Genomic DNA, 57,671 nt, shown 5'->3' on the forward strand with positions numbered 1-57,671 from the left:
GGCCCTGGTGCGTGCCGCGCTGAGCACGGCGGGCGGGGAACACGTCCTGGCCGACGTGGTGCGGATCCTCGAAGGGGTGCCGGCAGCCGACGAGGTGGCACGCCGGATCACCGCCGCACCCGACCCCCCGGTCCCCCGGATGCTCTCGGCCCCGGAGGAGGACGAGGCACGGACCCGCCTGCGGGCCGCCACCGCCGAACTGCCCTCGGCCCGTCTGCGAGACGTACTCGTCCACGACCTGAGCGGTCTCCGCCTGCCCGTCGGCCTCTCCCCCGAGCAGCTCTTCGCCTACACGCTGGAGCTGACCGCGCAGCCGGACGGCCTGCCCCCCGCCGTGCTGCTCGTCGAACGCGCGGCCCGGCTCGCGCCATCGCCGGAACACCGCTCCGCCCTGGCCGCCTGGGCCGACACCTGGGCCGCGAACGCGGGGCTGTCCGAGGCCCTGCGGCGCCGTCGGGCGGCGGACCGTGCCTGACCGCTCCCGCCCGGAGGCGCCGTCGCGCGCCGGATGTCGGCAAGTCACCTGTCGGCCCGCGACCGGCGTGCTAGCTTCACTCGCCGGACAGGTGTACCGGCTCCGCGGGGAAGGTCGGTGAAGTCGTCGGCGGTATGGAGGAGTTCGAGAGCAGGACGGGTCTGGCCCTGCTGTCCGGTCTGACCGAGGCACTGGGCGCCCTTCCGTGTCTGGAGGACGCCCCGGGGCGGCGGATGTTCGCCGAGGTGCTCGCGCAGCAGCTGGGCGTCGGCATCGATCTCCGCGGCACGAAGCCGCGTGAGGACGTCGTCTCGCTGGTCCGGGCCGCGTTGAGCGTGCCCGGGGGCGAGCGGGTGCTCGTATCGGTGGTGAAGGTCTTCGAGGGAACGGCGGCCGCGGACGAAATGGATCGGCTGATCGATCCCGTGGCCGGCCCGGCCGACCCGGCGCCGCACTGGTACGGCCCCTTGTCCCCACGGGATGTGGCGACCGCCCGTGCCCTTCTGGACGAGGTGGTGGACGAATTGCCGTGGCGCGGCCTTCGCGACGGGCTCGCGGGCGAGACGGGCCTCGACCTCCCCGTCGGTCTGTCCCCCGCACAGCTTCTGTCCCACGTACTGGAATGGAACACGCAGCCGGACGGTCTGCCGCCCGCCGTCCTGCTCATGGAGCACGCGGCCGCGTCGGTGCGTTCCCCGGACCGCCGCGGAGCCCTGGCCGCCTGGGCGGAGGACTGGGCGAGCCGGGCCGGCCTGCTCCGCGAACTTGAGCACCGGCGGACCGCTCGCGCCGACGCCCGGGGCGACGACCCCTCCATCCCCCGGTGCCTTCTCCTGCTGGTCGAGCCCACCCGCGACGGCACGGGAGACGTCCTCGTCCGCCCCTGGATCAACACGGTCCCCGGTCGCTGGAACCCCCTGCCCGCCGAGCCGGTGATGACCACTCTCGACGGCCTCGGCCCGGCGGTCGAGCTGGCGCTGCGGCAGATGGCACGCCTTTCCCCCCTCTCGCAGGAGCCGTCCACCGGCTTCGCGTCACCGCCGCCGTACATCGAGTTCGTCCTTCCGTACGATCTGCTCAACCACGATGTGGCCGGACTGGCGTTGCGCACGGGAGACGGCGGACCGCTGCCCCTCGGGGTGAGGTACGGCGTGCACTTGCGCAGCCTGGAGCGCATGCGCACCGACGACGTCCGGGTGCGGCACCAGTGGCGCGAACGGTGGCGCGCCCTGCAGACGCACGGAGTCAGTGTGTACGAATGGCAGGAGACCGACGCCCGGCGGCAGGACGAGTGGCAAGCCGGTCTGGCGATCGAGCCCCGTCACACCGCGGCCGTACTCGACGCACCGGGCTCGCCCCCCTCGATGGGCGCTCTCAAGGCGGCCATCGCGGAGGGCATCGGGGTCGCGCTCTGGGACCGCCGGGGGCATTTCCCGCCCGAGCGCAGGGAGGTGGTCACGGCCGTCTTCGCCGCCGTTCCGGCGCCCGCCCAGATCCCCGTGGCCATTCACCGCCTCAGACGGCAGGCCGAACTCCGCCGGGACGGACCACTCCTGATGGGCCGGAGCATCGCCTTCTTCTGGGACGATCCCACCCGGCTCGTCGACATCCACGAGACCGATACGGACTTCGACATGGACACCATCGACAGCGAGGAGAGCGGGGCATGAGCGGGACATCGACGGACGGGCAGGCCTGGCGGGTGTTCCACGCCACCGGATCCGCCCCTGACGGGCCGGCCCGCGCCCTGCCGGATGCCCCGCCCTGGCGCAGGTTCCTCGGTGGGCCGCTGCTTCCCCCGCCTCCCGACGACGAGGAGGCCGTACGCCGGCGTCTCGGGCATGTGGACCCGGTACCGCAGCTCGACGAGGAGACCATCGAGGTCGTCAACGCGGCTCTCCTGCTGCGCCGGCCCCTGCTCGTCACCGGTCCGCCCGGGGTCGGCAAGTCCACGCTCGGCTATCTGATCGCCCGCGAACTGGACCTCGGACGGGTGCTCGCGTGGAGCATCGTCAGCCGCACCACTCTGCGCGACGGCTTGTACGAGCACGACGCCCTGGGCCGTGCCCAGGCCATCGCCGCCTGGCGGGCCGGCCACCAGCCGCCCCTGGGGCCCGTGGCGTCCGATCCCGGCGACGTCGGCCAGCCGCTGCCGGCGCTGGGCGACTTCATCACCCTGGGCCCGCTGGGAACCGCGCTGCTGCCCTACGGACGCCCGCGTGTCCTGCTCGTCGACGAACTCGACAAGAGCGACATCGACCTGCCCAACGACCTGTTGCACGTGCTTGAGAACGGCAGCTACGAGATTCCGGAACTGGTGCGCCATCCGGACGCCCTCGCGCGGGTGCACACCAGCGATCCGGGGCTGCACGCCGACGTGAGGAACGGGCGGGTGGAGTGCCGGGAGTTCCCCGTCGTGGTGATCACCAGCAACGGTGAGCGCGAGTTCCCGCCGGCCTTCCGCCGGCGTTGTCTCCCCCTGGAGATGAGGACTCCCTCCCGGGAGCAGCTGCTCGCCATGGTGGAGAGCCACTTCAGAGCACTGCCGGCGGACGCCGAGGACCTGATCGACCTCTTCGTCGAACGGGTCCGGTCGGGCGGGACGCACTCGCTGGACCAGTTGCTCAACGCGGTGCAGCTGACCACGGAGGGCGCCTTCCAGAACGATGGCGCGCGACGCCATCTCATCGAGATGCTGCTGCGGGACCTGGCGAAGGGCCGATGAATGAACGGCCTTCCACGCGAGCGCGCGCCGGGCCCGGAGGAAGAGGGACCGGCCGGGGCGCCGGCCACCGGGCAGCCGGCGCCGTCCGAGGAGGACCGGTCGGGTACCGCTCCGCACTGGCACGAGCTGGCCGACGCACTCTGGCTGGCCGCCCAGTGGAACCGTGCGGGGCGCACCGCCCGGTCGTCGTCCGCGCCGGTGGACGACGACTCGGCGGCCGACGCGCCGCCGGCGGCCGCCGTACCGCCGCCTGATGCCGGGCAGAAGCCGGTGAGCGACGGCTCCGGTCCCGGCGCCGCGCCCACCGGGCCGGTCCTCGCCCCGGGAGGCCGGGGCCCCCTTCTCGTCGAGTCACCCCTCCTGCCCGCAACGGGGTCCTCGGGGCCCGGCCTGCCCGCCCGGCGTTCCGCGCTGCTGTCCCGCTCCCTGCACCGGCTCGGGCGGCGGGTGGAGTCCCGCCTCGAACTGCTGCTGGACGAGGAACTCACCGCCGAGCGGATGGTCGCCGACGAGCTGTGGATACCGTTGCTCAGGCCCGGACGGGCCAGGGCCTTCGACCTGGTCGTCCTCGTCGACGACGGTCCCACGATGGCCATCTGGCAACAGGAGGCGGCTGTCCTGTCGACCGCCGCCGAGCACAGCGGCGCCTTCCGGTCCCTGCGCACCGTCCGGCTGAACGTGCCCGGTGCCGGCACACCGACGCTGCGCTGGAGCCCGGCGGGGAGAACCGCGGACCTGAGGGAGATCGTCGACGGCGGGCGGGACCGGGTGTTCCTGATCGTCACCGACGGCCTCGGACCCGGCTGGGCCGCTCCGGCCGCCGACGACCTGCTCCAGCTCCTGGGCCACGCGGGCCCCACCGCCCTGTTGCACCTGCTGCCTCCGCACCTGCGCCACCGCTCCTCCCTCCATCCTCATGACGCGGTCCTGGAGTCGGGGGGATTCGGCGCCCCGAACCCGGTGCTCCTCCTCGGACCGCCGCCCGGCGGACCGGATCCGCTGCGGCCCCTGCCGCAGGTCGGCGGCGCACACCTGGCCGTACCGGTGCTGTCCATGAAACCCGGTTCCCTCGCCGCGTGGGCCGACCTGGTGGTGGGGGAACGGGGCGTACGCCGTGCCCTTCCCGCTGTCGTGGCCGGATCGCTGCACAAGGGGAAACCCGCGCCCGGGTTGCGGCCCCCGCGGTTCCCCCGCGCCGCGCACGACGCCGTGCGCACCTTCCTCACGCTGGCCACGCCGTCCGCCCGTCGGCTCGCCGCCCACCTGGCGGCGGTCCCTTTCGAGTTCGACCTGATCCAGCAGCTGCGCGGCCGGATGATGCCGGACACCACGGCGGAGCACCTTGCGGAGATCCTCATGGGCGGGCTGATCGACTGGGACGACGCCGACGCGGGCCGGCCCGAGTTCGCCGACGGTGTGCGACAGGCGCTGCTCGCCACGACGACGCGCACGCAACTGGCCAGGGTCATCGGCACCCTCGCGGAACTTCCCGCGGCAGGAGAGCAGGGCACCGCCCTGCGCGCGGCCCTGTACGACCCGTGGGGAGCCGCGTTGCCCGACCCGGGTGCCCGGGGATGGCATCAGTCGGAACTCGTGGTGATGCGGGCGCTGGGAGGCGTGCACGCGCAGCGGGCCCGCCGGATCCAGGACGCCGGTGCCCCCGCCGCCGACGCGGTCGTGGGGGCGGTCGTGGGTCCACCGCCGCCCGCGGAGCGGCTCCGCGCGGACGCGCCCCCGGAGCCCGGGGAGCCGGCCGGCGAGGCCGTGGTGATGTCGTCGGGCACCGAGGGGACCGAGCGTTCGCCGGCCCCCGCCGTCACGGTGAACGTCCCCCCGCGCAACCCGGGGTTCGTGGGCCGGGCGGACCGGCTCCGGGCGCTGGCGGACCGGCTCGCGACGCGGGACACCGTGTGCCTGCTCCCGGACGCCGCCCACGGCTCCGGCGCCGTGGGCACCTCCGAGCTGGCCCTCGAATACGTCTATCGGCATCTGCCCGACTACGACCTCGTCTGCTGGATCCCCGCCGAGCGGGACGGCCTCGTCCTGACGGCCCTCGCCGACCTGGCGGCCGCGCTGGGCGTCGACGACGCGGACCGCGGCGCGCTCTCCGTCGGCTCGGCCGCACCCGCCGTGCTTCAGGCACTGCGCACCGGCACTCCGTTCCGCCGCTGGCTGCTGGTCTTCGACAACGCCGAGGACATCGAGGCGGTACGCCGTCACCTACCCGCCGGCGGACGCGGAAAAGTGCTCGTCACCTCCCGCGACCGCGCGTGGGAGCGGGTGGCCGCCCCGATGACGTTGAGCGTCCTCGAGCGGGAGGAGTCGGTCGTGCTGCTCCGCAATCATGTGCCCGCGCTCCCGGCCGAGGACGCCGACCGCCTCGCCGAGGCCCTGGGCGACCAGCCCTTGGCCCTGGAACAGGCGGGCGCCTGGCTGAAGGAGACCGGGCTGGGGACCGACGCCTGTCTCGGACTGCTCCGGCGGCACCTCGCGGCCGTCGGCGCACTCGATCCGGATCCCGGCCGGCCGGCCGTTCTGGCCGCGGCCTGGGGCATGTCACTGGAGTGGCTCGAGAAGACGCACCCGGACGCGCGCCGACTGCTCGACCGCTGCGCGGTCATGGCTCCCGAACCGATCCCGTCGGGCCTGCTGCACGCGGGCCGGCCCGGCGGCGCCACGCCGGAGGAGGACCTGCCCGGCGACCCGGTGGAGCAGGTCCGCGCCGTCCGCGCCCTGCGCAGGCTCGCCCTGGCCAGGGTCGACCACCGGACCCACACCCTGCGACTGCACCGGCTCCTGCGCACGCTGTTGCTGGCCCGGATGACCACCGAGCATCGCGAGCGGACGCGTGAGACCGCTCACCGGCTGCTGGCGGCGGCCAGGCCCGGCCACTACGCCGTGCCGCGGGAATGGCCCGCCTACTGGTCACTGCTGCCGCACGTACTCGCCTCGCAGGCGGTGACCAGCACCGACCCGCGGGTTCGGGCCTTCGTCCACGACACCGTGCGGTTCCTGCACCACCGCGGGGACCTCAAGGGCGCCACCGCCCTGGGAGAGCAGGCCCGGACCGCCTGGCTGACGGCCTCCGGCGAGGAGAACGGCGAGGTCGTAGGCGTGACGAAGACCTACGCGATGCTGTTGCGACGGACCGGCCGGATCGCCGAGTCCGCGCCGCTCGCCGAGAACGCGCTCGGGGTGTCGCGCCGGATCGCGGCGGACTCCGAGGAGCTGGTCGACTCCCTGTGCGAGCTGGCCGACACCCGGCGCCACCAGGGCCGGTTCCAGGAGGCACGGGACCTCGGTGAGGAAGCCACCGAACTGGCCCGGTCCCTGTTCGGCGACGAGGCTCCCCCCGCGCTGCGGGCCACCCACAGCTGGGGGGCCGGCCTGCGGCTGTGCGGACAGTACGCCCTGGCCCTGCCCTTGGACCAGGAGAACGCCCGGCGGTGCGGACTGCTCTTCCGTTCCGGCGACCCCCTCACCTTCGAAAGCCTCAACGCGGTCGGCGTCGACATGCGGGAGAGCGGCGACTACCCCGGCGCCCGCGTCTTCCAGGAAGATCTCTACCGCTGGGCACGGTCCGAACTCGGCGAGGGACACCCGCTCACCCTGCGCACTGCCGGCCACCTCGCGGTCTGCCGGCGCCGGGACGGCGCACTCGCCGAGGCCGCCCTGCTCTCCGAGGAGACACTGGGGCGCTGCACGGCCCGCTACGGGCCGGATGACCTCGAGTCCCTCTCGGCAGCGATCGGCGCGGCCGTCGACAGACGTCTCGCCGGAGACCTCGACCGGTCCCGCCGACTGGACGAGACGACCGCACAGCGCCTCGCCGCGCGCCTGGGTGAGGACCACCTGTGCACTCTGGTGGCGCGAGCCCATCTGGCGGCCGGCATGCGTGCGTCCGGTCTCGTCGACCAGGCCCAGGAAACGGAGGACGAGGTCTCACACCGGCTGGAGACGACGCTGGGTCCCTGCCACACGGCGACACTGACCCTCGCGATCGGCAGGGCCAACACGGCCTACATGAATCTTGAGTTCGAGCGGGCGTACGAGATCGACCAGGCCAACCTGTCACTGTTGGCCCAGGTCGTGGGCGAACGGCACCCGCTGAAACTGTCCTGCGCCGCCAACCTCGCCCTCGACCTGCGGGTACTGGGCCGGGGCGCCGAGGCCGACGCACTGGAACACGCGGCTGTGAAGGGTTTCAGCACCGTCGTCCGAGCCGGCCATCCCTGGCTCGCGGCGGCCCGGCAGCGCCGACGCATCGAGTGCGACCTGGCGTACATGTCGCTGTAGCTCTCCTATGTCTCGGCATCAGGTGACCGGTCGGCGTCCCGTGCCTGCCACAGCGCCGGCCGCTCCGCCCCTACCGTGCAGGACTCGGCGTGATCTCCGCGAAGGCCCCGGCACCACCTCCATGGTGAGCGCACGCATTCTCATGCTCAGCACTATGGTGTCCCACCACATACGCACTGATCTGCCCGTTCCTACGGTGTGACGACACGCAAACGTCCCCGTCACACCCGGGATGTGGTGCCGATGTCGTCGCCCGCAACCGCTCCACCAGCCCCGAACAACCTCAAGCGCATCGTCGCCGCGTCCCTCATCGGCACCAGCGTCGAGTGGTACGACAACTCATCCGATCGGGGCTAGGACCTGCGGTTTTCCATGAATCCGGCCCTTAAAGTCAGCACGGAATCAGCACGGGGTCGGTGGCGTGCCGACTCAGTTCCGCAGTCCCTCGGCACTGACCCCGATCTCCCGGGCCACCTCGGTGACGGTCCTCCCGGAGGACCGGACCAGCGCGACCGCGTCGCGCTTGAACTCCTCCGTATACCGCCTGCTGCGGTTGCTCTTGCTTCCCACCTGGCCACTACTTCCTCTGGAACCTCACGTCCCAGTCTCCAGGTGTCCAACATCAAGGGGAAGCTTCACCTGCGGCTTGTTCTGTGACCGTGCACGGGGAGTCCGCAGCGCCCGGCCGGTACGCAGACACGTGACCGGCTCCCGCTTGAGCGCGCCACGGCCCTCGATGAACAGCGCCTGGTAGATCGCTTCGTGGCTGATGCGCATGGACTCATCATCGGGGAAGTCGACACGCAGCCGGTGCGAGATCCGCTCCGGGCTCCATGCCGTCGCCCGTCTTCTGTCCTGCCGGTGCGGCTTGTTCAGCCCCCTCCACGCGGGCGCCGGGCCCGGCGTTCAGCGTGCCACTGCGCGGTCGAGGCCCGGTAGTCCAGCTTGTAAGTCCGGGTAGAGGCATTGCGCCGCAGCTCACGGGAGACCGTCGACGGCGACCGTCCGAGCCTGCGGGCGATCTCGCGGACGCCGGCGCCCAGGGCATGCCAGACGGCGATGTCCTCCCGCTCGCGAAACGACAGGTAGCGCCCGGTCACCTCATCAGCAAGACACGGATTCACGCCGCCAGCGTGCCGGAACCAGCGGAATCCCACCGGCCCGGACACCCCGGCAGCACTGCACGCATCCTCGGTCTTGGCACCCCGAGCGATCGCCGACCAGAACCTGACCCTGTCCTCACGCCAGGCCACCGACGGCCTGCCCGGCGACGGCATCAACCCCCGATACGCACAAACCTGCTTGTGCCGCTCCACAGAGCCCATCGCTCCACCTCCCGATCAAGGTGTTGCGTCGATCGGTTGAATCCGTCCAGTTCCGGTCACGGAAGTTCGTCCGGGCGCTCGGCCACCACCAGGTCGTCGGCTCGATAGGTCGGGTCGGGGCGGCGGGGGACAACGCGGCCATGGAGTCCTTCTTCAGCCTGCTGCAAGGGATGTCGTTGGCCTGTACGCCCAGGACTCCTGCATCTCGGCTGCTCCCTTCTTTGCCCGACCCGGCCGCTTTGACAATGCGGAGGAAGTCTCCGTATTGTCGGAGGCAAGTATTCGGAGACACCCTCCGTTTCGTTGTCCCGCTTGGAGGGGCCAGTCGTGTCAAGTCGTCAGATGCTCCTGTGCATGCAGTTCACCAGCGGCTACGGAGCCGAACCAGGGGCGTGGCGCCTGCCTGGGGCGAACCTGCGCAGCTATACGGACATGGACCAGTTCGTGCGGTACGCGCAGGCAGCCGAGCGGGGCAAGATCCAGCTGCTGTTCTTCGCGGACACTCCGGTTCTGGATGTGGACCTCGAACACCAGGTCCCGCATTTCGCGATCGACCCGTTGCTGGTGATGACGTCCATCGCCCGGGAGACGGAGCGGATCGGGCTGGTCTCCACCGCCTCCACCACCTTCAACGAGCCCTACAATCTCGCCCGCCAGTTCAAGGCACTGGACGTGATCAGCCACGGCCGGGCCGGATGGAACGCGGTCACCACCTCCGACCCGGCCGCCGCGGCGAACTTCGGCCGCGCTGTCCCGCCGCGGGCGGAGAAGTACGAGCGGGCCCACGAGGTCGTCCAGATCGTGCAGGCGCTGTGGGGCAGCTGGGAGAAGGACGCCTGGGTCCTGGACGTGGACGGCAAGCGGTTCGCCGACATGGACAAGATCCAGCCTGTCAACCTCCAGGACCGCCACGTCGCCTCCCGCGGCCCGCTGCCCATCCCGCCCTCCGAGCAGGGCCAGCCGGTCATCTTCCAGGCGGGCGGCGGCAGCTACGGCCTGGAGCTGGCCGGCCGCTACGCCGACGGGGTCTACGCCAACCCCTACACCATCGAGGACGGCCGGGCTCAGCGCCAGGCGCTGCGCGATGCCGCCGAGCGCGCCGGGCGAGACCCGGACGAGGTGAAGATGTTCGCCGGCTTCATGCCGGCCATCGCCGGCTCCCGCCGGGCCGCCCTGGACCGGCGGCGGTTCCTGGACGAGTCCGTGGATCTGCGCCAGCGCGTCCGCTACCTCGGCGCCATGATCGGCCTGCCGCTCGGTTACGAGCAGATCGACGAGCCCCTGACCGTGGACCAACTGGCCGACGCCGTGCCCAGCCCGCACGACCCGCGCTCCGCCCGCGCCCTTCAGGTGGCCCGGGAGGGCTGGACCCTGCGCGACGTGCTCGCCCACGGCGTCATCGACTACCACCCGGTCGTGGCCGGCACCGCCGAGGACGTGGCCGACCACATGCAGCAGTGGTTCGAGGCCGGTGCCTGCGACGGCTTCTCCCTGGCCATCGACGGCTACCACGACGGCGTCGACGCCTTCGTCGACCAGGTCGTCCCCCTCCTGCAGGAACGCGGCCTGTTCCACCTCGACTACGAAGGCCCCACCCTGCGCGACCACCTCCACGCCCGCGAGCAGTACGGCCACGACCCGCGCGTCACGGAAGCGGCGGCCCGGTGATGTCCACCAGCGCTTCTCCACGATCCGGAGCCGCGGCGCAGCAGGCGTTCCGTGACGTCATGGCCTCGGTGGCGTCTCCGGTCGCTGTGGTCACGGCCCTGGACGGCAGCCGGCCGCACGGCACCACGGTCAGCGCCTTCGCGTCCCTGTCCCTGACGCCACCCATGGTGCTGGTGTCGCTGGACGAACGCTCACGTCTGCTGGCGGTCGTCCGCCGCAGCGGGCGCTTCGGCCTCAACGTCCTCGGTACACACCAGGCCGATCTGGCCTCCGCCTTCGCCCGCTCCGGACCCGACAAGTTCGACGGAGTCGACTGGTCGCCGAGCGGGGGACTGCCGCGGCTGCCGGACACTGCCGCATGGATCGCCGCCGAGGTGGCCGACTGCGTCGACGCCGGCGACCACACCGTCCTGCTCGCCCACGTGACGGCAGTGGAGCCGGGCGAGGGATCCCTGAGACCGCTCACGTATCACCGCCGCTCTTTCGGCACCCACACACCACTGACCCAGTGACCGTACGGCGCGACGAGGAAGGCATGAGATCCAGAGCACACTCACAAGCCCGGAGCATGAGACAACTCGCCTACCCCACCTTGCCCTGCCCGGCGCGCAGCGCAGTAGACAACCCCTCACCGAAACCTGACCCCCCGGTTCCGGACTCACACCAAGGAAGCAAGGAGCAACGATGCCGACGCTGGGAATCATCGGAAGCGGCAACATCGGGTCCGCGGTCGCACGGCTGGCGGTGGCTGCGGACATCGACGTGGTGGTCGCCAACTCGCGCGGTCCCCAGAGCCTGACGGGCCTCATCGAGGAACTGGGGCCGCGCGTCACGGCAGGCACCGTCGAGGAGGCCGCGCGCGCCGGGGAGGCGACCGTGCTCAGCATCCCCCTGACCGCCTACCGCGACCTGCCCGCCGGCTTGCTGGAGGGCAGGACCGTGCTGGACACCGGCAACTACTACCCGTACCGCGACGGCCGGATCGCCGAACTCGACTCCGAGGAAGTGACCACGGCGGAGCTGGAGCAGCAGCTCCTGCCCGGCGCGCTGCTGGTCAAGGCGTTCAACAACATCCTGGCCCACCACATCCCCCAGCTGACCCGGCCCGCCGGGCATCCGGACCGCAGCGCCTTGCCCATCGCCGGCAACGACCCCGACGCGAAAGCCCGGGCGGCAGACCTGATCGGCCGGCTCGGCTTCGACACGGTGGACGCCGGAACCCTGGACGAAAGCTGGCGTTTCGAGCCCGAGGCCGGCGCCTACACCCGTCTCTACCTGGCCGATCCCGATGTCCCGGCCGAGCACATGCTCCAGGCCCCCGCGGCGCCGCTACCCGCCGAGAAGCTGCACGAGGCACTGCGGACGGCCCAGCGGGTGAAGGTGGCCGCGCGCACCTTCTGACAGCACGTGCCCGGACGCTCCCCCGGGCGCTGCCCGCGAAGCCCTTGGCCCCGGCGTCGGTCGACGCCGGGGCCAAGGGCGTTCAGGGTGGGCGGGGCATCCGCTCGACGGCCGCCGGGATGTCCGAGGGGGCGCACACCCCGTGGGCTCACATGAACAGGGCCCGGTTCAGGCGGACGCCGTACTCCGCGTCGGGGTTGGTCGTGGCGTCCCCGACCCTTTCCTGGATCGCGGCGACGGCCAGGTCGCGCCGCTTGGGCAGGCGCTCGGCCTCCGCGGCCGCCAGCGCATCCGGCATCTCCTCGCGGGTGAGGTCGGTGCAGTAGCACGGCGCACCCGGCTGCTGACGCCAGGAGTCCGCGAGCGTTCCGGCGTCGACGGCGTCGAACCCGGTGTCCTCGACCAGTGCCATGGCCACCTGGCGGTCCCGGTCGCGGTCGGCGGCGACGGGGATGGCGATACGGCCGGGGCTCCCCGCGGGCCTGTCCTTGGTCGCGAACGAGTGGGAACCGATCGCGTTCCACGCCTTGGCGATCGGCCGGCCCAGCTGTTCGGTGACCCACAGGCTCTCGACCTGCCCGGCGTCGACGGCCTCGATCCGGCTGTCCCGCGCCGGGTAGTAGTTCGACGTGTCGATGACGACCGTGTCGGCCGGCACGTCGGCGATCAGTGACGCGACCCGCGGAAGACGGTTCAGGGGAATCGAGAGGATCACGACGTCGACGTCCTCGACGGCTTCCGCCGCCGTCACCGCGCGCCCGCCCGTGGAGAGGATGTCAGCCTCGATCGTGTGCGGGCCGCGCGAGTTGGCCACCTTCACCTGATGCCCTGTCGCGGCCAGCCGCTGGGTCAGCGTCTTCCCGATATGTCCTACGCCCAGAATGCCGATCTTCACGGTATTTCTCCTTGCCTCGAGTTCGGTCGCGAGAGGCCGCCGACGCTGCGTCCGCGGTGTCCCAGTGGCAGCCCAGCCCGCAGGCCGCGCGCCCGACGGGTGGGGCGTCCAGCGGTGAGCTCTCGGGAGAGCGCCCCGCGCAAGGGCGCCACGCTTCTGCCTGCGGTTACGCGGGGTCTTCGCCGCTCCCGGGGGGAGTTTCCGCCGTGGGCGTCTCCCACCCGGTGCGCATGAGGGAGACGAGCGCGTCGGGCGACGACTCGTCGGCCATGGCGGCACCACGTGCCCAGGCCGTGGCCAGCGTGCTGAGGAACAGGTCACGTCCCCGCACCCAGGGCTTGGCACCGCCGTCGCGCTGTGCCGCGCGAAGGAAGTCCTCGGTGGTCGTGACGAAGCCCTGACAGGTGATCGCCAGCGGGGACGTGCCTTCCGTCAGCGCGGCCCGCAGGGGATCGGGCAGACCGTCGAACGCGGTCACCCATTCGCCCAGTGCCTCAAGCCACTGTGCGAGCGCGGCGCGGGAGTCGGTCACCTCGCGCCGGATGGCGACCCGTCGGGCCTCCAGCTCTTCGTCGCGGGCCTGCAGCAAGGCCGCCAGCAGTGCCTCCCGGTTGGGGAAGTGCCGGTAGAGGGTGCCCGGACCGACACCGGCCCGCTTGGCGATGGCGTCCATGGAGCCGGTGATGCCCTGCTCGGCGAAGAACTCCTCCGCGACCTCGAGGATATGCGTGCGGTTGCGCTGCTTGTCCGTCCGCTGCCGACGCTCGCCGGTGGCCGCCTCACCCATGTCGCTGCACCTCCCGTTGACAATGCGGAGACCGTCTCCGTATCGTCTTCCATGAAACGGAGACTATCTCCTTATCGGTTCCGGTGCCACCGCCGGCCTCGGCAGGCATCCGCTGCTCCCAGGGCAGCCCGGCACGGCACACAGACGTTCCGTGCCGACGGCCGCCGGGGAACCGACCGCCGCCCACGAGGCACCGGACGCGACAGCTCCCGGCCGAGGCCGCACCGGCCCGGGCGCGTACAGCCGGACCCCACCGGCGTGCACCGACGGCATAGGTCCGCGCGGCGCTTCGCACACCCTCCCCCAGCAACACGGAAGAGAGCACATGTCCCCCGCCGAGACTCCGGCGCAGGCCGCCGCAGACGCACCGCCACCGACCCGCGACGACGACAGACTGGCCTCCCAAGACGTCCTCGTCATCGGGATCCTGATGGTCTCCGCGTTCACCGTCCTGCTGAACGAGATGCTGCTGGGAGTCGCACTCCCCACCCTGATCAGCGATCTCGACATCACTCCCACCACGGGACAGTGGCTCACGACGGGCTATCTGCTGACCCTGGCGATCCTCATCCCGGCCACCGGCTTCCTCCTGCGGAGGTTCACCCTCCGTACGATCTTCCTCGGCTCACTGTCCCTGTTCACCCTGGGCACGGCGATCGCCGCCGTCGCCCCCGGGTTCGGCGTGCTGTTCGCCGGCCGCGTCATCCAGGCGGCGGGCACTGCCGCCCTGATGCCCCTGCTGATGGCCACGACGATGCGCCTGGTGCCCCCGCACCGGCGAGGCCGGACGATGGCGCTGGTCACCGGCCTGACCGCGGTGGCACCCGCGGTCGGCCCGGCGGTGTCCGGCCTGGTGATCTCCCAGCTCAGCTGGCGGTGGCTGTTCATCCTGGTCCTGCCCGTCGTCCTGGCCGCTCTGGCCCTGGGCGCCGCCAAGCTGCGCAACATCACCACTCCGGAACCGGTCAGGCTGGACGTGCCGTCCCTCCTCCTGTCCGCCATCGGGTTCGGCGCCCTCGTCTACGGCCTGTCCACGATCGGCGAGTCGGCCTCCGGCCACGCACCGGTCGCCCCCTGGATCCCGATCGTCATCGGGCTCCTCGCCCTGGCGGTCTTCGTCCGCCGGCAGACCGTGCTGCAGCGCAGCGACAACGCCTTCCTCGACATGAGGATCTTCCGAACCCCGTCGTTCACCGTGCCGCTGCTGGTCATGCTCGTCGTCGCGCTGGTCGGGTTCGGCACCACGATGGTCCTGCCGCTGGTCCTCACCAACGTCGCGGGCCTGACGACGCTCCAGATCGGCCTCTTCCTGGTCCCCGGCGGAGCCCTGATCGCCCTCGTCTCGGCCCTCGGCGGACGCATCTACGACCGCTACGGACCGCGTCCCCTGGCCATCCCCGGATCGGTCATCTGGACGGGTGCCCTGTGGTTCCTGAGCCGAGCGGACGAGAACACCGGTGTCACCGCGCTCCTGGCCGCCTACCTCGTCCTGTCGGCCTCGCAGGCCCTCATGTGGGCCCCGATGACGACGGCCGCACTGTCCTCCCTGCGCACCGAGCTCTACCCGCACGGCACCGCGGCGTTCAACACCGCCCAGCAGCTGGCCGGCGGCGCCGGCGGCGCCGTCCTGATCTCGGCCTACACCATCGGCTCCCACGCCAAGGACGCGGGAGCACTGAACCTGGCCCAGTCCGTCTCGGCGGCACAAGCCGCCTTCACGACGGCGGCGGTCATCGGCTGCCTCGCGATCATCGGCACCCTCTTCGTCCGCAGAACCGCAGCCACCCCCCAGCCGCCGGCGTCTCCACCGAGCAGCGCTCCCGTCAACGCCATCGCAGTGCCGACAGCGTCGTCGGCAACGGACTGACAACCCCGGCGCAGACGCGGGCACACCGGCGAGGAGCCGCCACTTGAAGCGGGTGGCTCCTGGTGCCGGCAGCCGATGAAACCCGCGTACTGCACCGAGCCGGCCCTCGAGGACCTGGGATCCGCTTGCCCCGCGGCCGACCGCAACGAGTGAACCGCCCCGGGTTCGGTAAAGACTCCCGGAGTGTCCCGAGTTTGGTGGAGTCGTGTCGCTTGGTTTTACGCTACAGGTGCTGCACGTAGTTCGTACTCGACCGGGGTGAGCATCTCCAGGGCCGAGTGCCCGCGCTGGTCCGCCACACGACAAGGAGCGAGTAGCCGTGACCACGTACCGCGTCCCGCGAACGGTGACCGCGGGCGGGCGCGGTCAGTGGCCGAGGCCGGAGATCGTGAAGAAGTGGTCGGAGCGGTGATCACCGGACTCATCCTGGTGATCGTGCTCGCCAACAAGTTCGCCCAGGGCGCCTCGCTGGCCGTGCTCGCCGGGGCCGTGCTGGGGCTGCTGATGCGTGGCATCAGGCGCCATTACGACATGGTCGCCGCCGAGCTGGCGGTCATCGACGCGCGCGCCGAGCTCACCCCGCCGTCGCGCGTCCTGGCGCTCCTGCTGGTCTCCACCGTCCACAAGCCGACTCTGCGGGCCCTTTCCCATGCCCGCGCCTTCAAGCCGGACCGGCTGGAAGCCCTCACCGTCGCGGTCGACCGGGACGAAGCGCGAGCCCTTGAGCAGTGGTGGGAGGACCTCGGCATCGATGTCCCGCTGAAGGTGCTCGATTCCCCCCTACCGCGAGATCACCCGGCCCGGTCGTGGAGTACGTCCGCTCCGTCCATCGCGAGAGTCCGCTCGACGTGGTCGGCGTGTTCATCCCCGAGTACGTCGTCGGCCACTGGTGGGAGAACCCGCTGCCCAACCAGTCCGCGCTGTGGATCAAGGCCCGCCCGCTCTTCACCCCGGGCGTGATGGTGACCAGCGTTCCCTGGCAGCTCGCCTCGTCGGTCCGCGCCGGCCGCGTGCCCGGCTCGGTGCGCCGCGGGGAGCCCGTGCGCTGACGCGAGCCCGTGCGCTGACGGCGGCCCACGGCCGGGAACCGCCCACAAGGCGTTAGGACGTCGTCAAAGGGGGGCTTGCGGCCGTAAGGGAGGCGTCAACAAACGGCAGTACCTGGCCAGAAACGCGCTTTCCTCTAGAGGTCCGATTTTCATCCGAACCTCTCTCAGGAGCTCTCGATGGCCGACGTGGCCTTCGTCGTCACCACGGTCGCGCTGTTCGCGCTGGTGGCGTTCATCGCCAAGGGGGTGGCGAAGCTGTGACCGCCGAGAACATCATCGGTCTCGTCGTGGTCGTCGCCCTGCTCGGTTACCTCGTCCTCGCCCTCGTCAAGCCGGAGAGGTTCTGAGCACGGATATGAGCCCTTTCCTCGCGGCTGTACTCCAGCTGCTCGCCCTGATCGCCGCGCTCGCGCTGGCGTACCGCCCACTGGGCGACTACATGGCCAAGGTCTACTCCTCCGACCGCCATCTGCGGGTCGAGAAGTGGATCTACAAGGCCATCGGCGCCGACCCCGATGCCGAGATGCGCTGGCCGGCCTATCTGCGCGGCGTACTGGTCTTCTCGGCGGTGAGCGTCCTCTTCCTGTACGCCCTCCAGCGCCTCCAGGGCTCGCTGCCCGGCTCGCTCGGCTTCGCCTCCATCGACCCGGACCAGGCGTTCAACACCGCCGCGTCCTTCGTGTCCAACACCAACTGGCAGTCGTACTACGGCGAACAGGCCATGGGCCACCTCGTGCAGACCGGCGGGCTGGCCGTGCAGAACTTCGTCTCCGCCGCCGTCGGCATCGCGGTCGCGGTGGCTCTCGTCCGGGGCTTCGCCCGCTCCCGCACCGGTGAGCTGGGCAACTTCTGGGCCGACCTGGTGCGCGGAGTCGTCCGCATCCTGCTGCCGCTCTCCGTCGTCGGCGCGATCGTCCTCGTGGCCTGTGGCGCGATCCAGAACTTCTCCGGCATCCACGAGGTCGGCCAGTTCATGGGCGGCTCGCAGCAGTGGAACGGCGGCGCGGTCGCCTCGCAGGAGGTCATCAAGGAGCTGGGAACCAACGGCGGCGGCTACTTCAACGCCAACTCCGCCCATCCCTTCGAGAACCCCAACGCCTTTACCAACCTCTTCGAGATCTTCCTGATCCTCCTCATCCCGTTCTCGCTGACGAGGACCTTCGGCCGGATGGTCGGGAGCGTGAAGCAGGGCTACGCGATCCTCGGCACGATGGCGACCGTCTGGGTCGGGTTCGTGCTGCTGATGTGGGCCACGGAGTTCGCGGGTCACGGTCCGGCGTTCGAGGCCGCGGGCGGGGCGATGGAGGGCAAGGAGACCCGCTTCGGGATCGGCGCCTCGTCGATCTTCGCGGTCTCCACCACGCTCACCTCGACCGGCGCGGTGGACTCCTTCCACTCCTCGTACACGGGGCTCGGCGGTGGGATCACGATGCTCGGCATGATGCTGGGCGAGATCGCGCCCGGCGGTGTCGGATCCGGCCTGTACGGCATGCTCATCATGGCGATCATCGCAGTCTTCATCGCGGGCCTGATGGTCGGCCGTACGCCCGAGTACCTGGGCAAGAAGATCTCCACCCGCGAGATCAAGTTCGCCGCCTGCTACATCCTGGTCACCCCGGCGCTCGTGCTGGGCTTCACCGCCGCGGCCATGGCCCTGGACACGCCCGCGAACTCGATGACCAACTCCGGCGCGCACGGCTTCTCCGAGATCCTGTACGCCTACACCTCCGGCGCCAACAACAACGGCTCCGCCTTCGCGGGCCTGAACGCCGACACCACGTGGTTCAACACCACCATCGGGCTCGCAATGCTCCTCGGCCGATTCCTCCCGATGGTGTTCGTCCTGGCGCTGGCCGGCTCGCTCGCCGAGCAGAAGCCGGTCCCGGAGACCGCCGGCACGCTCCGTACCGACAAGCCGCTCTACGTGGGTCTGCTGGTGGGCACCATCGTGATCATCACCGGTCTGACCTACTTCCCGGCCCTCGCGCTGGGCCCGCTCGCCGAAGGGCTGGCGTCATGACCATCAACGTGAACAAGCAAGAGGACGCCATGTCCACCGCCACCCCGACCAAAGCGCCGCACAGTGATCTGCCGCCTCGGCACAAGCCCGATGCGGGACGTGTCACCGGGGGTCTGTTCGACCCCCAGCAACTGATCAAGTCGCTTCCGGACGCGTTCCGCAAGCTCGACCCGCGCCTGATGGTCAAGTCGCCGGTCATGTTCGTGGTCCTCGTCGGCTCGGTGGCCACCACTGTGCTGGCGCTGAAGGACCCGACCGACTGGTTCGGCTGGGCCATCACCGTGTGGCTGTGGCTCACCACGATCTTCGCCAACCTGGCGGAGGCCGTGGCCGAGGGGCGCGGCAAGGCGCAGGCGGACACCCTGCGCAAGGCCAAGACCGACACCGTGGCCCGTCGGCTGGCCAAGGACGGGAAGTCCGAGGAGCGGGTGCCCGGCACCGAGCTGCGGATCGGTGACCTGGTGGTCTGCGAGGCGGGCGACGTCATCCCCGGCGACGGTGACGTCGTCGAGGGCGTGGCGTCGGTGGACGAGTCAGCCATTACGGGTGAGTCGGCACCGGTCATCCGCGAGTCCGGCGGCGACCGCAGCGCTGTCACCGGCGGTACGAAGGTCCTCTCCGACCGGATCGTCATCAAGATCACGACGAAGCCCGGCGAGACCTTCATCGACCGCATGATCAACCTGGTCGAGGGCGCGGCCCGGCAGAAGACGCCCAACGAGATCGCGCTGAACATCCTGCTCGCCTCGCTGACCATTGCCTTCCTGCTCGCGGTTGTCAGCCTGAAGCCGTTCGCCATCTACGCGGGCGCCGACGAACAGACGTCGATGATCGTCCTGGTCGCGCTCCTGGTCTGCCTGATCCCGACCACCATCGGCGCCCTGCTGTCCGCGATCGGTATCGCAGGCATGGACCGGCTCGTCCAGCGCAACGTACTCGCCATGTCGGGCCGGGCGGTCGAGGCCGCCGGTGACGTCTCCACGCTGCTGCTCGACAAGACCGGCACCATCACCCTCGGCAACCGGCAGGCCGCCGAGTTCGTCCCGGTCAAGGGCACGACCGAGGCCGAGGTGGCCGACGCCGCCCAGCTCTCCTCGCTCGCCGACGAGACGCCCGAGGGGCGCTCCATCGTCGTCCTCGCGAAGGAGAAGTACGGGCTGCGCGAGCGCCATCAGGGCGAACTGGCGCACGCCGAGTGGGTGCCCTTCACGGCCCGGACGCGCATGTCCGGCGTGGACGTCGACGGACGCAAGGTCCGCAAGGGCGCGGCCGGTTCCGTCATCACCTGGGTGCAAGAGCGGGGCGGGGAGGTCGCCGACGACGTCGACTCCCTCGCCAACCGCATCTCCGAGGCGGGCGGTACGCCACTCCTCGTCGCCGTCGAGGACGACAAGGGCGCCCGGATCCTGGGCGTGATCCACCTCAAGGACGTGGTGAAGGAGGGCATGCGGGAGCGGTTCGAGGAGCTGCGCCGCATGGGCATCAAGACCGTCATGATCACGGGCGACAACCCGCTGACCGCCAAGGCGATCGCGGACGAGGCCGGGGTCGACGACTTCCTCGCCGAAGCGACGCCCGAGGACAAGATGGCGCTCATCAAGCGTGAGCAGGCGGGCGGCAAGCTCGTCGCGATGACAGGGGACGGGACGAACGACGCCCCGGCGCTCGCGCAGGCGGATGTCGGGGTGGCGATGAACACCGGTACCTCGGCCGCCAAGGAGGCCGGGAACATGGTGGACCTCGACTCCAACCCGACCAAGCTCATCGAGATCGTCGAGATCGGCAAGCAACTCCTCATCACCCGTGGCGCGTTGACGACCTTCTCCATCGCCAACGACGTGGCGAAGTACTTCGCGATCATCCCCGCTATGTTCGCGATCGCCTATCCGGGCCTCGACAAGCTCAACATCATGGGCCTGGCCTCGCCCGAGTCCGCGATCCTGTCCGCCGTCATCTTCAACGCCCTCATCATCGTCGCCCTCGTACCCCTCGCCCTGAAGGGCGTGCAGTACCGGCCGATGAGCGCGGACAAGATGCTGCGCCGCAACCTCGGCATCTACGGCCTCGGCGGCCTCATCGCCCCGTTCATCGGCATCAAGCTCATCGACCTGCTCCTTTCCCTCATCCCTGGCATCGGGTGACGACCACCATGACCAACTCCGTACGCAACACCGCCCGGCTGATCGGCGCGGGCCTGCGGGCCCTGCTCGTCCTGACCGTCGTCTGCGGGGTGCTCTACCCGCTCGCCGTGACCGGCGTGGCCCAGGGGCTGTTCCCCGACAAGGCGAACGGCTCCGAGGTCAGGAGTGACGGCAAGGTCGTCGGCTCCGAACTCATCGGCCAGCGCTACGACCTGCCCCTGAAGAAGGGCGAGGAGACCCCGGCACCGGACCTGAAGTGGTTCCAGCCGCGCCCCTCCGACGGACTCGGCACGAACACCGTCAACCCGCAGTACAAGCTGATCCTGTCCGGCGCGACCAACCGGTCCGGCGACAACGCCGAGCTGATCAAGTGGGTCGAGGATGCCAAGACGGCCGTCGTCAAGGACAACTCCACCGCCGACCACCAGGTGCAGCCGTCGGACGTGCCGGCCGACGCCGTCACCTCCTCCGCCTCGGGCCTGGACCCGCACATCTCACCGGAGTACGCCAGGCTCCAGGTGCACCGGGTCGCCGCCCGGAACAACCTCCCCGTCGATCAGGTGGAGAATCTGGTCGACGCACACACGGACGGCCGGATCCTCGGCTTCATGGGTGAGCCCCGAGTGAACGTCCTCAGGCTCAACATCGCGCTCAAGGAACTGATCGAGAAGGACTGATGGCTTTACCGACAACAGCCGGGAGCCGGCGAGCCGTGGAATCCCCGCGGCCCGGCGGCTCCCGCTGCCCTGACCGCAGCAAGCGCACTGACCGCATATCCGACAGGAAGGCCGCACGCCGATGACTCGGGTGCTGGTGGTGGATGACGAGCCGCAGATCGTGCGCGCCCTCGTGATCAACCTGAAGGCGCGCAAGTACGAGGTCGACGGCGCGCCCGACGGTGCCACCGCGCTCGACCTGGGCGCCGCGCGCCATCCCGACGTGGTCGTACTCGACCTGGGGCTGCCCGACATGGACGGCGTGGACGTCATCAAGGGTCTGCGCGGCTGGACCCGTGTGCCGATCATCGTTCTGTCCGCCCGCCACACCTCCGACGAGAAGGTCGAGGCGCTGGACGCCGGGGCCGACGACTACGTCACCAAGCCGTTCGGCATGGACGAGCTCCTGGCACGGCTGCGTGCCGCCGTGCGCAGAGCGGAGCCCGCCGCCCCCGGGCAGGACGACGTGGTAGCGGTCGAGGGCGACGGGTTCACGATCGACCTGGCGGCGAAGAAGGTCAACCGCGACGGCCGGGACGTCCGGCTGACCCCGACGGAGTGGCACCTCCTGGAGGTGCTCGTACGAAACAGGGGCCGGCTCGTCACCCGGAAACAGCTCCTCCAGGAGGTCTGGGGCCCGTCGTACGGCACGGAGACCAACTATCTGCGGGTCTACATGGCCCAGCTGCGGCGCAAGCTGGAACCGGACCCCTCCCACCCGCGCCACTTCACCACGGAGCCCGGCATGGGCTACCGCTTCGAGGCGTAAACGCGCAAACGACCGATACCTGCCATCAAACGTAAAGTCGGAATCATGGGACGCGGAACGCTGCGGATCTACCTCGGCGCGGCACCGGGCGTCGGCAAGACGTACGCCATGCTCTCCGAGGGCCACCGCCGGGTGGAGCGGGGCACGGACTGCGTGGTGGCCTTCGTTGAGCATCACGGCCGGCCGCGTACCGAGGTGATGCTGCACGGGCTGGAACAGGTCCCGCGCCGGGAGATCGAGTACCGCGGCACCGTCTTCACCGAGATGGACGTCGACGCCGTTCTGGCGCGCCGGCCCGCCGTCGCCTTGGTCGACGAGCTCGCGCACACGAACGTCCCCAGATCGCGCAACGCCAAGCGCTGGCAGGACGTGGAGGAGCTCCTCGCCGCCGGGATCAACGTCATATCCACGGTCAACATCCAGCACCTGGAGTCCTTGGGTGACATCGTGGAGTCCATCACCGGCATACGGCAGCGGGAGACCGTACCCGACGAGGTGGTGCGTCGCGCCGACCAGATCGAGCTGGTCGACATGTCCCCGCAGGCACTGCGCCGCCGGATGGCGCACGGCAACATCTACAAACCGGACAAGGTCGACGCCGCCCTCTCCAACTACTTCCGGCCCGGCAACCTGACCGCCCTGCGCGAGCTGGCGTTGCTGTGGACGGCCGACCGGGTCGACGAGTACCTCCAGGAGTACCGGACGGAGCACCGGGTCTCGAAGATCTGGGGATCCCGCGAACGCATCGTCGTCGGTCTGACCGGCGGCCCCGAGGGCCGTACGCTCATCCGCCGCGCGGCCCGGCTGGCGGAGAAGGGCGCGGGCGGCGAGGTGCTCGCTGTCTACATCGCCCGCAGTGACGGACTGACCTCCGCCTCTCCGAAGGAGCTGGCCGTCCAGCGCACCCTGGTCGAGGACGTGGGAGGCACCTTCCACCACGTCATAGGCGACGACGTGCCCTCGGCGCTGCTGGAGTTCGCGCGAGGTGTGAACGCCACCCAGATCGTGCTGGGGGTCAGCCGTCGGCGCTCGTGGCAGAGCGTCTTCGGGCCGGGCGTCAGCGCGACCGTCGCCCGTGAATCCGGCCCCGACCTCGACGTCCACATCGTCACCCACGACGAGGCCGCCAAGGGACGCCGGCTTCCCGTTTCCGGCCGCGCGCGGCTTGGCCGGTCGCGCATCATCTGGGGCTGGACCGTCGGTGTCGCCGGACCCGTCCTGCTCATTTTCCTCCTCAGCAGTGTGCTGCCGGACATCGGTCTCGCCAACGACATGCTGCTGTTCCTGTCCCTGACCGTGGCGGCGGCTCTGCTCGGCGGCCTGTTCCCGTCCCTCGCTTCTGCCGCGGCCGGTTCCCTCCTGCTGAACTGGTTCTTCACCCCGCCGGTCCACACGCTCACCATCTCCGACCCCAAGAACATCGTGGCGATCTCGGTCTTCTTCGCCGTGGCCGTCTCGGTGGCCTCGGTGGTGGACCTGGCGGCCCGCCGCACCCACCAGGCGGCCCGGCTGCGGGCCGAGTCGGAAATCCTCTCCTTCCTGGCAGGCAGCGTGCTGCGTGGGGAGACCACGCTCGACGCCCTGCTGGAACGCGTCCGCGAAACGTTCGCCATGGACTCGGTGGCGCTGCTGGAGCGCACGAGTGACGTGGACCCCTGGACATGCGCGGGCAGCGTCGGTCCCACGCCGGTGACCCGGCCCGAGGACGCGGATGTGGACATGCCCGTCAGCGACCACATGGCCCTCGCCCTCACCGGCCGGCCGCTGCCCGCCGAGGACCGCCGGGTGCTGGGCGCCTTCGCTGCCCAGGCCGCCGTGGTCCTGGACCGCCAGCGCCTGGTCGGCCAGGCCGAGGAGGCCCGCAAGCTCGCCGAGGGCAACAAGATCCGCACCTCGCTGCTGGCGGCCGTCAGCCACGACCTGCGCACCCCCCTCGCCGGCATCAAGGCCGCCGTCACCTCGCTGCGCGCCGACGACGTCGAATGGTCGGACGAGGACCAAGCGGAACTGCTGGCCGGCATCGAGGAGGGCACCGACCGCCTCGACCACCTCGTCGGCAACCTCCTCGACATGTCCCGCCTCCAGACCGGCACCGTCACCCCGCTCATCCGGCCCATCGACCTCGACGAGGTCATCCCAATGGCGCTGCGTGGAGTCCCGCACGGCAGCGTCGAGCTGGACATTCCCGAAACCCTGCCCATGGTGGCGGTCGACAAGGGGCTGCTGGAGAGGGCCGTCGCCAACGTCGTCGAGAACGCCGTCAAGTACAGCCCCGCCGCCACAGCGGTGCTCGTGTCGGCCAGCGCCCTGGGCGACCGCGTCGAAGTCCGCGTCATCGACCGCGGCTCCGGTGTCCCCGACGACGCGAAGGACCGCATCTTCGAGCCGTTCCAACGCTACGGCGACGCCCCCCACGGTGCGGGCGTCGGTCTCGGTCTCGCGGTCGCCCGCGGCTTCGTGGAGTCGATGGGCGGCACTCTCACCTCCGAGGACACCCCTGGTGGCGGGCTCACCATGGTCCTCACCCTGAAGACCGCCGCGACCGCCTCCGCTGCCCTGGGACCCGAACTCCCCGCCTCCGCCACCTCGTAGTGAGCGGCCACCGTGACGGGGCTTCATGAGAAAGCCCCTGTTTCCGACCTTTCCTCCCGCACCCTCCTGGTAACCGGCGGCACCTTCGACCTCCTGCACCCGTGGGACCCGCATGCTCTACGTCCAGCGGGCGGACTCGGCCGTGGCGCGGGTTCCCCGGGTTGCGTCGTGCGGCATGGGACCGGGAGGTTCACCACTCATCGCGGAATCCAGCACCTCTCGAAGCGAACACACGGGGCCACTGGGTCAGCGTCTATCCCATCGCGGGCGGCCAGGACCGCCACCGCCACGCTCATACGCGATCCATACGCCGGGCAGCCGTAGCGGTGCCTCGTCCCTGCGACAGCAGCCGCTCTCCGCGCGGTGTGAGGCATCCGACGTCCGGTATGGGGATCTTGACGCGTCCCTGACGCGCTGGCCGGATCCGGCGCCCCGCGGGCTGCCTGCGCTGGCTCCGCCGTCCGGGCGACGGCCGAAAAGCATCGTGTCGACACCCCAGGAGCACCCGCATGGCCACCACGAACGACACGCGCGCGAGCAGGCTGCGCGCGTGGATGCTGGAGGGCCTGTCCGACATGGGCAAGGGCAAACCCTCCCGGCCTGTGGAGTCCGCCCCGGACGCAGGGCACAAGGGTCAGTCCTGGTACCGGGTGATGTGCCTGACCGGTGTCGACTACTTCTCGACCCTCGGCTACCAACCCGGCATCGCGGCCCTCGCGGCCGGGCTGCTCTCCCCCGTCGCCACCATCGTGCTGGTGATCGTGACGCTGGCGGGCGCGCTGCCGGTGTACCGGCGGGTGGCGGAGGAGAGCCCGCACGGCGAGGGCTCGATCGCGATGCTGTCGCGGCTGCTCTCCTTCTGGAAGGGCAAGCTGTTCGTCCTGACCCTGCTGGGCTTCGCGGCGACGGACTTCCTCATCACCATCACGCTGTCGGCGGCCGACGCCTCCACCCACCTGGTCGAGAACCCCCACCTGGAATCGGCCCTGCACGACAAGCAGGTACTGATCACCATGATCCTCATCGCGCTGCTCGGTGCGGTGTTCCTCAAGGGCTTCCTGGAGGCGATCGGCGTCGCCGTCGCGCTCGTCGGCGTCTATCTCGCACTGAACGCGGTCGTCGTGGTGACGGGCGTGTGGCACGTCCTGACCGAGGGCCATGTCGTCACCGACTGGACCGCCGCCCTGACCCAGGAGCACGGCAACGTCTTCGCCATGATCGGCGTCGCCCTGATCGTCTTCCCCAAGCTCGCGCTCGGCCTGTCCGGCTTCGAGACCGGCGTCGCCGTCATGCCGCACGTCAAGGGCGACCTCGGCGACACGGAGGCGAATCCCGCGGGCCGTATCCGTGGCACCAAGAAGCTGCTGACCACCGCCGCACTGATCATGAGCGTGTTCCTGATCTGCACAAGCTTCATCACCACCGTGCTCATCCCGCACCAGGAGTTCGAGTCCGGCGGTGAGGCCAACGGTCGTGCCCTCGCCTATCTCGCGCACGAGTACCTGGGCAACACCTTCGGCACGGTCTACGACGTCTCCACCATCCTGATCCTGTGGTTCGCGGGCGCGTCCGCGATGGCCGGTCTGCTCAACCTGATGCCGCGCTATCTGCCGAAGTACGGCATGGCCCCGCACTGGGCGCGCGCAGTGCGCCCGATGGTCATCGTCTTCACCCTGGTCGCGTTCCTCGTGACGTGGATCTTCGACGCAGACGTGGACGCCCAGGGCGGCGCGTACGCCACCGGTGTCCTCGTCCTGATCTGCTCGGCCGCCATCGCCGTGACCATTGCCGCCCGCAAGGCCGGTCAGCGCGGCTGGACGATCGCCTTCGGCGTCATCTCCGCCGTCTTCCTCTACACGACCGTCGTGAATGTGATCGAGCGCCCGGACGGTGTGAAGATCGGTGCCTGCTTCATCGCCGGCATCATCCTCATCTCCCTCCTCTCGCGCCTCGGCCGCGCCTTCGAGCTCCGCGTCACCCATGTCGAGCTCGACGACATGGCGGAGCGGTTCATCCGGGACATCTCCAACCGGACCCCGCGCTTCATAGCCAACGAGCCGGACCAGCGGGATGTCGCCGAGTACCGCGAGAAGATCGAGCAGATCCGCACGGACAATGACCTCCCGACCACCGAGGACTTCGTCTTCATCGAGGTCACGGTCACCGACCCGTCGGAGTTCGAGGCCGGGCTGACCGTCCGCGGTGAGGTCATGCACGGCCGCTACCGAGTCCTCACTGTGGAGTCCTCCTCCGTTCCCAACGCTTTGGCGGCCCTCCTCATCCACGCCCGCGACATGACCGGCACCCGACCGCACGTCTACTTCGAGTGGACCGAGGGCAACCCGTTCGCCAACTTCCTCCGCTTCTTCCTCTTCGGCCAGGGCGAGATCGCCCCGGTCACCCGCGAGATCCTGCGCGAGGCGGAGCCCGACCGGAACCGCCGCCCCCCGCGTCCACGTCGGCTGAGGCGTTCAGAGGCGCATTCGGAGCCGGCAGATCACCGCGTCCGTGTCCCTGCGGACGGCGTGGGCCACGACCGCGCCCCGCTGGTTCTGCAGCGGTTGCTGCCACAACCGGTCGGGCTCGACCTCGGGTATGAGTACGGTGACGCGGGTGCCTGGCGCCGAGGCGGCGAGTTCGCGGATGTACGCGGTGATCGGGCGCCCCAGCGATCGCCGCCCCGAAGGGATCCGTACGAGCTCGACGCCCGGGTTCCACAGCGCCCAGTCGCGCTCCAGCGCCTCCGTCTGGGCCCGGTCCTCGGGGTCCGGGTGGCAGACGGTCACCGCCCGGACCTCGCCGCCGAGGGAAACGGCGGTGGTCAGGGCCTCGCTGGTCAGCCGGGTCAGCGACGAGACCGGTACGAGGACCAGAGAACGGGCGTGCTGCGGCGGTTCGGGGACCCGCCCGATCCCGAGGCGCTCACCGATCCTGCCGTAGGCCCGGCAGACCGTCTCGAAGGCGGCGACGAGCAGGGGCAGCGCGATCACGATCGTCCAGGCCCCGTCGTGGAACTTGGTGGCGGTGACCACGATCGCCGAGATACCCGTCAGAGAGGCCCCGAAGCCGTTGAGCAGGGCCTTACCGGCCCAGCGAGGTCCACGCTCCTGGCGCCAGTGCAGCACCATGCCCGTCTGGGCGATGGTGAAACCGACGAAGACCCCGATCGCGAAGAGCGGCACGAGCGTGTTCGTGTCGCCGCCGGAGAACAGCAGCAGGCCGGCTGACACGAGCGCGAGCCAGACGACACCGTGCCGGTGCACCTGGCGATCGGCCTTCAAACCGAAGACATGCGGCACGTAGTTGTCGCGGGCCAGCAGCTTCAGCAGGACCGGCAGGCCGCCGAAGGACGTGTTCGCCGACAGCGCCAGCAGCACCATGGTCGCGAACTGAACCACGTAGAAGGCCCCGTTGTGGCCGAAGGAGGCGTCGGCGAGCTGGGCGAGAACGGTGACGCCCTCCGCCGGCTGGAGACCAAAGCGGGAGATCAGCACCGACAGGCCGATGAGCATCACGCCGAGGATCGCGCCCAGCGCCACCTCGGCGCGCACCGCGCGCCGGGCGGCCGGGGCTCGGAAGGACGGCACCGCATTCGTGATCGCCTCTACGCCAGTCAGCGCCGAGCAGCCGGAGGCGAACGCCTTCAGAAGCAGCAGAACGCCGACGGTGGTGGCGTTGTCAGTCAGCACGGAGGCGTGCCCGGCGGAGGCCGCAGTGGACACGGGCGCGTCCCTGAACAGGCCCACCGCGACGAGTACGAGGACGGCGCCGACGAAGACGACGGTCGGGACGAACATGGGTGACGAACGAAGTTTCCTGACTGCACCTTCCACGGTCGGGGCGGACTGCGATCTTCACCTTGGGGCCGGCCTCGCTGGTCCCGACTGCATGGGCCACGTCTGCCTTGATCCACTCCCACGCCGGATCCATGCCGAATGTCGGGGTTCTGCGCTGCGTAGTCAGCACCAAGTCAGCACGGGACAGGTGATCAGGGGTGCTGACATGCGGTTTCAGGTCAGCACCAAACCAGCACGGGAGCCAGCACCGGGCCTCCAAACCATGCTGAACAGTGCAACTCAGACAGCCCTTCCCCGCCCTTCAAAACGGCCCTCGAACCAGCGCCGATACGCCTCGCATGGTGACCCCGCGCACACGCGACCCCATAACTATGGTGTCCCACCACATACGCCTCTGAGCTGCGCATTCCTACGGTATGGCGACACGAACACGTCTCCGTCAACCGCCAGGAAGTGGTGCCGATGTCCACCCCCGCGACCGCTCCACCAGCCCCCTCCAGCCTCAAGCGCATCGTCGCCGCGTCCCTCATCGGCACCACCATCGAGTGGTACGACTTCTTCCTCTACGGCTCCGCCGCCGCGCTCGTCTTCAACAAGCTGTTCTTCCCGGACTCCGACCCGCTCGTCGGCACGTTGCTGTCGTTCCTCACCTATGCCGTCGGGTTCGCCGCGCGGCCGCTCGGCGCGCTGGTCTTCGGGCACTACGGGGACCGGCTCGGGCGCAAGAAGCTGCTGGTGCTGAGCCTGCTGCTGATGGGCGGGGCGACGTTCGCGATCGGGTTGCTGCCCACACACGCGACCATCGGCAGCGCCGCGCCCGTACTGCTCACCATGCTGCGGCTGGTCCAGGGGTTCGCTCTCGGCGGCGAGTGGGGCGGCGCCGTGTTGCTGGTGTCCGAGCACGGGGACGCCCGGCGGCGCGGATTCTGGGCCTCGTGGCCGCAGACCGGTGCGCCGGCGGGGCAGTTGCTGGCGACCGGTGTGCTGTCGCTGCTGACCGCCGTGCTGTCGGACTCCGCGTTCGAGGCATGGGGCTGGCGGATCCCGTTCCTGTTGTCCGGGGTGCTGGTGATCGTCGGTCTGTGGATTCGTCTCTCCGTCGATGAATCGCCGGTGTTCAAACAGGCGCTGGAGCAGGCCGAGGCCCGCAAGGCGGACGCCGGCACGGAGCGGATGCCGGTCGTGGCGGTCCTGCGGCACCACTGGCGTGATGTGCTGGTGGCGATGGGGGCGCGTATGGCGGAGAACATCAGCTACTACGTGATCACCGCGTTCATTCTTGTGTACGCGACCACTTCCGCCGGGGTTTCGAAGCAGACCGCGCTCAACGCGGTGCTCGTCGCCTCGGCGGTCCACTTCGCGGTCATCCCGGCCTGGGGCGCGCTGTCGGACCGGCTCGGCCGGCGTCCGGTGTACCTGATCGGCGCGGCCGGGGTGGGGCTCTGGATGTTCCCGTTCTTCGCTCTCATCGACACCGGCGGTTTCGGCGGTCTGCTGCTGGCGGTGACCGTGGGTCTGGTGCTGCACGGGGCGATGTACGCGCCGCAGGCCGCCTTCTTCTCCGAGATGTTCGCGACCCGGATGCGCTACTCCGGTGCCTCCATCGGCGCCCAGTTCGCCTCCGTCGCGGCGGGCGCGCCGGCGCCGCTGATCGCCACCGCGCTGCTCGCGGACTACGACAGCTCCGCCCCGATCGCGCTGTACGTCATCGCGGCGAGCCTGCTGACGGTCGTCGCCGTGGCGGCGGCCAAGGAGACCCGCCACCGTGATCTGGCGGACGTGGCCCCGTCGGGTGACACGGAAGGGTCCGTCGAGGCGGCCCCGGCCGCCCGGGACGCGCGCACCGTCTGACCCGGTGCGGCACCGGCCCCCGTACGCGCGCCGTGTACGGGGGTCAGGGCTGCGCGGGAGGCGTGGTGCCCGCCGACAGGCGGTGCAGGCGCAGGGCGAGCTGGATCTCCAGGGCCCGGGCGGGGCTCTGCCAGTCGTCGCCGAGGAGGCGGCCGACGCGTTCCAGCCGCTGGGCGACCGTGTTCACGTGGACGTGCAGCTCGTCCTTGGTTCGGGCGGGGCTCATCCCGCAGGCGAAGTAGGCGTCGAGGGTGCGCAGCAGCTCGGTGCCGCGTCGTTGGTCGTACGCCACGACCTGACCGATGGTGCGGCCGACGAAGCCGGTGATGTCCCGTTCGCCGGCCAGCAGCAGTCCCAGGAAGCCGAAGTCCTCGGCGGCGGAACCGTCACCGGAGCGGCCGAGGAGGCGCAGGGCGTCGAGGCAGCGCCGGGCCTCCGCGTAGGCCGACGCCACGGTGTCGGGACGGGCGGTGAGGTGTTCGACCGGGGCGGACGCGCCGACGGTGACCGGTTCGTGGACGGCCGCGCCCAGGTGGCGGGCGGTGCGGCGGGCCAGGCCGGTGGCGGTGTCGCCGGGGGCGAGGGGCAGCAGCAGGACGGTGCCGCCGTCGCGCGCGGCGGCCAGGCCCTGCCGGGTGGCCGCGAGGTGGGAGGCCGCGGCCCACAGCCGTCTGCGGGCGTCCGCCTCTTCGTCGGCGTCGGCGGCGGAGCCCTCGAGGCGGGCGGCGAGCACGGCGTGGGTGGCGTCGAGGTCGGCGCGCAGCCGGGCCGCGCGCTCGCGCAGCAGGCGCGGGTCCCGGTCGCGGGCGTCGAGCAGGTCGTCGAGCAGCTCGCCGCGGACGCGCTGTTCGGCCTCTGCGGCGGAGCGTCGGGCGAGCAGCAGCAGTGAGGTGACCATGGCCGCGCGTTCCAGCGTGCGCTGGTCGACGGGGTCGAGGCCGGGGTGGCCGCGCAGGACCAGCGCGCCGAGGAGTTCGTCACCGGCGGCCACCGCGGCGATCCAGTCGTCCCGGTGCCGTACCGCGTGGCCCTCCGCCCGCGAGGACTCGAGGGCCTGGGCGGGTGCCGCGGTGGCCTCGGTGAACTCGACCGTGCCGTCCAGGACCTGGGAGACGGCGGCGGACACGTCGTGCACTCCGCCGCCGCGCAGGACCAGCTCGGCCAGCCGGTCGTGGACGTCCGAGGCGCGCTCGATGACCGCGCTGCGGTCCTTGATGATCTCGTTGGCGCGTTCCAGGCCGGAGAGGGCCGAGCGGGTCTCGGCGAGCAGGTTGGCGGTGTCGATGGCGGCCGCGGCGAGGGCGGCGAAGGAACCGAGCAGGGCGATCTGCTCCCGTTCGAAGACCCGGGCCCGCCGGTCCGCGGCGAACAGGACACCGATGACGTGGTGCCCCAGCATCAGGGGCACGCCGAGGATCGCGACGAGCCCCTCGTCCCGCACGCCGGTGTCGATGCTGTGGGTGTGCTGGAAACGGTCGTCGCGGAAGTAGTCGTCGGTGACGTAGGGGCGGGCGGTCTGGGCGACGAGGCCGCCGAGCCCTTCCCCCATGCCGAGGCGCAACTGCTGGAAGCGGGCGGCGACCGAGCCCTCGGTGACCCGCATGTAGGTGTCGCCCCTGGCCGGGTCGTTCAGGCTGAGGTAGGCGACGTCGGTGCCGAGCAGAGAACGGGCGCGCTGCACGATCGCCCGGAGCACGGCGTCCAGGTCGCGCAGTCCGGCGAGGTCGTGGGCGGTCTCGAAGAGGGCGGACAGCTCGGCCTCCCGGCGGCGGCGCCCCTCCAGCTCCGCGCGCACCCGCAGGGCGAGCACCTTGGCCTGCTGGAGGGCGGCGATCCGCCCGGTGGGCAGTCCCTCGGCGCGGGCGAGCAGCACCGGCTGCTCGTACGCCTCGACGGAGGCGCCACGGGCCAGCAGCTCCAGGAACGGCGTCTCCGCGCTGCCGGAGACGGGGCCGGGCGCGGGACCTGATGCGCCGCCGGGCGCGGGGCCGGCGTCGGGATGTGCCCGGCCCTGCGCTCCGGCAGCGGAGGCGGGGCGCTCGGCGGACTGCACGTGATCGCGGGACATGCTCACAGGATTCCTCATCCCGCGGCCGCCCCGTCAGGCCTGTGGAAAACCCTGTCGGCCGACGGCCGGCCGCTGACGGCCGATGCCTCAGTGCGCGGTCCAGCCGCCGTCCAGGACCAGTGAGGTGCCGGTCACGAAGGACGCCTGCGGGCCGCACAGGTAGGCCACCGCCTCGGCGACCTCCTCCGGTTCGATGAGCCGCCGGACGGCGCTGTCCCGCAGCATCACCTCGGACAGGACGCGTTCCTCGGGGATGCCGTGGGCCCGGGCCTGGTCGGCGATCTGTTTCTCGACCAGGGGGGTGCGCACATAGGCGGGGTTCACACAATTGGAGGTGACACCATGGGGCGCGCCTTCGAGGGCGGTGGTCTTGGACAGTCCCTCCAGACCATGTTTGGCGGCCACATAGGCGGACTTATAGGCCGAGGCGCGCAGTCCGTGGACCGAGGACACATTGACGATGCGGCCCCATCCTTGGCCGTACATGTGGGGCAGGGCGCCCCGGATGAGCCGGAAGGGTGCCTCCAGCATCACGGTGAGCACCGTGTGGAAGACGTCGGGCGGAAACTCCTCGATGGGGCGGACCAACTGCAACCCGGCGTTGTTGACCAACACGTCGGTGCCGGCGGCGGCGAGTTCGGCGGCGTCCAGGTCGGTGAGGTCGAGGACGTGCGGCTCGACGGCGCCCCCGAGGTCCGAGGCCGCGTCGGCGAGCGTCTCCAGGCCCGCGGCGTCCCGGTCGACGGCTCTGACCTTGGCCCCGGCGGCCGCGAGCCGCAGCGCGCAGGCGCGGCCGATGCCGCCGGCTGCGCCGGTGACGAGGGCGGTACGGCCACCGAGGTCGAGCGGGGTGGCGTGGGGGGCCGGAAGGGCACGGGACGCGGTCATGTCTCGACCCTAGGCAGCGCCCGCACGCCGCCCCATGTGGTCAGGCCCTACAGTTCAGCCAAGTCCAGTGGGGTCGAACCATGTGGGTGCGTCGGACATGGCCTGCTTGATCCGGAAGCGCGCGAACTCGTTCAGTTCCGGCAGCGCGTCCACGGCGAACCAGCCGACGTCCAGCGACTCGTCGTCGTTGACCCGTGCCTCGCCGCCGAGGGCGCGGCAGCGGAAGGTGATGTCCATGTACTGGCAGATGTCGCCATTGCCGTACGTCACCGGGTCCAGCGCCTGGACCAGCACGACCCGCTCGACGGCGCAGCGCACCGCGGTCTCCTCCTCGACCTCCCGCACGGCGCAGGCCGCGGGCTGCTCCCCGGGGTCGGGGATGCCGCCGAGCACCGACCACTTGCGGGTGTCGGTCCGGCGGTTCAGCAGGACTCTGCCCTCGTCGTCGAAGACGAGCGCGGTGACGCCGGGGAGCCAGAGCAGCTGATGGCCGGCGGAGGCGCGCAGGGTGCGGATGAAGTCAGGGGTAGCCATGCCCCGACCCTAACCGGCCGGTCAGGGCCCTCCCCCGCGCTTCAGGGGGCGTGCGGCGGGCGTACTACCGCACGTCACCGGCGCGTCGCCCGCGCACTCCGGCGGCGACGGACCGGCCCAGTCCGCCCGCGGCGACCAGGACGAGGGCGATCTCCGGGAGGATGCCGAGACGGGTGGCGGGAGTCTGCGAGGTGCGCAGCGGCACCTCCCCCACCAGCGAGTCGGCGACGAACATGCCGGTCCTCTGCGTGATCTCCCCGTCGGGCATGATGATCGCGCTGACCCCGCTGGTCACCGGCACGGTGACGGCGCGGCTGTGCTCCACGGCGCGAACCCGGGACATGGCGAGCTGCTGGTAGGTCATCTCGCTGCGGCCGAAGGTGGCGTTGTTGCTGGGCACCGAGATCAGCTGGGCGCCGGCGGTGACCGTGTCGCGCACCGCCCAGTCGAAGGCGGCCTCGTAGCAGGTGACCAGGCCGACGCCGGCACCGTTCATGGTGAAGACGCCCGGCTCGCCACCCCTGCTGAAGTCCTGGCGGACCATCGACGTCCAGTTCTCGTTGATCGCCCCCACCAGCGAGCGCAGCGGGAGGTACTCGCCGAACGGCTGGATCTGCCGTTTGTCGTAGGTGTCGACGGGGCCCTTCGCCGGATCCCAGAGGATCTGCTCGTTGAGCAGTCTGCCGTCCCTGTCGACCACGCCGCCGACCGAGATGGGCGCGCCGACGGCCTTGGCCGCCTTGTCGATGACGGCGCGCGCGTCGGCGTTGGTGAAGGGGTCGATGTCGGAGGAGTTCTCCGGCCACAGCACGATGTCGGGCTGCTCGGCCTTGCCGGCCGCGACACCGGCGGCCAGGCGCTCCGTCTCCCTCGCGTGGTAGTCGAGGACCGCACGCCGCTGGGAGTTGAAGTCCAGGCCCAGACGGGGCACGTTGCCCTGGATGACGGCGACGGTCACGGTGCCGGTCTCGGCCTTGTCGCTGACCAGCGACCGGGCGGCGAAGGCGGCCACCAGCGGTACGGCGACGCTCAGCACGCCGACGACCGCCGCGGCACGCCGTACGGTTCCGGTGCGCCGGGCCCGCAGGGCCAGTCGGACGATCTCGTACAGGCCGAAGCCGCACAGCACGACGGCGAAGCCCAGCACCGGAGTGCCGCCGAGCGCGGCGAGCGGCAGGAAGACACCGTCCGCCTGACCGAACGCGGCCTTGCCCCAGGGGAAGCCGCTGAACGGTACGCGCGCGCGTACCGCCTCGCCGGCGATCCACAGCGCCGCCGCCCACACCGGCCACCCGGGGAGCTTCGACACCGCGGCGACGCCCGCGCCGACCAGCGCGACGAAGACCGCCTCGATCACCACGAGGGCGATCCACGGGCCGGGGCCGACCTCCACACCGGTCCACACCAGCAGCGGCAGCAGGAAGCCGAGGCCGAAGAGGTAGCCGAGGCCGAGTGCCGCCTTCCAGCTCCGGCCGCGCAGCGCCCAGCCGAAGACGGCGAAGGCGGGCAGGGCCAGCCACCACAGGGTGCGCGGCGGGAAGCTGACGTAGAGGAGCAGGCCCGAGAGCGCGGCTGCGGCGGCCGGGAGGAGGCGCACGAGCCGCCTGCCCCGCGCCGGTGGCGCGGTCTGCGGCGGCATCGGGTCCGACTCGCCGACGGAGGTTGCGGTGACGGTCACTCCGGGAGTCTACGGCGCGTGACCTGGCGGCCGACAGCACGGTCGGCGGGGCGCAGGACGCCGGGCGGGCCCGTGCTCCCTCCGGGTGGGCGGGCTGCGTACCGCATCGTTTCCGCGCGACTTGTCACCCCACATCCCCAAACCGGGCACCAGCCGTTACGGTGTGCCGGTGCCCTGGTCGTGCGGCCCGTCGCGGCGCCGGCGGCGGCCGGGGCCCGTCACAGGTCGGGGGCGACGACGCGGTGCGGGGTGCGGGGTGGGTTCCACGGGGATGGCTTCCGCCGGTCCGGATGCGGACGGCGAGAGACGGACCGGGCCGGACGCGGCGGGGGTCGCGGTGCTGGGGGTCTGCGCGGCCTGGCCACTGATCACGGCGGCGGTCCGGGGCGGCCGGCCCGAGGGCATGCTGCTCGCGGTCCTCGCCGTGGCCGCGGGCTATGCGGCGGGCCGGATGGGCGGTGCGCTGCTGCCGGTGGCGGCGCCGTGCGCGGGTGCCCTGGCCGGCGTCGGCCTGACGGTGGCGGTGCCGCACCTGGCGCCGGGCCCGCAGATCACCGCTCCGCTGGGACACGCCGGTGCGACGGCCGCGATGCTGGCCCTGTCGGCCGGTGCCGCCTGCTGCGCGGCCTGGGCGGCCTCGGTGCCGGCGGCGCGGTCGGCGCTGCGTCTGCTGGCCGCGGGAGTCGTGGTGACCGCGGCCGTACTGGGCTCCGTCCCGGGGTGCGTCGCCTGCGCGGCGGTGCTGCTGTGCTCCCTCGCCGTGGGCCGGGTACGGCGTCGGGGTCCCGCTCTCGCCGGGCTGGCCGTGACGGCCGCCGGGGTGACGGGGCTGATCTGGGCGGTGGCCGGTGACGCCGTGCCGGAAGGGTTCGCCGCGTCGCTGGAGGGGCGGCTGACCGCGCACCGGGTGGGGCTGTGGCGGGACGCGCTCGGCATGGTCCGGGAGCATGCGGGGCTGGGCGTGGGGCCGGGGCGTTTCGGGGAGCTGAGCACGGTGTCGGGTCAGTCGCCGCTGTCCGACGGCAAGCCCCACTCCGCGCCGCTGCAGCTGGCAGCGGAGCAGGGGGTTGTGGGGGTGCTGCTGCTGGGGCTGGCCTTCGGCTGGCTGTTGTACGCGCTGTGGCGCAGTCCGCGGGCGACGCCGGTGGTGCTCAGTGCGGGGGTTTCTCTGACGGTGCTCGCCTGCGTCGCCGCGGTGGGCAACGCGCTGAGCTTTACGGCGGTGTCCGTGGGTGGGGGGCTGCTGGCCGGGTTGGCTACGTCCCGGCCGTTCGTGGAGGACGCGGGGCCGTTCGCGCGGGGGCGTGTGATGCGGTGACCGGCGCTCGCGGGAGGTGTTCGCCCGGCCCGGCGCTCGCGGGGTGCGCCGCGTGGGTGCGGGCCGGGGGTGGGTTGCGCTGCCCGGCGCTTGCGGGGTGCCGTCGCGCCCACCCGTGCCGCCCCAGCGGCACGGGTGCCCGCAGGAGCGGGAGACGTACAGCGGCGGCTGCCCGCAGGAGCGGGAGACGTACAGCGGCGGCTGCCCGCAGGAGCGGGAGACGTACAGCGGCGGCTGCCCGCGGGAGCGGGAGACGGTTAGTGGGGCGCGCCTGGTTTGTTGGGGCGGAGGCGGTCGCGGATGACGGTCACCGCCGCTTCCGCGTCGTCCACGGTGACCGTGAAGGTGTGGCCGTCCCACAGGCGCAGGACGATGCCCTCACCACGGCGCACGACGACTGCCGTGCCCTTCTCGGGCCGCCAGCGGTACCCCCAGCCGCCCCAGTGCCGCGGGGTGACGTGCGGGGCGAACTCCGCGCCCGCGACGTGTGAGAGCGGGATGCGGCGGCGGGGCACGCCGATGTGGCCGCAGCGCACCTCCAGGTGGTGCTCGTCGACCCGCAGTGCGACATGCACGAAGGCGAGGGTGCCGAACAGGACCAGCAGCCCGGCGGCGATGCAGCCGACGACGGCCATGGCCAGCGGCGCGATGCCGGACGTCCACGCGGAGTCGACGGCCAGCACGATGCCGAGCGCCAGGCAGGCGGCGCCGATCAGCGCCAGGAACCACTGGAAGCGGTTGGTGGCGCGACCGGTCCAGACCTCGGGGTACGGGGCATGCTCGCCGTGGCGGTGGTCCCTCATGGATTCGAGGTTACTCAGGATTCGCCCAGCGGGTACCGCGCGGCACCGCGTTACTGCGCCGTCCGGGCGGCAGCGGCCTGCCTCAGCAGTCGGCCCTCCGCATAGGTGAGGGCGGCCGTGGGGAGCGCGCCCTCGCGTCCGCTCAGCAGCACCGTCAGGGTGCCGCTCGCCGGGGCCCCGGGGGCGGGCTGCTCGCCGAGGCGGCGCAGGGCCTGGGCGGCCACCGCTCCGGCGGAGCCGTGCAGGGCGAGCGGCGGTCGGCCGGGGCGCTGCACGGCGGCCCGGATGCGCTCGGCGACCAGTTCGTAATGGGTGCAGCCCAGGACGACGGTCGTCACGTCGTCCGGGGTCAGCCCGGCAGCCGCGGCGACGGCGGCGTCGATCGCCGTCTCGTCCGCGCGCTCCACGGCCTCGGCGAGCCCCCAGCACGGCACCTCCGTGACGGTGACGCCGCCGGCGAAGTTCTCGATCAGGTCCCGCTGGTAGGGGCTGCCGGTCGTGGCCGGTGTGGCCCAGATCGCCAGCGGTCCGCCGCCGGCCGCGGCCGGCTTGATCGCCGGGACGGTGCCGATGACCGGCAGGCCGGGCTCCAGGCGGGCGCGCAAGGCGGTGAGGGCGTGCACCGTGGCGGTGTTGCAGCCGACGATCAGCGCGTCGGGCCGGTGCGCGGCCGCGGCCCCGGCGACGGCGAGGGCGCGCTCGGTGAGGTCCTCCGGCGTCCTGGGTCCCCAGGGCATGCCGTCGGGGTCGAGGGAGAGGACGAGATCGGCGTCGGGGCGCAGGCGCCGTACCGCGGCGGTGGCCGCCAACAGACCGATTCCGGAGTCCATGAGCGCGATCTTCACCCGGCCACGATAGACGATGAGCCGCTTCGGGCCCCTGCCGTGGGGCAGACTGCGGCAGGTGAGCGCCATTGTGTGGAGTGCCGCCGGATCACTCGCCGCCTGGTGGTGGCTGCTGCTCTGCCAGGGTTTCTTCTGGCGTGCCGACGTGCGGCTCCCGCCGTCCCGCGACCCGGTGACCTGGCCGTCGGTGTGTGTCGTGGTCCCCGCGCGTGACGAGGCGGCCGTACTGCCCGCGAGCCTGCCCTCGCTGCTCGCCCAGGACTATCCGGGCCGGGCCGAGGTGTTCCTCGTCGACGACGGCAGCACGGACGGTACCGGGGAACTCGCGCGGGAGCTCGCGGACCGGCACGGCGGGCTGCCGCTCACGGTGGGCTTCCCGGGCGAGCCGCCCGCCGGCTGGACCGGCAAGCTGTGGGCGGTACGGCACGGCATGGGCTTGGCACGCGCGCGTGACCCCGAGTACCTGCTGCTGACGGACGCCGACATCGCGCACGCCCCGGACAGTCTGCGCCGACTGGTGGCGGCGGCCCGTACCGGTGGGTTCGACATCGTGTCGCAGATGGCCCGGCTACGGGTGGAGAGCCCCTGGGAACGCCTGGTCGTACCGGCGTTCGTCTACTTCTTCGCGCAGCTGTACCCGTTCCGCCGGATCGGGCGGGCGGGGACCCGGACGGCCGCCGCGGCGGGCGGCTGTGTGCTGCTGCGCGCCGCGGCGGCCGAGCGGGCACGGATCCCGGACGCGATCCGGCAGGCCGTCATCGACGACGTGGCGCTCGCCCGCGCGGTGAAGCGGAGCGGCGGACGGGTCTGGCTGGGGCTCGCGGACCGGGTGGACAGCGTGCGTCCGTATCCGCGGCTGCGCGATCTGTGGCGCATGGTGTCGCGGAGCGCGTACGCGCAGCTGCGGCACAGCCCGGTGCTGCTGGCCGGCACGGTCGCCGGGCTGGCGCTGGTGTACCTGATGCCGCCCGTCGCGGTGACCGCGGGCGCGGTGACGGGGAGCGGGGTGGCGATGGTCCTCGGTACGGCGGCCTGGCTGGTGATGACGGGGACGTACGTCCCGATGCTCCGTTACTACCGGCAGCCGCTGTGGCTCGCTCCCCTGCTGCCGTTCACCGCGTTCCTGTACCTGCTGATGACGGTGGACTCGGCGGTGCGGCACCATCAGGGGCGCGGCGCGGCCTGGAAGGGCCGCACCTACGCGCGTCCGGACGCCGTGCCCGACGAGGGCTGACCGCCCGTCACCTCACTTGCGGCCGGGGGTCCAGTTCATGCCCCACCCGTAGGCGTGGTCGACGGTGCGCTGCGGGCTCACTCCGCGTTCGGGGACCAGGTAGCGGGCCTCGCGCCGGACGACGAGCTCGCCGCCGCCGGTGTTGGTGATCAGGGCGAGCGCGCACACGGTCGAGGGGACGGTGCACTCGTCGAGGGAGAAGTCGATCGGTGCGCCGTGCTGCGGCCGGAGGGTGACCGTGGCGTGCAGGTCGGCGAAGGAGCGGGCGCCCTCGTAGATGGTGACGAAGACGAGGACGCGCCGGAGGAGGTGCTTGTGGTCGAGGTTGACGGTGAGGTTCTCGCCGTTCGCCGCGGCACCGGTGCGGTCGTCGCCGTCCAGGTGGATGAAGGGGGGCTGGTGCAGTGCCCCGAAGGCGTTGCCGAGGGCTTGGACGACGCCCTTGCGGCCGTCGGTGAGTTCGAACAGGGCGCACAGGTCGAGGTCGAGGTCGGAGTGCATGGCGACCGGGCGGCCCAGCTTGCCCGCCCAGCCCGAGAACTGCCTGCGGACCTCCCAGTTGAGGTTCACCTGCAGGGCGCCCGACGTGCCGCCCTGCTTGGTCAGGGAGACGGAGGGGGCCGCCTTGGTGAGCGTCACCTTCGTCAGCCGGACCGGCGCGGGAGGCGTGGGGGGCGCGGAGGGCACAGGCGGTGCGGCCGGGACGGGCGTGGCGACCGGGGGCGTGCCGGGCGGCACCGGGGCGGCGGGGGTGTGCTGCGGCTCGTCCACCGTGATGCCGTAGTCGGTGGCGAGGCCCTCGAGTCCGCTGCTGTAGCCCTGGCCGACGGCGCGGAACTTCCAGGCGCCCTGGCGCCGGTAGAACTCGCCGAGGACGAACGCCGTCTCGGTGGTCGCGCCCGTGCTGTCGAAGCGGGCCGCCACGGTGCCGTTCGCGGTGTCCTCGACCTCGATGTACAGGTCCGGGACCTGTCCGAACGTGCCGCCGTCGCAGGAGACGGCCAGGATCACCGTCTCGATGCCCGGCTCCACACGTGCGAGGTCGACGAGCAGGGTGTCGGTGACCCGCCCGCCCGCCTCCCGCTTGCCCTCGTGACGCACGGCGCCGGAGGCGTGGGCGGGCTGGTTGTAGAAGACGAAGTCGTCGTCGGAACGGACCTTCCCGCCGGCCAGCAGGAGGGCTGAGGCGTCCGCGTCGGGTACGCCGGGGCCGGAACGCCGGCCCACGTCCACCCGCAGTGCCGTCGTCGGCACCGGTGTGTTCGATCCCTTCGGCATTGACATGTCCGCCCCCCATCACGGGCCGCCGCGCCAGGCCGGGTCCCGGCATCCGTCGGTCTTCGTCCGCACAACTTATTCCCCCGCGCGGGGAACTCCCATGGGGAGTGCGCGGGAACCGGTGGCCAACCGCCGGTAACCGGCCCGGAACTCGGCCTTTACACGAAATACGCCTACCGATGTGCCTGTTTTCTACATGTTCGCTCACATTGGTGATCCCCGGTCACGGCGGGCACGGAAAACAACCCTCTTATCGGTCTCCCCAACCAGCACATCGTGGGCTTAACTTATGTGCCATGACCTCCCCCCGCTCCACTTATGGCGGCGGCTACTACTCCGCCTCCTTCCCGGACACCCCGATCTACGACTCCCTCGTGGCCGAGCGGGGTACCCCGCAGATCGCCCCGATCCGGGTCCCCGCCGCGTACGACGCGCCGGCCGGCCACCTGCCCGCGCTCCCCTCGGCGTTGCCCGCCCTCCCGGCGGCTCCGTCCCAGCCCTCCTACGGCTACCCGCAGGCGCCGCAGCCCGTCCCGTTCCAGCAGGTGCCCGCCGGGTACATCCCGCAGCAGGCGACCGCGCCGCGCGGCTACCCCGGCCCCCAGCCGCAGCCGCCGCGTCCGGCTCCGCCCGCCGGCTACGAGGCGATGCGTCCGGCGGCTCCGCGGCCGGGTCCCGCTCCCTACCAGGACCCGTACAACAGCCAGCAGTACCGCGGATACTGAGCCTGTCCGGGCTGTCGTGCCGTACGGCACGACAGCCCTGCGGGCATGCCCGTCCGCACCCGATTCGCCGGAGGCCCCGAGGTCGCTTCCGGCTGCTCCCGGGGAGGGCATCGGACTTCTGCCCAGCGGGGCGGGGAACGCGGTTTCGCCTCGGACAGCGCCGGCCACCGCGCTTCGCACGGGACGCCGCCGGGTCTCCGGCCGGCGGCGTCCGGCTGTCCGCGCCGGGAACGGAGGCACCGGCGTCATCGTGGAGGTCCGCACGCCGCGGTTCCCGTCACGGGCGCGGGAACTCGGGCCCCGAACCTCGCGCGTTGGCCTTTCATGAGAGATCCATGAAAGGACCCGCGGGGGGAAGGGGGCGCGGACCGTGCGAGCGATCAGCGGACTCTGGCGCTGGCGGCACAACCCGTTGTGCCGCGGGACCGACCTGGCCGAGGCCTGGGTGGCGTTCGCGGCGCTGCTCCTCCTCCTCGTCGCCGCCCCGGTGGCCGGCGTCCTCGTGGGAGGCGCTGCCCAGGACGCCCTGCAGCGTTCCGTGCGCGCACAGCACCAGTCCCGGCACCCGGTGACGGCCACGGTGGTGCGCAAGCTCGATCCGTCCCCGGCGGCCTCCGACCCGGAGATCTCCGTCGGCGGGGATCCGCGCCACCGCGTCCTCGCCCACTGGACCGCTCCGGACGGCACCGAGCGGAGCGGGCCGGTGCCGACGCGCCTGAAGGACCCTCGGCCGGGCGACCGCTTCCGGACATGGACCGACGGGCACGGGACCGTCGCGACCCGCCCCCTGGACGCCGCGACGGCCACGACGCACGCCGTGCTCGCCGGCGTCGGCGCCGCCCTGGTGACCGCGGCCCTCGTCGAGGGCTTCAGACGGCTGGCCGTCCGGCGCATGCTCCGCCGTCGGTACGCGCGTTGGGACCAGGCGTGGGACAGGGCGGGCCCGGACTGGGGCAGGACCGGGACCGGCAGCTGACCGACGTCACGGCTCTGGTCAACCCGGTGCCCGCGCGCACGCTACGGTGGTCCGGCCGAACCGATCGGCGGCGACACGCACGCGAACGAGCCACGTACGACAAGGTGGGGGCACAGCTACGCCATGGCACAGGGCACGGTCCAGGTGACGCACACCGGCACATCGAGGTGGCGGCGCCGCACGGGTGAGTACGCATCGCTCGCCGCCGCCCTGGAGGCCGCGGCCGAGGGCGACGTCCTCACCGTCGCTCCCGGGACCTACCGGGAGAACCTCGTCGTGCAGCGGGCGGTGACCCTGCGCGGCCCCGAGGGCTCACCCGGCTCGGTGCGCATCGCGCCCCCGGACGGCGTTCCGCTGACCGTGCGCGCCTCGGCGGTCGTCCAGGACCTGCACGTGGAGGGGCAGGACACCACCGCCCCGGCCGTGCTGGTCGAGGGGGGCACCCCGGAACTGCGCGACATACGCGTGGTCACCCGGTCCGCGGCCGGCATCGAGGTGCGCGGCGGCGCCCGGCCCACGGTGCGCCGCTGCACGGTCGACAATCCGGCGGGCGCCGGCATCGCCGTGGTGGACGGCGGGGGCGGGGTGTTCGAGGAGTGCGAGGTGGTCGCCGCGGGGCAGGCGGGGGTCACGGTGCACGGCGGCGCCCGCCCCCGCCTTGAGCGCTGCCGGGTGCATCATGCCTCGGGCTCGGGACTGACCGCGGCCGGGGAGAACTCGGCGCTGGAGGCGGTGGGTTGCGAGGTCTACGAGGTGCGGGGCAGCGGTGTCCAGGTCACCGGCCGCGCCACCGCCCACCTCACCGACTGCGATGTGCACCGGACGACCGGGGACGGCATCACGCTCGACACGGACGCGGTGCTGACGCTGGCCGACTGCCGCATCCACGACATCCCGGAGAACGCGGTCGATCTGCGGTCCCGCTCGGTGCTCACCCTGACCCGCACCAGCGTGCGGCAGTTCGGCCGCAACGGCCTGTCGGTGTGGGACCCGGGCACGCGCGTGGACGCCAACCAGTGCGAGATCTTCGACAGCACCGGCGACTACCCGGCGGTGTGGGTGAGCGACGGCGCCACCGCCGTACTGGACTCCTGCCGGGTGCACGACGTGCCGGACGCCCTGTTCGTGCTCGACCGCGGCTCGCGCGCGGACGTCGTCGACAGCGATCTGACGCAGGTGCGCAACACGGCCGTGTCGGTGAGCGACGGCGCCACCGCGCAGCTCGACGACTGCCGGATCCGGGAGGCGGCGACGGGCGCCTGGTTCCGCGACCACGGCAGCGGCGGCACCCTCGCCAACTGCTCCCTGGAGGGCGTGCAGACCGGCGTGATCGTCACCAAGGGCGCCGACCCCACCGTCGAGCGCTGCACCGTCGCCTCCCCCGCCGAGGCCGGCGTCTACGTCTCCGCCGGCGGCCGCGGCACCTTCGTGAACTGCCGGGTCACGGACAGCGGCGGCTACGGATTCCATGTGATCGACGGCAGCCGCACGACGCTGCGGAAGTGCCGTACGGAGCGCTGCGCGCGCGGTGGGTACGAGTTCGCCGAGGGCGACGCGGCGTCCGGCTCGGGCGGTCCCGTCGTGGAGGACTGCACCGGTGACGAGAGCGGGAGCCTGCGGCCGCCGGTGTCACCGGAGCCGGCCGTGCAGACGGTGGGCCACACCACCGGCCTGCTGAGCACGGTTCCCGCCGCCCGGACGACCGAGCCGGCACCACCCGCCCCCGGGCCGGAGCGGGAGACCCGCACGTCCAAGGCCGTGCTCGGGGAACTCGACGCGCTGGTGGGCCTGGAGAGCGTCAAGCGCGAGGTGCGCGCCCTCACCGACATGATCGAGGTGGGCCGGCGCCGGCAGCGGGCCGGCCTGAAGGCGGCGTCGGTCAAGCGGCACCTGGTGTTCACGGGCTCCCCCGGCACGGGCAAGACCACCGTCGCCCGTCTGTACGGCGAGATCCTCGCCTCGCTCGGGGTGCTGGAGCAGGGGCATCTGGTCGAGGTGTCCCGGGTCGACCTGGTCGGCGAGCACATCGGCTCCACGGCGATCCGCACCCAGGAGGCGTTCGAGAAGGCGCGCGGCGGTGTGCTGTTCATCGACGAGGCGTACGCGCTCTCCCCGGAGGACGCCGGGCGCGACTTCGGCAAGGAGGCCATCGACACGCTGGTGAAGCTGATGGAGGACCAGCGGGACGCGGTGGTGGTGATCGTGGCCGGCTACACGGCCGAGATGGAACGGTTCCTGGCGGTCAACCCGGGCGTGGCGTCCCGTTTCTCACGAACGATCACCTTCGACGACTACGGGGCCGAGGAACTGCTGCGGATCGTGCGGCAGCAGGCCGAGGAGCACGAGTACCGGTTGGCGCCGGGCGCCGGTGAGGCCCTGCTGACGTACTTCGCCGACATCCCCAAAGGGCCCGCGTTCGGCAACGGGCGCACCGCGCGGCAGACCTTCGAGGCGATGGTCGAGCGGCACGCGAGCCGGGTGGCCCAGCTCGACGAGCCGACCACCGACGACCTGACCCTCCTCTACGCCGAGGACCTGCCCGCGCTGCCCTGAGCACCGTCGGGCTCCCCCGTGGGCCGGGGTGCCGGTACGTCCGGCCGCAGGCGGGCGAGCAGGCGGCGGCGTTCCTCGGCGAACGCCGGGTCGGCCTGGTAGTCGGAGTGGCCGAGGATCGGCGCGGGCAGGGGGTGGGACTCGGTGCGGCCGTAGGCGAGGGGGTCCTTGAGCGCGGGGCGGTCCACGTCGGGGCCGCGGTCGCCGGGCAGCCGCATCGGGCCGCCGATGGGGTCGGTGCGCCGGTGGAGATTGCGCCAGCAGTCGACCTCCCGGTGCAGGGAGCTGAGCGCGTCCGGGCCGAAGTGGGCCGGGAACCAGCGGCCGTACAGCCGCTCCAGCGGGGAGCCGTAGGTCAGCAGCGCGACGCGTCTGCGGGTGGACGGCGGGAGCTGCCAGGCCGTGGCGGCGGCGAGGACGCTGCCCTGGGAGTGGCCGGAGATCACCAGCCGGCCGCCGGTGGCCCGGGTCCAGGTGGCGATGCGCCAGGTCAGGTCGGGCACCGCGCGCTCGGCGTAGCAGGGCGGCGCGAAGGGGTGCGCGGCGCGCGGCCAGAAGGTGCCGACGTCCCACAGGATGCCGATGGTGCGCCGCGCGGAGGCGTCCTTGTAGGCGCGGCGGCCCCAGGTGACGAGGAGTACGAAGCCGAGTCCGATCAGCCAGGAGCCCAGCGCCTGCGCGGTCTCGGCGGCGCCGTGGACGACGGCGTACGAGCCTCGTGCCGCCTCGCCGGGTGTCCTGTCGGTGGTCAGGGCGCCGACGAGGGCGCCGGCGCCCAGCAGCAGGGTCGCGGCGGAGATGACGGCGAGGACGCGCGGTGCGCGGTCGGTGAGCGCGGCCATGGCGCGCACGGAGGCGATACGGCGGGTGCGGCCGGGGTCGCCCGTCTCGCCGGGGTACTCGCGTTCCACGGCGGCACGCTCGACGCGCGCCATGCGCCAGGCGCGTCGGGCGAGCCAGCCGCACAGCAGCAGCACCAGGACGAGCAGCGGCGGGATGACGGACGCCTGCCAGGTGAGCAGCACGGGCGGGCCGGGGATCGAGGTCCCGGTGCCGTCCAGCCAGTCGGCGACCCGCTGGGAGACGCCGCCGGACATGACGCCGCCCAGCGCGCAGGCGAGCATGGCGACCGCCGGTCCGGCCAGGCCCCGCATCGCGGCGCGCCGGTCGGGGTCGGTGCGGTGCAGGCTGTGGGCGACTCCGGCGAGCACGATCACCAGCAGGCCCTGGGCGAGGGCGAGGGCGCCGAAGGTGGCGTCGCCCGGCAGCCGGCCCGCCGACTCCCAACCGGGGCGCTCCCACCCGGCGTAGAGCAGGGTGAGGGCGAGCAGGACGAGCGCGGCGAGCGGCAGGTACCGCACCAGGTGCCGGTCGAGTCCGCCGTCCAGCCGGTGTTCGGTGCGGCCCCGGCGGCACACCACCCACACCACGGCGCCCGCACCGACGGCCAGCACCGCCTCCAGGAGCACACCGAGGGCGCCCAGGACGGCCGGGCCGCCCGGCTCTCGGTCGTGGCGGGCGGCGGCGGAGCCGACCGCGGCGGCGACGGTGAGCAGTCCGGCGGCGGTGTGCGCGGCGCGCAGCCGGGCGACCAGGCGCCGGCCGTACCAGAAGCCGGGCCGGCCCAGTGCGGTGCGCCCGCCGTCCTCCTCGGGTTCGGGGTCGTGGGTCATCGGCTGCTGGGACTCGTACGCGCTCCAGGTGCGCAGGGAGAGGAACCACAGCAGGCCGGTGAGGGCGGCGGGCACCAGGGCGGCGAGCGCCAGCCTGCGGCCCGGCGCGCTCCACCAGCCGCCGTCGGACGTCCCGGGCGAGAGGAAGCCGAGCCAGGAGTGCCGTTCGGCGCACGTGTGTGTACCCGCGCACTGCCAGGCGGCCAGGTCGAGGGCGACCTCGCAGGCGGCCGCGACGAGCAGCACCGTCAGGCTCAGCGCCGCCAGCCGCACCAGCAGCCCGTACAGCCGGACCGTGCGCCGGCGGCCGTGGGCGGTGGGGCGCATCCAGTGGGCGAGGTTGACCACCATGAAGGGGAGCAGCAGCAGCCACAGGGCGCGGGTGCCGTTCCCGGAGGTGAGGTTGCACCAGACGTAGGCCTCGGGGACGGGTCCCTCGCGTCGTCCGGCGGGTCGCCGCTCCGCGTCGGCGTCGTCGGCGCGGCGGAACACGGCGGCGACGTCGTCACCGGTGATCCTCACCGTGCGCGGGTCGTCGAGCATCTCCTCGGGGGTGGTGCCGCCCACCCCGTGGACCAGGAGTTCCAGGGCGGTCCCGGACTCCCCGGGCCGCTCCGCGGGACCGTCGGTCCCCTCGGCCGGTCCGTGTTGCCGCGTGCTCTCCACTGATTCGCACTTCCCCCGTGACACCCCGTCGGATCCGTCCGTGCGGGCTCAGGATCTCCCGTGGCGGAACGGCTCGCACCTCTCGTCACGTAATCTCCCCGATCCGTGTGACAAGCAAGCGACATGCGGGAGATCAATGACATGCGCGCGACGATCCGGCAGTGGCGCCGCCGGGGGCGCGGCATGCGAGGATGGGACGTCCGCGCACCGATGCCGGGCGGAAACCCGCTCGTCGGAGCGGGTGCGGGCAGGTCGGACGGTTTGCGGCGAAAGGACCGGAGCGTACGTGAGCGAGAATCAGAACCTGCTCGCGGAGCAGCGGCGCACCCTGATCCTCGACGAGGTCCGGCGCCGGGGCGGGGTCCGGGTCAACGAGCTGACCCGCAAGCTCGGCGTGTCGGACATGACGGTCCGCCGCGACCTCGACGCGCTGGCCCGGCAGGGCATGCTGGAGAAGGTGCACGGCGGCGCGGTCCCGGTGGTGGAGGCGAGCACGCACGAGCCCGGGTTCGAGGCCAAGTCGGGCCTGGAGCCGACCGCCAAGGAGGACATCGCGCGGGCGGCGGCCGAGCTGGTCGCTCCCGGCGCGGCGATCGCGCTGTCGGGCGGTACGACGACCTTCGCGCTGGCGCACCACCTGCTCGACGTTCCCGACCTCACGGTGGTCACCAACTCGGTGCGGGTGGCCGATGTGTTCCACGCGGCGCAGCGCACCTCCGGGACCCGGCAGGGCGCGGCCACGGTCGTCCTGACCGGCGGGGTGCGCACGCCGTCCGACTCGCTGGTGGGGCCGGTGGCCGACCAGGCGATCGCGGTGCTCCACTTCGACCTGCTGTTCCTCGGGGTGCACGGCATATCGCTGGAGGCGGGGCTGTCGACCCCGAACCTCGCGGAGGCGGAGACGAACCGGCGCCTCGTGCAGTCGGCCCGGCGGGTGGTCGTGGTCGCCGACCACACCAAGTGGGGCACGGTGGGGCTCAGTTCGTTCGCGTCCCTGGAACAGGTCGACACCCTGGTGACGGACTCCGGGCTGCCCGCGGGGGCGCGCGCGGAGGTGTCCGAGCATCTGCGGCGGCTGGTGGTGGCGGGCGAGCCCGAGGAGTCCTCGGAGGCCGCTGACATCTGACGGACCTCCAACCTGCCTGCCTGCCGCCAAGTCCGGTGTCCGTCGAGGAGGTCACGTCCGTGGCCCACCGTCTGCGCCCCGTGGGGCACGAGTTCGTCCGGGCCGCGCCCGTACGTCCGGTCTTCGAGCGGGAGGTCTCCGCCTCGCCCGAGCGGGTGTTCCGCGCGCTCGGGCGAGGACGTCACCGGCTGGACGGAGTGGTTCGGGCCGGTCACGCCGGCTCGCGGGGTAGCCCTCAGTCGGGCCAGACGCCGGTCCGCAGCAGGGACTCGATCGCCGCCGTGTACGGCGCGATGTCCAGACCCTGCCCGTCCAGCCAGGCGTCCGAGTAGTACTTGTCCAGGTACCGGTCCCCCGGGTCGCACAGCAGCGTCACCAGGCTCCCCCGCCGGCCCTCCGCCACCATCTCCGCGACGAGTTTCAGCGCGCTCCACAGCCCGGTGCCGGTGGAGCCGCCCGCCTTGCGGCCGATGACCCGTTCCAGGGCCCGCACGGCGGCGACGCTGGCCGCGTCGGGCACCTTCATCATCCGGTCGATCGCGCCGGGCACGAAGCTCGGCTCCATGCGGGGCCGGCCGATGCCCTCGATACGGGAGCCGCGGTCGCAGGCGACGCCCGGATCGCCGGTGGTCCAGCCCTGGAAGAAGCACGAGTTCTCCGGGTCGGCGACACAGATGCGGGTGTCGTACTGCATGTAGTGGACGTAGCGCGCGAGGGTCGCCGAGGTGCCGCCGGTGCCGGCCGTGGCGACGATCCACACGGGTTCCGGGAACCGCTCCAGCTCCAGCTGGCGGAAGATCGATTCGGCGATGTTGTTGTTGCCCCGCCAGTCGGTGGCCCGCTCGGCGTAGGTGAACTGGTCCATGTAGTGGCCGCCGGTCTCCGCCGCCAGGGCGGCGGATGCCTCGTACATCGTGCGGGGGTCGTCCACGAAGTGGCACCGACCGCCGTGGAACTCGATGAGGCGGCACTTCTCGGCGCTCGTCGTGCGCGGCATGACGGCGATGAAGGGCACGCCGATCAGCTTCGCGAAGTACGCCTCCGACACGGCCGTGGAACCGCTGGACGCCTCGATCACCGGGCGGCCCGGACGGATCCAGCCGTTGCAGAGCCCGTAGAGGAAGAGCGAACGGGCCAGCCGGTGCTTGAGGCTGCCGGTCGGGTGGGTCGACTCGTCCTTCAGGTAGAGGTCGATGCCCCACCGCTCGGGCAGCGGGAAGCGCAGCAGATGGGTGTCGGCCGAGCGGTTGGCGTCGGCCTGCACCCTGCGCACGGCCTCTTTCAGCCAGGCCCGGTAGGCGGCGTCACTGTGGTCGACGTCGAGGGTGGCGCCGGCCAGGGTCTGTCGGGGAGTGCTCACGGCGGGGCTCCTTACGCTGAGCGCCGACGGCGTCTCGCGCGGCCGGTACCCCGATCATAAGCACCCTCCACACCACCTCTCACCTGCATAAACACTTCTTTGAGCCACTCAAAGGCACTCCTGGGGAGCGCAGGATGCGGCAAGGGGGCGCACTGGCGCGAGTGCACCCCGGGCCCCGGGGAACGGTGGCGCGTGCACTGGTGCTCGGCGGCGGGTGCGGGCAGACTGCACCGGCGTGAGCAGCGTCCCGTACGGGGCACACTGGAGCTGGACAGGAGCCGGCCCGTGGAGCACGGTCCGGCACACCGACGCGCACAAGGGGGCGGGTGGCATGGCGGAGCCGGAGTTCACGGCCACGGGCGTGCGGATCGGCAAGTGGCTGCGTTCGCTCACCCGGGCCGGCCAGGTCCGGATCAGCGAGGGCCGGCTGGAGCTGCTCACCAGCTACGGCAGCGAGATCGACAGCGCGCCGGTGCAGGCGGTACGGGCGTCCAGGCCCTGGTTCGCACCCGAGGACCGGGCGCTCGCGGACCTCAACGGCAAGCGGTACCTCCTGACCCTGGGCGACCACGACCCCGCGCCGGGTGAACCCGGTCCGCCCGCCGCCCGCCGTTTCATCGAGGCCGTACGCCGGGCGTCGGGGCGCGGCGCCTGAGATGTCCGTGACTTGCGTCACTTCACCTCTTGCGTCACGCTGGTCTCACGTCACTCTGGGTTTACCGGCGATAACGCTGCGAACCAGCCCGCCGGCCACGACAGCAGGCGGCAGCGTCACGCAGGCGCCCTGCTGGATCCGTCTTCCGTGTTCTTCCGGACCTCACGTCGGGGAGTCGCAGCCGTGATCACTCACCCAAGCAGGCACTGCGCGGTGGAGCTCCAAGCCCTGCCGTCGCGGATCGGCCAGGTCCGCAGAATCGTATCTGCGCAGTTGCGCTACTGGCATATGGACTCGTTGATAGACCGGGCATCGCTCGGTGTGACGGAGTTGTTGTCCAACGTCCACCGGCACGCCCAGCCCGACAAGACGTGCACCGTCGAGATCGAGCTGCTGCTCGACCGGCTCAAGGTGTCGGTGCGCGACCACGACCCGCGGTTGCCGGTCGTGGCGGACGCGAGCCCGCTCGCCACGTGCGGGCGCGGGCTGGCGATGGTGGCCGCGATGAGCGAGAGCTGGGGCGCGGTGCCGGACGGCGAGTCCGGCAAGATCGTGTGGTTCACCCTGCCGACACCGGCCGCGACCAACACGCCCGCCGGGGACCGGCGTCCGCGGATCACGGCCGGCGAGCCCGCCGACCACCGCTTCGCGGAGGTCGCCCTGGTGGAACACACCACCGGGGACCACCGCTCCGAACGGGCTCCGGCCCGCTCCACCGTGCCCGGCTGACACGGACGACCGGCAGGCCGGCGGGGAGCCGGTGGCGAAACCCCCGGCTCCCTCCCGGCCTGCGGGTCCCGGCAGCGGGCGCGCTGCCGCCGGCCGAGCGCCTCGACAGTTCCAACGGCCGGTCCCCGACGGTTCGTTCCCGGTACGGATGTGACATGCCGTCCGGTCCGTCGGCCTGTCACGGCACCCCGCGCCCTTCCGCTCTCCGTAACCTGACGAGCCGGCGGATGGAGGAGCACGGTGAGCGCGGCAGCGGCGGCGGGGAGCTGACGGTGAACCGCGTCGGCCACGGCGCGATGCGGCCTGCCGGCAACGGCCACAGGGAGTCCTCCCTGTCTCCTTGTCGCGGCCGCATGAGGTCCAGGTCCTCGCCCCAGGCGTCCAGTACTCCGCCGTGCCCGGCCACCCGGGCCGCCGCCTCGACCCGGGTGAACAGGTGCCGCTGCAGGGTCGCGTCGCCTGTCGCCGAGATGCGGTCCACGGCATGGGGCAACACCTCGGTGCCCCAGCCCGGGAGCGGATGCCGGGCGAGCTCCCACGCCAGGTACTTGTTGCAGGGGCGGGGCGGCGGTCGAGGGCGAAGAGCAGCTCGAGCAGGAACCGGATGCTGTCGGCGGCGTCCGGGCGAGCGGCGAGGGCCCGGCCGTCCCGGTGGTTCTCGACGGAGCGGCAGAGCGAGTTGACGTAGGCGTCGAGCCGGCCACTGGCGTTTCGGGACCCCGCCGAGGGACGCGAGCGGCACGGTGCCGTCGGGGACCAACGCCTCGGCCGTGACGAACCGCCCCCAACGGGGCCCCTGCCATCCACGGGCTCCGGCCTCTCCAGCGGCTCGGGGCAGGGGGCGTTGCACCTCCGGGCGCCGGCCGGCCCGTGCTCGAAGGGCCTTGCCTCGACGACGACTTCACGGCCGTCCGCCGGCCGCTGAACCGCTCCGGGATCGCGGTGGAGGCCCTGAAGCACCGCGCGGTGCGCGGGGCTCTTCCTTCACTTCGCGGATCGCACGGTCCGGTCCGTGGTCACCGCTCACTGACACCCTCCACTACTCGGTGATACTTTGTAGTGGTACTCGGTACCACGAAGTACCGAGAGGACTGAGGTGGGCTTGCGATGGACGACCTGACGGAGATGCTGAAGGGCACGCTCGAAGGGTGCGTGCTCGAGATCATCGGCAGCGAGGAAACCTACGGGTACGCCATCACCCGTCAGTTGAACGAGCTCGGCTTCACCGACGTCGTCGAGGGGACGGTGTACACCATCTTGCTGCGGCTGGAGAGGAACGGGCTCGTCCAGGTGACGAAACGGCCGTCCGAGGCCGGTCCGCCGCGCAAGTTCTTCACGCTCAACGACGCCGGACGCGAGGAACTCGCGAGGTTCTGGGCGAAATGGCAGTACGTCTCATCACGCATCGACAAGCTCAAGGAGGGCGGGAGATGAACTTCTGGGAGACCATCACAGGCAGCGATCTCACCAGGGAATGGAAGGCGTTCGAAGCCCGGGCCGCAGCCCTGCCGGACGACTACCGGGCGGCGTGGGAACAGATCAAGGGCCACCTCTTTCCCCATGGGGACTTCACCGGCCGCAACCTGACGCCGATCTTCGACGCCGCCCTGGGGCTGCTCGAAGAAGCCGCAGCGGACGGGCTGAGCGTCCGCGAGGTGCTCGGCGAGGACATCCGGGGCTTTTGCACGGCGCTGGCCGGCGGAGAAGGGGCCCGAACCCATCGCGACCGGTGGCGCGAGCAGCTGAACAGGAACGTCGCCAGGAAACTGAACCGGCTGGAGGGCTGACGTGAGCATCCAAGACATCATCGAGGGAAAGAAGCAGTGGCGGGCGCACATGGCGCGGGTCAAGGCACTCCCACCGGACTACCGGATCGTCTACAAGGAGATGCAGAGGTACCTGTTCAAGGTCGGACCGATCGACCTGTCCGACGGGCCCCTGCTGCCCGGGATCGTCGACTTCTTCGAAGAGGGCGTCGCCGCGGGCAAGGGGGTCCTGGAACTCATCGGCAACGACGTCGCCGCGTTCTGCGACGACCTGATCAAGGACTCGCGCACCTATGCGGACGTCTATCAGGAGTCCATCGGCGGGAAACCCGGCACCGCCGAGAAGTGACACCCGTCGCCTCGCGCCCGCGGGTACAGCCCACCCGCGCGACCCGTTCGCCTCGGCGCGGCGCGCATGGACGCGAGCCGACCGGCCGGCTCGACACGGGACCGGCCAAGGCCGGCGTGCCGATCGACCTCGTCGAGCTCGCGCCGCAGCACCTCGACGACGTGATCACCGGCCTCGACGGCCCCGGCTCCACGATGCGGGTCTCCCGCGAGTGACGCCGCCACGCGCCAGGTCCTGACCTACCGGGACCGGCCCCGGCTTCCCCCATCACCTCATCCCTCGAAGGGGAGACCCCTGTGCCTTCGCCTGTCATGCCCACGTCCAAAAACGGTGGCGGCCGCCTGTCACCGCCCGCCATCTCCGCCCTCGGCCTGCGCAAGACGTACGGCGGCAAGACCGTCCTCGACGGCATCGATCTACACATCCCGGACGGGTCCGTCTTCGCGCTGCTCGGTCCGAACGGCGCCGGCAAGACCACCGTCGTGAAGATCCTCTCCACCCTCGTCACCGCGGACGCCGGCGACCTGCGGGTCGGCGGCCACGACCTCGCCGCCGACCCCCAGGCCGTACGGGCCGCGATCGGTGTCACCGGTCAGTTCTCCGCCGTGGACGGGCTGATCACCGGCGAGGAGAACATGCTCCTCATGGCGGACCTGCACCACCTCTCCCGGCGCGAGGGGCGGCGGGTCACCGCCGAACTGCTGGAGCGGTTCGACCTCACCGAGGCGGCGAAGAAGCCCGCCTCCACCTACTCCGGCGGCATGAAGCGCCGCCTGGACATCGCCATGACCCTGGTCGGCGACCCGCGGATCATCTTCCTCGACGAGCCCACCACCGGCCTCGACCCGCGCTCCCGCCACACCATGTGGGGCATCATCCGCGAGCTCGTCTCCGACGGCGTGACCGTCTTCCTCACCACCCAGTACCTGGAGGAGGCCGACGAACTCGCCGACCGCATCGCCGTGCTCAACGACGGCAGGATCGCCGCCGAGGGCACCGCCGAGGAACTCAAACGGATCGTTCCCGGCGGGCACGTCCGCCTCCGCTTCACCGACCCGGCCGCCTACCACAGTGCCGCCACCGCGCTGCGCGAGGTGCAGCGCGACGACGAGGCGCTGGCGTTGCAGATTCCCAGCGGCGGCAGCCAGCGCGAACTGCGCGCGCTCCTCGACCGGCTCGACTCGGCCGGCGTCGAGGCGGACGACCTGACCGTGCACACCCCCGACCTCGACGACGTCTTCTTCGCCCTGACCGGCGGCGCCGCCGTCCCCCACCAGCCCAAGGAGGCGGTCCGATGAGCTCCCTGACCCTGGCCGTGCGCGACTCGTCCACGATGCTGCGCCGCAACCTCCTGCACGCGCGCCGCTACCCGTCCGCGACGCTGAACCTGCTGCTGACGCCCGTCCTGATGCTGCTGCTCTTCGTCTACATCTTCGGCGACGCGATGAGCGCCGGCATCGGCGGCAGCGGCGCGGACCGCTCCGACTACGTCGCCTACATCGTCCCGGGCATCCTGCTCATGACCGTCGGGAGCACCACGATCGGCGCCGCGGTGTACATGGCCATGGATATGACCGAGGGCATCATCGCCCGCTTCCGTACGATGTCGATCCACCGCGGCTCGGTGCTCATCGGGCACGTCGCCGGCAGCGTGCTGCAGTCGGTCATGAGCGTGGTCCTCGTGGGCGCCGTCGCCGTGGCCATCGGCTTCCGCTCGACGGACGCCACGGTCCTGGAGTGGCTGGCGGCATTCGGGCTGGTCACGATGTTCTCCCTGGCGCTGACGTGGATCGCGGTCGGGATGGGCCTGTCCAGTCCGACCGCCGAGGCGGCCGGCAACAGCGCCATGCCGCTGATCCTCCTGCCGTTGATCTCGAGCGCGTTCATCCCCGCCGGGGCGATGCCGGGCTGGATCCAGCCGATCGCCGAGTACCAGCCGTTCACCCCGGCCATCGAGACCCTGCGCGGCCTGCTGCTCGGCAGCGGGATCGGCCACAACGGCTGGCTGGCCGTCGCCTGGTGCCTGGGCCTCACGATCCTCGGCCACTTCTGGTCCAGAACCCTGTTCGACCGCGACCCGAAGTAGCCGGCAGCACCACCTCGAAGCAGCGGCCCCGCCCCTCGTTCCGTACCGCTGTCCGGCCCGCGGGGCCTTCCGTCGCCCGGGCTGACGGCGTCAAGCCGTACGACCGAGCCGAGGCTCGACGCGCACCGCTTCGACCTCGCCCCCGCGCTGCGGCTGGTTGAGGAGACCGTTCCGCACGTGGTGGTGAACGGGATGGAGAGTCGCCGACGTGCCCGCCGTGGAGAAGGCGGATGCCGACGAGTAGCCGAGCAGTGAGCTGTGACAGGCGGTCCGGAGTCCTTGCGGCTGACTCCGGACCGCCTTCGGCACGAGGGCGTGGTCTGCTCGGGCCGCTCCTGCCGCGGGAGCGGCGCCCCCGTCGGCTTCCGTCGAGGAGACCTCCTCGGCAGCCTCCGGCTCCCCGGCGAGGAGTCGCACGGCCGGTCGGCGGCGCGGGCGGAGCCGGCCGCCTTCCGGGAACGGGGCGGCACGGCCCCGGCTCGCGCACGCCGTGGGCGAGGCGGCGGTGGAAAGCGTCCTCACCGGGAATCCCGGCCGGGCCTTCGCCGTCGACCGGCGTCGGCGTCCGGCCGGGCACCGGCGGTCAGCCGCCCGCCTGGTCGCTGTCCTTCATCGCACCCCAACCGTGCCAGCGCTCGACCTCGAGCCGGCCGCTGACCCTCGTCCGCTCCCGGTCCGGATACGGGTTGCCGGTGTAGTGCCGGGAGAGGCGGTCGATGTCGGCCAGGTCCTCGTCGTCGTAGATCTCGGTCACCCGGCCGAGCAGGGTGACGTGGGTGTACCAGTCGTCGCCGGCCAGGACGGTGAGGGTGACGCGGGGGTCGCGACGGACGTGCTTCAGGCGTACCCGGCCCTCGTCGAAGTTGATCAGCGCGCGGCCGTCCTCCCACAGGTACCAGGTGGGGGTGGACACGGGCGTGCCGTCGGAGCGCAGCGTGGCCATCACGCAGGGATTGGGCTTGCGCAGCAGTTCCTGTGCCTCGGGGGGAAGCGGGGGCTTGGACACCATGGACTCCTTCGTGCGTACCGCTCGGCCGATCAGGTGGTGGGGTCGTCGTCGAAACTGGCGTAGTAGGCGGCGGCCATGTCCTCGTCGCCATGGCCCAGGGCATGGGCCCGCTCGAACCGTTCGGCGCTCGCGGCGGCCACGTCCAGGCGGACCCCGTGCTGTTCGCCGGCCCGCACGATCAGTCTGGCGTCCTTGGCCGCGGTCGTCACGGCGAACTGGGCCGGGGTGAGCCGCCCGTCGAGGATCATCCCGGCCTTGGCACGCAGATAACCCATGTCGAGCGGGCCGCCGGCGATGAGGTCGAGGAAGCCGTCCGGTGCGACGTCGAGGGCCTTCGCCAGGGCGAGGGCCTCACCGGCGGCGGTGGTCGCGGCGAGCACCCAGCTGTTGGCGACCAGCTTCAGGCGGGTCGCGCCGGCCGTGGCGCCGTCCTCCCCGGCCCAGACGGTGCGGGCGCCCACCGCGTCGAACACCGGGGTCACCCTGTCCCGGCCCTCGGCGGGGCCGGCGGCGAGCACGGTCAGCTGTCCGTCCTCGGCGGGCCGGCGGGTGCCGAGGACCGGGGCGTCGTAGAAGAGCAGGCCGTGTTCGCGGGCGAAACCGGCCAGCTCGGCGACGCCCTCGATGCCCGCGGTGGTGGACTGCGCCCACACGGTTCCGCCGCGCAGGGCGGGGGCGGCCCGGCGCATCGTCTCCAGGGTGGCCGGGCCGTCGTACAGCATGGTCAGTACGACGTCGGTGGACTCGACCGCCTCCGCGGGGGTGCCGGCGATGTGCGCGCCGTCGGCGGCGAGCGGTTCGGCCTTCGCGCGGGTGCGGTTCCAGGCCCGTACGGTGTGCCCCGCGCGCAGGAGGCTGCGGGCCATCGCCGCGCCCATGATGCCGGTGCCCAGGACGCTGACGGTGAGCTTGTCGGTCATGGCGTCGCTTTCTGTCTGCCGGGCTGTCTTCTCACACCAGTGCCCCAAGAGGATCGTC

Annotated in this window: 43 protein-coding genes and 7 pseudogenes (1 of these 50 cut by a window edge); 32 read left to right on the forward strand and 18 right to left on the reverse strand. The window is 71.9% G+C overall.

What is annotated here, in order from left to right; translation table 11 throughout:
* From ACFXAE_RS09670 to fxsT, 4 genes and pseudogenes are all read left to right on the forward strand, one after another.
* A pseudogene (locus tag ACFXAE_RS09670) lies at positions 1 to 475 on the forward strand (hypothetical protein); the annotation flags it as partial.
* A gap of 134 nt (positions 476 to 609) precedes the next feature.
* Positions 610 to 2,145, forward strand: coding sequence for a hypothetical protein (locus tag ACFXAE_RS09675; protein WP_384710662.1), 1,536 nt, complete (start codon positions 610 to 612; stop codon positions 2,143 to 2,145).
* Positions 2,142 to 3,200, forward strand: a complete 1,059-nt coding sequence (locus tag ACFXAE_RS09680) for a MoxR family ATPase (protein ID WP_384710665.1) — start codon at positions 2,142 to 2,144, stop codon at positions 3,198 to 3,200. Before ACFXAE_RS09675 ends, ACFXAE_RS09680 begins: the two co-directional genes overlap by 4 nt.
* Positions 3,201 to 7,496, forward strand: a complete 4,296-nt coding sequence (fxsT, locus tag ACFXAE_RS09685) for an FxSxx-COOH system tetratricopeptide repeat protein (RefSeq protein WP_384710668.1) — start codon at positions 3,201 to 3,203, stop codon at positions 7,494 to 7,496.
* Positions 7,497 to 7,925: 429 nt separating this feature from the next.
* Here the strand turns inward: fxsT and ACFXAE_RS09690 are convergent, their stop codons facing one another.
* Positions 7,926 to 8,066, reverse strand: coding sequence for a transposase (locus tag ACFXAE_RS09690; RefSeq protein ID WP_384710672.1), 141 nt, complete (start codon positions 8,064 to 8,066; stop codon positions 7,926 to 7,928).
* A 75-nt stretch (positions 8,067 to 8,141) separates the two neighbouring features.
* Positions 8,142 to 8,821 (reverse strand): annotated as a pseudogene (locus tag ACFXAE_RS09695) (transposase); the annotation flags it as partial.
* A 41-nt stretch (positions 8,822 to 8,862) separates the two neighbouring features.
* Between ACFXAE_RS09695 and ACFXAE_RS09700 the strand changes: the two are divergent.
* The 4 genes and pseudogenes from ACFXAE_RS09700 to ACFXAE_RS09715 all read left to right on the forward strand — a co-directional run.
* Positions 8,863 to 8,988 (forward strand): annotated as a pseudogene (locus tag ACFXAE_RS09700) (IS3 family transposase); the annotation flags it as partial.
* A 187-nt stretch (positions 8,989 to 9,175) separates the two neighbouring features.
* Positions 9,176 to 10,489 (forward strand): NtaA/DmoA family FMN-dependent monooxygenase, encoded by a 1,314-nt coding sequence (locus tag ACFXAE_RS09705; RefSeq protein WP_384710675.1) that lies wholly within the window; start codon positions 9,176 to 9,178, stop codon positions 10,487 to 10,489.
* Positions 10,489 to 11,001 (forward strand): flavin reductase family protein, encoded by a 513-nt coding sequence (locus ACFXAE_RS09710; protein WP_384711055.1) that lies wholly within the window; start codon positions 10,489 to 10,491, stop codon positions 10,999 to 11,001. Before ACFXAE_RS09705 ends, ACFXAE_RS09710 begins: the two co-directional genes overlap by 1 nt.
* 172 nt (positions 11,002 to 11,173) lie before the next feature.
* Positions 11,174 to 11,890 carry an NADPH-dependent F420 reductase gene (locus tag ACFXAE_RS09715; RefSeq protein WP_384710678.1) on the forward strand — a complete coding sequence of 239 codons (717 nt, stop codon included), beginning with the start codon at positions 11,174 to 11,176 and terminating at the stop codon, positions 11,888 to 11,890.
* Positions 11,891 to 12,038: 148 nt separating this feature from the next.
* Here ACFXAE_RS09715 and ACFXAE_RS09720 read toward each other — a convergent pair whose 3' ends face one another.
* Positions 12,039 to 12,785: an NADPH-dependent F420 reductase gene (locus ACFXAE_RS09720; RefSeq protein WP_384710681.1), complete on the reverse strand. Its 747-nt coding sequence runs from the start codon at positions 12,783 to 12,785 to the stop codon at positions 12,039 to 12,041.
* 166 nt (positions 12,786 to 12,951) lie between these two features.
* On the reverse strand, positions 12,952 to 13,572 hold the full coding sequence (locus ACFXAE_RS09725) for a TetR/AcrR family transcriptional regulator (RefSeq protein WP_384710683.1): 621 nt from the start codon (positions 13,570 to 13,572) through the stop codon (positions 12,952 to 12,954).
* A gap of 325 nt (positions 13,573 to 13,897) precedes the next feature.
* Here ACFXAE_RS09725 and ACFXAE_RS09730 point away from each other — a divergent pair, with 325 nt between their 5' ends.
* From ACFXAE_RS09730 to ACFXAE_RS09770, 9 genes and pseudogenes are all read left to right on the forward strand, one after another.
* On the forward strand, positions 13,898 to 15,439 hold the full coding sequence (locus tag ACFXAE_RS09730) for a DHA2 family efflux MFS transporter permease subunit (protein WP_384710686.1): 1,542 nt from the start codon (positions 13,898 to 13,900) through the stop codon (positions 15,437 to 15,439).
* 402 nt (positions 15,440 to 15,841) lie between these two features.
* Positions 15,842 to 16,488 (forward strand): annotated as a pseudogene (locus tag ACFXAE_RS09735) (DNA-binding protein); the annotation flags it as partial.
* Between the two features lie 257 nt (positions 16,489 to 16,745).
* Positions 16,746 to 16,835, forward strand: a complete 90-nt coding sequence (gene kdpF, locus ACFXAE_RS09740) for a K(+)-transporting ATPase subunit F (RefSeq protein ID WP_384710688.1) — start codon at positions 16,746 to 16,748, stop codon at positions 16,833 to 16,835.
* A gap of 8 nt (positions 16,836 to 16,843) precedes the next feature.
* Positions 16,844 to 18,508 (forward strand): potassium-transporting ATPase subunit KdpA, encoded by a 1,665-nt coding sequence (gene kdpA / locus ACFXAE_RS09745; RefSeq protein ID WP_384710691.1) that lies wholly within the window; start codon positions 16,844 to 16,846, stop codon positions 18,506 to 18,508.
* Positions 18,505 to 20,649 (forward strand): potassium-transporting ATPase subunit KdpB, encoded by a 2,145-nt coding sequence (gene kdpB, locus ACFXAE_RS09750; RefSeq protein ID WP_384710694.1) that lies wholly within the window; start codon positions 18,505 to 18,507, stop codon positions 20,647 to 20,649. Before kdpA ends, kdpB begins: the two co-directional genes overlap by 4 nt.
* An 8-nt stretch (positions 20,650 to 20,657) precedes the next feature.
* A complete protein-coding gene (locus tag ACFXAE_RS09755) occupies positions 20,658 to 21,326 on the forward strand; it encodes a potassium-transporting ATPase subunit C (protein ID WP_384710697.1) in 669 nt (222 codons plus the stop codon).
* Between the two features lie 121 nt (positions 21,327 to 21,447).
* Positions 21,448 to 22,134, forward strand: coding sequence for a response regulator (locus ACFXAE_RS09760; RefSeq protein WP_384710700.1), 687 nt, complete (start codon positions 21,448 to 21,450; stop codon positions 22,132 to 22,134).
* Between the two features lie 45 nt (positions 22,135 to 22,179).
* Positions 22,180 to 24,726: an ATP-binding protein gene (locus tag ACFXAE_RS09765; RefSeq protein ID WP_384710702.1), complete on the forward strand. Its 2,547-nt coding sequence runs from the start codon at positions 22,180 to 22,182 to the stop codon at positions 24,724 to 24,726.
* Between the two features lie 509 nt (positions 24,727 to 25,235).
* Positions 25,236 to 27,192, forward strand: a pseudogene (locus ACFXAE_RS09770) (amino acid transporter).
* A 5-nt stretch (positions 27,193 to 27,197) separates the two neighbouring features.
* Here the strand turns inward: ACFXAE_RS09770 and ACFXAE_RS09775 are convergent.
* Positions 27,198 to 28,520: pseudogene (locus ACFXAE_RS09775) on the reverse strand (amino acid permease); the annotation flags it as partial.
* Between the two features lie 465 nt (positions 28,521 to 28,985).
* Between ACFXAE_RS09775 and ACFXAE_RS09780 the strand changes: the two are divergent.
* Entirely contained in the window at positions 28,986 to 30,374 is a 1,389-nt protein-coding gene (locus ACFXAE_RS09780; RefSeq protein ID WP_384710705.1) for an MFS transporter, read from the forward strand.
* A gap of 43 nt (positions 30,375 to 30,417) precedes the next feature.
* Here ACFXAE_RS09780 and ACFXAE_RS09785 read toward each other — a convergent pair whose 3' ends face one another.
* From ACFXAE_RS09785 to lnt, 4 genes are all read right to left on the reverse strand, one after another.
* Positions 30,418 to 32,442 (reverse strand): helix-turn-helix domain-containing protein, encoded by a 2,025-nt coding sequence (locus tag ACFXAE_RS09785; protein ID WP_384710708.1) that lies wholly within the window; start codon positions 32,440 to 32,442, stop codon positions 30,418 to 30,420.
* Positions 32,443 to 32,529: 87 nt separating this feature from the next.
* Positions 32,530 to 33,330, reverse strand: a complete 801-nt coding sequence (locus ACFXAE_RS09790; RefSeq protein WP_384710711.1) for a 3-hydroxybutyrate dehydrogenase — start codon at positions 33,328 to 33,330, stop codon at positions 32,530 to 32,532.
* 54 nt (positions 33,331 to 33,384) lie between these two features.
* Positions 33,385 to 33,864 (reverse strand): NUDIX domain-containing protein, encoded by a 480-nt coding sequence (locus tag ACFXAE_RS09795; protein WP_384710714.1) that lies wholly within the window; start codon positions 33,862 to 33,864, stop codon positions 33,385 to 33,387.
* A gap of 64 nt (positions 33,865 to 33,928) precedes the next feature.
* Positions 33,929 to 35,542: an apolipoprotein N-acyltransferase gene (lnt, locus tag ACFXAE_RS09800; protein WP_384710717.1), complete on the reverse strand. Its 1,614-nt coding sequence runs from the start codon at positions 35,540 to 35,542 to the stop codon at positions 33,929 to 33,931.
* Between the two features lie 271 nt (positions 35,543 to 35,813).
* On the opposite strand from lnt, the gene ACFXAE_RS09805 reads away from it, so the two are divergent.
* Positions 35,814 to 36,860 (forward strand): O-antigen ligase family protein, encoded by a 1,047-nt coding sequence (locus ACFXAE_RS09805; protein WP_384710720.1) that lies wholly within the window; start codon positions 35,814 to 35,816, stop codon positions 36,858 to 36,860.
* Between the two features lie 257 nt (positions 36,861 to 37,117).
* Here ACFXAE_RS09805 and ACFXAE_RS09810 read toward each other — a convergent pair whose 3' ends face one another.
* Together ACFXAE_RS09810 and ACFXAE_RS09815 are read right to left on the reverse strand one after the other, a co-directional pair.
* On the reverse strand, positions 37,118 to 37,663 hold the full coding sequence (locus ACFXAE_RS09810; RefSeq protein ID WP_384710723.1) for a hypothetical protein: 546 nt from the start codon (positions 37,661 to 37,663) through the stop codon (positions 37,118 to 37,120).
* Between the two features lie 50 nt (positions 37,664 to 37,713).
* On the reverse strand, positions 37,714 to 38,508 hold the full coding sequence (locus ACFXAE_RS09815; RefSeq protein ID WP_384710726.1) for a glutamate racemase: 795 nt from the start codon (positions 38,506 to 38,508) through the stop codon (positions 37,714 to 37,716).
* A 16-nt stretch (positions 38,509 to 38,524) separates the two neighbouring features.
* Here ACFXAE_RS09815 and ACFXAE_RS09820 point away from each other — a divergent pair, with 16 nt between their 5' ends.
* Complete coding sequence (locus ACFXAE_RS09820) at positions 38,525 to 39,742, forward strand: glycosyltransferase (protein ID WP_384710729.1); 1,218 nt, start codon at positions 38,525 to 38,527, stop codon at positions 39,740 to 39,742.
* A gap of 12 nt (positions 39,743 to 39,754) precedes the next feature.
* On the opposite strand, the gene ACFXAE_RS09825 is transcribed toward ACFXAE_RS09820, so the two are convergent.
* Positions 39,755 to 41,020, reverse strand: a complete 1,266-nt coding sequence (locus ACFXAE_RS09825) for a TerD family protein (protein ID WP_384710732.1) — start codon at positions 41,018 to 41,020, stop codon at positions 39,755 to 39,757.
* A 296-nt stretch (positions 41,021 to 41,316) separates the two neighbouring features.
* Between ACFXAE_RS09825 and ACFXAE_RS09830 the strand changes: the two genes are divergently transcribed.
* The 3 genes from ACFXAE_RS09830 to ACFXAE_RS09840 all read left to right on the forward strand — a co-directional run bounded on the left by ACFXAE_RS09830 (position 41,317) and on the right by ACFXAE_RS09840 (position 45,274).
* Positions 41,317 to 41,745 (forward strand): DUF6643 family protein, encoded by a 429-nt coding sequence (locus tag ACFXAE_RS09830; protein ID WP_384710735.1) that lies wholly within the window; start codon positions 41,317 to 41,319, stop codon positions 41,743 to 41,745.
* Between the two features lie 370 nt (positions 41,746 to 42,115).
* Positions 42,116 to 42,721 carry a hypothetical protein gene (locus ACFXAE_RS09835; RefSeq protein ID WP_384710738.1) on the forward strand — a complete coding sequence of 202 codons (606 nt, stop codon included), beginning with the start codon at positions 42,116 to 42,118 and terminating at the stop codon, positions 42,719 to 42,721.
* 123 nt (positions 42,722 to 42,844) lie between these two features.
* Positions 42,845 to 45,274: a right-handed parallel beta-helix repeat-containing protein gene (locus ACFXAE_RS09840; protein WP_384710741.1), complete on the forward strand. Its 2,430-nt coding sequence runs from the start codon at positions 42,845 to 42,847 to the stop codon at positions 45,272 to 45,274.
* Here ACFXAE_RS09840 and ACFXAE_RS09845 read toward each other — a convergent pair.
* The gene (locus tag ACFXAE_RS09845) at positions 45,244 to 47,613 is read right to left on the reverse strand and encodes a hypothetical protein (RefSeq protein ID WP_384710744.1); all 2,370 of its coding nucleotides are present in this window, start codon (positions 47,611 to 47,613) and stop codon (positions 45,244 to 45,246) included. The genes ACFXAE_RS09840 and ACFXAE_RS09845 overlap by 31 nt on opposite strands.
* Before the next feature lie 286 nt (positions 47,614 to 47,899).
* Here ACFXAE_RS09845 and ACFXAE_RS09850 point away from each other — a divergent pair, with 286 nt between their 5' ends.
* Positions 47,900 to 48,739, forward strand: coding sequence for a DeoR/GlpR family DNA-binding transcription regulator (locus tag ACFXAE_RS09850; protein ID WP_384710747.1), 840 nt, complete (start codon positions 47,900 to 47,902; stop codon positions 48,737 to 48,739).
* Positions 48,740 to 48,974: 235 nt separating this feature from the next.
* Here ACFXAE_RS09850 and ACFXAE_RS09855 read toward each other — a convergent pair whose 3' ends face one another.
* Positions 48,975 to 50,099, reverse strand: a complete 1,125-nt coding sequence (locus ACFXAE_RS09855) for a PLP-dependent cysteine synthase family protein (protein WP_384710750.1) — start codon at positions 50,097 to 50,099, stop codon at positions 48,975 to 48,977.
* A 331-nt stretch (positions 50,100 to 50,430) separates the two neighbouring features.
* Here ACFXAE_RS09855 and ACFXAE_RS09860 point away from each other — a divergent pair, with 331 nt between their 5' ends.
* Positions 50,431 to 50,754, forward strand: a complete 324-nt coding sequence (locus ACFXAE_RS09860; RefSeq protein ID WP_384711058.1) for a hypothetical protein — start codon at positions 50,431 to 50,433, stop codon at positions 50,752 to 50,754.
* A gap of 183 nt (positions 50,755 to 50,937) precedes the next feature.
* Positions 50,938 to 51,483 (forward strand): ATP-binding protein, encoded by a 546-nt coding sequence (locus ACFXAE_RS09865; RefSeq protein WP_384710753.1) that lies wholly within the window; start codon positions 50,938 to 50,940, stop codon positions 51,481 to 51,483.
* A gap of 343 nt (positions 51,484 to 51,826) precedes the next feature.
* Here ACFXAE_RS09865 and ACFXAE_RS09870 read toward each other — a convergent pair.
* A pseudogene (locus tag ACFXAE_RS09870) lies at positions 51,827 to 52,197 on the reverse strand (hypothetical protein); the annotation flags it as partial.
* A gap of 393 nt (positions 52,198 to 52,590) precedes the next feature.
* Between ACFXAE_RS09870 and ACFXAE_RS09875 the strand changes: the two are divergent.
* From ACFXAE_RS09875 to ACFXAE_RS09900, 6 genes are all read left to right on the forward strand, one after another.
* Entirely contained in the window at positions 52,591 to 52,917 is a 327-nt protein-coding gene (locus ACFXAE_RS09875) for a PadR family transcriptional regulator (protein WP_384710756.1), read from the forward strand.
* Positions 52,914 to 53,270 carry a DUF1048 domain-containing protein gene (locus ACFXAE_RS09880; RefSeq protein WP_384710760.1) on the forward strand — a complete coding sequence of 119 codons (357 nt, stop codon included), beginning with the start codon at positions 52,914 to 52,916 and terminating at the stop codon, positions 53,268 to 53,270. The genes ACFXAE_RS09875 and ACFXAE_RS09880 overlap by 4 nt, the downstream gene beginning before the upstream one ends.
* 1 nt (position 53,271) lies before the next feature.
* Positions 53,272 to 53,598: a DUF1048 domain-containing protein gene (locus ACFXAE_RS09885; protein WP_384710763.1), complete on the forward strand. Its 327-nt coding sequence runs from the start codon at positions 53,272 to 53,274 to the stop codon at positions 53,596 to 53,598.
* Positions 53,595 to 53,813, forward strand: coding sequence for a hypothetical protein (locus ACFXAE_RS09890; RefSeq protein ID WP_384710766.1), 219 nt, complete (start codon positions 53,595 to 53,597; stop codon positions 53,811 to 53,813). The genes ACFXAE_RS09885 and ACFXAE_RS09890 overlap by 4 nt, the downstream gene beginning before the upstream one ends.
* 96 nt (positions 53,814 to 53,909) lie before the next feature.
* Positions 53,910 to 54,896, forward strand: a complete 987-nt coding sequence (locus ACFXAE_RS09895) for an ATP-binding cassette domain-containing protein (protein WP_384710769.1) — start codon at positions 53,910 to 53,912, stop codon at positions 54,894 to 54,896.
* On the forward strand, positions 54,893 to 55,684 hold the full coding sequence (locus ACFXAE_RS09900) for an ABC transporter permease (RefSeq protein WP_384710773.1): 792 nt from the start codon (positions 54,893 to 54,895) through the stop codon (positions 55,682 to 55,684). The genes ACFXAE_RS09895 and ACFXAE_RS09900 overlap by 4 nt, the downstream gene beginning before the upstream one ends.
* 583 nt (positions 55,685 to 56,267) lie before the next feature.
* Here ACFXAE_RS09900 and ACFXAE_RS09905 read toward each other — a convergent pair.
* The 3 genes in view from ACFXAE_RS09905 to ACFXAE_RS09915 are tightly spaced (at most 32 nt apart) and all read right to left on the reverse strand, a layout consistent with a single transcriptional unit that may run on beyond the window.
* On the reverse strand, positions 56,268 to 56,690 hold the full coding sequence (locus tag ACFXAE_RS09905; RefSeq protein WP_384711061.1) for a PPOX class F420-dependent oxidoreductase: 423 nt from the start codon (positions 56,688 to 56,690) through the stop codon (positions 56,268 to 56,270).
* A gap of 32 nt (positions 56,691 to 56,722) precedes the next feature.
* Entirely contained in the window at positions 56,723 to 57,613 is an 891-nt protein-coding gene (locus ACFXAE_RS09910) for an NAD(P)-dependent oxidoreductase (protein ID WP_384710776.1), read from the reverse strand.
* Between the two features lie 31 nt (positions 57,614 to 57,644).
* Positions 57,645 to 57,671, reverse strand: partial view of an ROK family protein gene (locus ACFXAE_RS09915; protein ID WP_384710779.1) — the end only. The gene runs 1,212 nt beyond the window's last position; only the last 27 of its 1,239 coding nucleotides appear in the window; the start codon falls outside the window, past its right edge; the stop codon is at positions 57,645 to 57,647.

The organism is Streptomyces sp. NPDC059454 (assembly GCF_042749965.1).
Taxonomy (GTDB): Bacteria; Actinomycetota; Actinomycetes; order Streptomycetales; family Streptomycetaceae; genus Streptomyces.

Bases quoted from the DNA above. Each gene is read 5' to 3' on its own strand.
- ACFXAE_RS09675 (WP_384710662.1), top strand. From the start codon at position 610: ATGGAGGAGTTCGAGAGCAGGACGGGTCTGGCCCTGCTGTCCGGTCTG.
- ACFXAE_RS09680 (WP_384710665.1), top strand. From the start codon at position 2,142: ATGAGCGGGACATCGACGGACGGGCAGGCCTGGCGGGTGTTCCACGCC.
- fxsT (WP_384710668.1), top strand. From the start codon at position 3,201: ATGAACGGCCTTCCACGCGAGCGCGCGCCGGGCCCGGAGGAAGAGGGA.
- ACFXAE_RS09705 (WP_384710675.1), top strand. From the start codon at position 9,176: ATGCAGTTCACCAGCGGCTACGGAGCCGAACCAGGGGCGTGGCGCCTG.
- ACFXAE_RS09710 (WP_384711055.1), top strand. From the start codon at position 10,489: ATGTCCACCAGCGCTTCTCCACGATCCGGAGCCGCGGCGCAGCAGGCG.
- ACFXAE_RS09715 (WP_384710678.1), top strand. From the start codon at position 11,174: ATGCCGACGCTGGGAATCATCGGAAGCGGCAACATCGGGTCCGCGGTC.
- ACFXAE_RS09725 (WP_384710683.1), bottom strand. From the start codon at position 13,572: ATGGGTGAGGCGGCCACCGGCGAGCGTCGGCAGCGGACGGACAAGCAG.
- ACFXAE_RS09730 (WP_384710686.1), top strand. From the start codon at position 13,898: ATGTCCCCCGCCGAGACTCCGGCGCAGGCCGCCGCAGACGCACCGCCA.
- kdpA (WP_384710691.1), top strand. From the start codon at position 16,844: ATGAGCCCTTTCCTCGCGGCTGTACTCCAGCTGCTCGCCCTGATCGCC.
- kdpB (WP_384710694.1), top strand. From the start codon at position 18,505: ATGACCATCAACGTGAACAAGCAAGAGGACGCCATGTCCACCGCCACC.
- ACFXAE_RS09755 (WP_384710697.1), top strand. From the start codon at position 20,658: ATGACCAACTCCGTACGCAACACCGCCCGGCTGATCGGCGCGGGCCTG.
- ACFXAE_RS09760 (WP_384710700.1), top strand. From the start codon at position 21,448: ATGACTCGGGTGCTGGTGGTGGATGACGAGCCGCAGATCGTGCGCGCC.
- ACFXAE_RS09765 (WP_384710702.1), top strand. From the start codon at position 22,180: ATGGGACGCGGAACGCTGCGGATCTACCTCGGCGCGGCACCGGGCGTC.
- ACFXAE_RS09780 (WP_384710705.1), top strand. From the start codon at position 28,986: ATGTCCACCCCCGCGACCGCTCCACCAGCCCCCTCCAGCCTCAAGCGC.
- ACFXAE_RS09785 (WP_384710708.1), bottom strand. From the start codon at position 32,442: ATGTCCCGCGATCACGTGCAGTCCGCCGAGCGCCCCGCCTCCGCTGCC.
- ACFXAE_RS09790 (WP_384710711.1), bottom strand. From the start codon at position 33,330: ATGACCGCGTCCCGTGCCCTTCCGGCCCCCCACGCCACCCCGCTCGAC.
- ACFXAE_RS09795 (WP_384710714.1), bottom strand. From the start codon at position 33,864: ATGGCTACCCCTGACTTCATCCGCACCCTGCGCGCCTCCGCCGGCCAT.
- ACFXAE_RS09805 (WP_384710720.1), top strand. From the start codon at position 35,814: ATGGCTTCCGCCGGTCCGGATGCGGACGGCGAGAGACGGACCGGGCCG.
- ACFXAE_RS09810 (WP_384710723.1), bottom strand. From the start codon at position 37,663: ATGAGGGACCACCGCCACGGCGAGCATGCCCCGTACCCCGAGGTCTGG.
- ACFXAE_RS09820 (WP_384710729.1), top strand. From the start codon at position 38,525: ATGAGCCGCTTCGGGCCCCTGCCGTGGGGCAGACTGCGGCAGGTGAGC.
- ACFXAE_RS09825 (WP_384710732.1), bottom strand. From the start codon at position 41,020: ATGCCGAAGGGATCGAACACACCGGTGCCGACGACGGCACTGCGGGTG.
- ACFXAE_RS09830 (WP_384710735.1), top strand. From the start codon at position 41,317: ATGACCTCCCCCCGCTCCACTTATGGCGGCGGCTACTACTCCGCCTCC.
- ACFXAE_RS09840 (WP_384710741.1), top strand. From the start codon at position 42,845: ATGGCACAGGGCACGGTCCAGGTGACGCACACCGGCACATCGAGGTGG.
- ACFXAE_RS09860 (WP_384711058.1), top strand. From the start codon at position 50,431: ATGGCGGAGCCGGAGTTCACGGCCACGGGCGTGCGGATCGGCAAGTGG.
- ACFXAE_RS09875 (WP_384710756.1), top strand. From the start codon at position 52,591: ATGGACGACCTGACGGAGATGCTGAAGGGCACGCTCGAAGGGTGCGTG.
- ACFXAE_RS09880 (WP_384710760.1), top strand. From the start codon at position 52,914: ATGAACTTCTGGGAGACCATCACAGGCAGCGATCTCACCAGGGAATGG.
- ACFXAE_RS09895 (WP_384710769.1), top strand. From the start codon at position 53,910: ATGCCCACGTCCAAAAACGGTGGCGGCCGCCTGTCACCGCCCGCCATC.
- ACFXAE_RS09900 (WP_384710773.1), top strand. From the start codon at position 54,893: ATGAGCTCCCTGACCCTGGCCGTGCGCGACTCGTCCACGATGCTGCGC.
- ACFXAE_RS09910 (WP_384710776.1), bottom strand. From the start codon at position 57,613: ATGACCGACAAGCTCACCGTCAGCGTCCTGGGCACCGGCATCATGGGC.